Here is a 55,429-nt window from a genome sequence, read left to right as displayed (position 1 = left end):
GGCACCCCGCCCGCACGGGACCGCGTCGGCGGGGCCGGGCGACGGACGGGCCGCGGACCACGACCCGGCGGCACCCGGCGGACCTGCGCGAGCCGCGGAATCGGCGCCGCGGAAGCTCAACTTCCGTACCACGGAACACGGCTGGCACACTGACCCCATGACCGAAGGTCTCAGGATCGGCCTGCTCGGAGCGGCCGCCATCGCCCCCGCCGCCCTGCTCAAGCCCGCACGGCGGAACCCGCGCGTCACGGTGACCGCGGTCGCCGCCCGCGACCGGACCCGCGCCGAGGGCTTCGCCCGCAAGCACGGCATCCCCGTCGTGCACGACGGTTACGACGCCCTGCTGGCCGATCCGCGGGTGGACGCCGTCTACGTGCCGCTGCCCAACGGCCTGCACGCGGAGTGGACGGCGAAGGCCCTCGGCGCGGGCAAGCACGTGCTGTGCGAGAAGCCGTTCACCGCCAACCGCGCCGAGGCCGAACGCGTCGCGGACGCCGCCGACGCGGCCCACGCACGCGACGGCCTGGTGGTGATGGAGGCGTTCCACTACCGCCACCACGCGCTCGCCGAGCGGATGCGCGCCATCGTGACCGGCGGTGAACTCGGCAGGCTCACCCGTGTCGAGGCCGAGGTGTGCTTCCCGCTGCCGCGCTTCGGCGACATCCGGTACGACTACGCGCTGGCCGGCGGCGCGACCATGGACGCCGGCTGCTACGCGGTGCACGTCGCCCGGCTCCTGGGCGGCGATCCGACCGTGACCGCCGCCGAGTTGCTGACCCTGCGCAAGGACCCGCGTGTCGACCGCGCCATGACCGCCGAACTCGCCTTTCCCGACGGGGTCTCCGGGCGGGTGCGCGCGTCGATGTGGTCGCGCCGCGTGCTGTCCGTCCGGGCCCGGGCCGTCGGGACGGCCGGTGAGCTGGACGTGACCAACTTCCTGATGCCGCAGCTCTACCACCGGCTCACCGTCCGCGCACCACACGACCGGGGAGGCCGCGTGGTACGGCGGGAGCGGCTGCCGCGCACCCCGTCCACCTATGACCGTCAGCTGTCGGCGTTCGCCGCGGCGGTCCTCGACGGGGCCCCCGTCCTCACCTCGGCCAGGGACGCCGTGGTGACGATGGGGGTCCTCGACGAGATCTACCGCACGGGCGGACTGCCGGTCCGCGGCGGAGCGAAGGACGGCTGAGCCCGCCGGCCCCGCCGGGCGGTCCCCGGGGTCCGCGCGCGTGCGGTCCGCCCGGCGGGCCCGGTCACCCGCCCCCGGGCGCCGTGCCGGTCACGAAGTCCCACACGGCCGGGGCGAACGCGTCCGGCTCCTCCGGATGGCCGAAGTGCCCGCCGTCCTCCGGACAGGGTGCCCGGGTCAGCGTGGTTTCCGGTCGGCGATGTGCCAGCGTTCGGCGTCCTCGGGGCCGGGCACGTCGGCGTCCAGGACCGCGTAGAGCTCCGGTACGGCGTCCGCGGCCAGGTGGTGGAGGTCGGGCAGCCCGGTGTACTGGTATCCGTCCTGGGTGTCGCCGACGATTTCCTTGACCACCTCGGGCCGGCGGCCGTCCCAGCCGAACACCGCCCGTCCGAGCGAGGCCGGCACGTCCCGGCCGCCGAGGAGGGCCGCGAGGACGTGCTCCACGTTCACGACCTGGTGGCGGGCGGCGTTCGCGACCGCCGCGGTGGCCCGCAGCAGGTCCATGACCCGGTCGTCGGGACGTACGTCGCGTCCGTCGTCCATGGGCCGGCGCCTGCTCACCGCCTGCCGTGCCGCCGAGGCGAGCACATGGCCGTAGACCGGCGCGAGACCGGCGTACCGGCGCAGTGGGTTGGGCGTCTCGAAGCCGTACAGGCCGAGCTGGACGAGCACGTCCCGGGGCGTGACGGTGGCGCGTCCCGCGCCGGCGGCGTACTCGGCGGCGTCGTCCAGGAGGCGCAGGACGGTCTCGTGGACGTACCGGCCGGGCAGGGGAGCCAGGGAGCGGGGCGTGCCCGGCGTCCCGTGGGCGCCCATCGCGAGATGCCCGCCCCAGTGGATCGGCGCGCCCTCGCGGCCGGTGGCCCGCCAGCGCGCCAGCTTCTCGCGCTGGACGTCGTGCAGGGCGTCGACCACCCGCTCCCGCCGTACGAGGGCCGACAGCAGCCGTCCGTCGATCACGTCGCCCCCTTCGGTCACGGCCCCGGTGTCCGGGTCCTCCTCCACCGAGTCGATGACGGGATAGCTGGTGACCACGAGGCGGTCGGCGCCCGCCCACAGCAGGGCCGGTCCGAGGACGAGCCATTCACCGGCGGAGGCGTTGCCCACGTCGCCGCTGTCGCAGGCGAGCAGGACGACCTGGCGGGGCATCGGGTACCGGTCGGGCGCGGAGATCAGCATCTGCGCGGTGAGGACCCGCGGCGGCTCGGCGGGTGGGGCCCCGCCGCTGCCGGGCCGCAGCAGGATGCCCCGGTCCGGGGCCTCGCCGTCCGCCTCCACATGGCAGGCGAACACCGCGGTCGACTCGGAACCGGCCCCGCGCAGCCGCTCGGCGAAGTCCGCCAGGGACAGGTCGGTGGCCGGGCCGACCGTGTCGACGCCGTCCGGGACGAGGCCGAGCAACTGCCGGGCGGCGGGCAGCCGCGCGTACTCGGGCACCCACGGCAGGTCGCCGCCCGGGTCGATCACGGCGAGCCCGAGCGGCGGGGCGTCGTCCGGGCGCGGCCGGTCGGCGAGCCGGGCGAGCAGCCCGGCCGGCGGGGCGACGACGGCGGTGCAGCGCTCGACGAGCCGTACGTCCCGCGGCCCGCCGGGCGCTACGTCCTGCCGGTCGTCCGGGACGGCGACGGCCGGCCACGGCACATGGCCGAACTCCGCGGCGGGCGCGATGGCGAGGCGCATCCCGCCGTCGCCCTCCAGCAGGGCCCGGCTCAGCGGCGGCGGCAGCAGCGCGCCGAGCCTGCGGGCGAGGGACAGCTCGGCGGGGAGGGGACCGGTGAGGAGCGGGCTGCCCAGCACCCTGTCCTCCCACGCGTCGTCGTCCTCGCCCGGATACCGCCCGGGAAGCGCGTCCCGCAGGTCGGACAGCGCCTGCGTGAGTCCCGTGCCGTCGGTGAGCGCGAGCGTTCCGCCGGTCACGGGGCCGCTCGGCGGCACCAGGGACCAGAAGACGGTGCGGTCGTGGACCCAGGTGCTCCACCACCAGGTGCCCGGCCCCAGCACGATGCCGGCCATGTCCTCCAGGGCGTGGACGGGCGGGGACTGTCCGGTCCGGTACCAGTGCGCCTGCTCCATGCGGGAGACGCCCCTGACCCGGATGAAGGGGGCGGTCGTGCCGGCCGCGTCGAGGGCGCCGCCCGGCATGTCGGGGCCGAGCTGGAGCCGGGCCGACTCGACGAGTTCGGCGAGGGTCTCCCAGTCGGCGCCGGCCGCCGCCTGCTCCATGGCCCGGTGCACGGTCCTGCCGAAGACGCCCCACCACTGGCGTCGTTCGTCCTTGGTGTGCAGCTCGTGCCGGGTGGCGTTGAGCACGGTCAGCGCCTCGATCCGGCTGTCGAGGGCGGCGAGCCGGTGTGCCGGGTCCGCCGCGAGGCGGTCGGCGAGGGCGTTGAGGTGCGCCGCCGCCTCGATGGGCCGGTCGAGCCTCATCAGGAAGCCGGCCGCGCCGTCGGCGGCGCCCAGCTGGGACACCGTGTCCACGTCGGCGTCGACGCCCTCCCGAAGTTCGGCGAGACCGGTCAGCGCGCCGCAGCGGACGACTTCGAGCGCGACGGTCCTGCCCGTGCCCGCGAGCCCGAAGTCCTGGGAGAGGGAGTCCGGTTGGGCGGCGCGCGCGAGGACGAGTCCGGAGCCGGCCAGATAGAGGGCGAGCGAGGGGCGGGTGGGCAGCGCCGCCTCCGCGGCGAGGCGCAACAGGCCGAGGGCCCTCGTGAGGGAGCGGCGGGTGATCCGCGTGGGCACCTCACGGGCGATCGTCTCGATGAGCCCGTCGGTGTCCCCACGCAGCAATGCGAGCCGGAACCGGGCAACACACACGTCCGACCGTTCCACCCGCCCGCCCGACGAGGGGCTGAGCCCGGGGTGATCGCTTCCGGCGGTGTCGGGGTCGAGGCGGGCGAGCGCTGCTTCGGCCGCTTCGGGATCGCCCAGGTCGAGTTCCGCGAGGCAGGTGATCAGGGCGGCGGCGCCGGTCGGTTCCGGGCCTTGGGGAGTTGGGGCGGCGGCGCCGGTCGGTTCCGGGCCTTGGGGGGTCGGGGCGGCGGCGCCGGTCGGTTCCCGGTCCTCGGGGGTCAGGGCGGCGACGCCTGCCGGTACCCCGTCCCCGGGGGGCACGGCCCGCTTCGCCTCTCCCGGGTGTCCCTGTTCCAGGAACGCCCAGCCCCTCAGGAGCCGGGCCTCGGGGTGACGGCCGTCGGACGGGACCGTGGCGAGTCTGCGCAGCGCGGCGGCGGGCAGTCCCCGGCGCAGCAGCCGGTGCGCCGCGGCGACGGAACGCCCGTCGGGGGTGAACACCCACGTCAGCGGCGGGCGTCGGACCGGGACGTGGGCCAGGGGCGGCCGATCGCACCAGGCGTCGACCGCGCGGGCGACCAGCCCCACCGCGAACACGGCCGCGAGGACCCGGACGTCGGCCCCGGTGGCGACCGCCACCGCCGCCACCACGACCGCGAGTCCGGCCAGCCGCCGGGCGGCGAACACCGCGGTGAGGACGCAGACCACCCAGGGCGTGTCGAAGGCGACGGCGAGGAGAGCGGCGGGCGCGGCGGCCACCGCGAGCACCACCGCCTCGTGCCGGCGTCGGCGCCGTACGGCGTAACTCTCCACCACCGCCTGGCTGGTGGCCGTCCGCCGCCCCGTGCCGCGCACCTCCGCGCCCTCCATGCAGAAGTGCCGTGCCTCGCCCGCCTCGCCCCACTGGGCGATCGACGGCAGGGCCAGATACAGGACGGTGAGGACGGCGGCGGCGTCCGTCAGCCCGGCCAGTGCGGCCACGGCGGCGAGGCAGCCGTGCCAGGGCCGGCGCAGCGGAAGCTCTCCCACGTGCAGGTTGTCGGCCAGTTCCAGGGGCTGTTGCCGGACGTCCCAGGACGACAGGATCGCCGCGAAGGCCACCGGCCAGGCGAGCAGGCCGCCGTGCCCGGTGGCGGCGAGCACCAGCAGCAGGACGAACGCCGCGCCGCGGGTCGTGTACAGGGCGGCGCGGGCCAGCCGCTGCCGTCGGCGTCCCGCCGCCGTGGGGCCCCAGGCCAGCCGGCCGACCGGCCCGCCGTCGTCCTCCGCGGGCCGTCCGGCCTCGCGTGCCGCCCGGTGGCGGTCGAGGACGCCCGACACGTTCTCCAGGTGTCCGAGGCCGAAGGCCTCGGCGACCACGTCGGCGTCGCCCGCGTCCGTGTGTCCGACCCTGGTCGTGAGCACGAGGGCGACCGCGATCAGACCCACACCGACGTGTTCGAAGCCGTACGCGTGAGCGGCGGCGCGGGCGACGGCGAGGAGGTCCGCCAGGTCGCCGGAGGCGGCCGACCGGGGCCGGAGCAGGGCGTCGATCCGTTCCTGCGGCAGTTTGACGCGCACCCGGGTCCATTCCGTCGTGGCCACCATGTCCAGGGCGGCCACCACCCGTTCGCGCTCCGGCAGGCGCACCGGCATGCCGTCGACGACCTTCATCAGCCGACGGGCGTTCTCGTCCAGAGGGGGTTGTGCCATGAATCCTCGCCGGTGAGCGGAGTGTGGGTTGCTCCGGGGAAGGTCGCGGGGCGGCGGGCGTCAGTCCGGTACGGCACCGTCCTGGGCGAACTCCTCCCAGGACAGCGGCGTCAGCCTCCAGGTGTCCGCCGGGGCGCCGCCCGACTCGCGCACCCGGAGCCTGCGCCGGGTGGCCATGCCCCGGCGCAGGGCGCTGAGTTCGAACAGGGGCGTGAGCCCGCCGTCGAGGGTGACGGCCTCGGCGGCGAGGCTGGAACCGGCCGACGTACCGACCCCGGCGCCGGCCGAGCCGAGCGGCAGCGACACGGGGGCCAGGTCGGCCGACGCCTGGAACTCGACCCGTGTGCCCCCGCGGCTGGAGACCAGGATCATCGCCGGGCCGGTCCGCACCAGCTTGGTCACCACGTGGTACTCGCCGCGCCAGACCCCGGCCTTGCGCAGGTCGGCGATGCCGCGCTGGAGCGCAAGGTGGTCGCCGATCACCTCCTCCGTGCAGCCGGCGGCACGGAAGTACGTCGCGTGCGCCTCGTGGAAGGTGACCGTGACCGTCAGCCGGGGCTCGACGCCGAGTCCGAGGACGTCGGGTGCCGCCACCTCGCCGCTCACCGCGACCTCGACGTCACCGGCGGAGGAGTAGCCGTGCAGCATGGGGGCGCCCGGACCGACCGTCTCGAAGGCGACGCCGAGTTCGGCGAGCGACGTCATGCGGTGGAAGCGCCGGCCGCGCAGGACGCCCACGTCCCCCAGGGAGACGGGGCTGTTGGGCATCCACACGGCGAAGTAGCCCAGCCCGTCGTAGATCTCTTTCGTGTACCGCTCATGAATGGCCGCAGTCATCGTTCCCCCGCCCTCACCCCAGCCGATGGGCCATCGTAGCCTTCCGGTCACACGACGTCACCGAAGTCGCCCCGTACGACCCGCCTCGATTCCCGGCCCCGGATTTCCGGCAAGTGGGCGGCGCGGTCACGCATGGCGCTCATGGCGAAGGGAAGGTCCCTCTCTGGCGAGTTCAAGGACCCGGGGGACGGAACGGAGGAAGAACCTCGGTATCGGCCCCGGGCCCGGGAAGCGGGGACCACGGACGCACCGCGAACAGCGGCGTCGTACCGGACGGTCGTCGACCCGCCTCCATCTGTCCCGAACGTGGTGAGATCCGTCGGACCGGTCCCGGGCGCAGGAGCGCCGGCCCGCGGAACAGGCCTCGCCGTCAGCGGACTCCGGAACGTCGGCCGTGGTTTGGTGTCCACCTCTCGGACACGGCGAGCCGTACGGACGGACCGCGACACGAGATGTCCACGAGTGTGGACATAGGCTGTGTCCGCAACTGCGGACATGGGGGATGCCCCCCGGACCAGAAAGAGGAGGCGCAATGCTGATCGGTGTCACGCGCGAGACGAAACCGGGGGAGACCCGGGTCGCCGCGACTCCGGCCACCGCGAGACAGCTCCTGGCGCTCGGCTACGACGTGCTCGTCGAGAAGGGCGCGGGCGAGCCCTCCCGCTTCTCCGACGACGCCTATGCCGCCGCGGGCGCGCGGATCGGCTCGGCCGAGGAGGCGTGGACGGCCGACGTGGTCTTCCGGGTCAACGGGCCGACCGTCGACGAGGCCGGCCGGCTGGGCGAGGGCTCGACGCTGGTGTCGCTGCTGGCGCCGGCGCTCCACCCGGAGCTGGTGGACGCGCTCGCGGCACGGCCGGTGACCGCGCTGGCCATGGACGCTGTGCCCCGCATCTCGCGGGCGCAGTCCCTGGACGTGCTCTCGTCGATGGCGAACATCGCGGGGTACCGGGCGGTCATCGAGGCGGCCCACGAGTTCGGCCGGTTCTTCACCGGCCAGGTCACGGCGGCGGGCAAGGTGCCCCCGGCCAAGGTACTGGTCGCCGGAGTCGGCGTGGCGGGCCTCGCCGCGATCGGCGCGGCCTCGTCGCTGGGCGCGGTCGTGCGCGCGACCGACCCCCGCCCGGAGGTCGCCGACCAGGTGAAGTCGCTCGGCGGCGAATACCTCGAAGTCGTCGTCGCCGAGCGGCAGGAGCAGTCCGGCACCGGCTACGCGAGCGCCACGAGCGAGGCGTACGACGCGCGTGCCGCGGAGATCTACTCCGAGCAGGCCGCCGACGTCGACATCATCGTCACCACCGCGCTCATCCCGGGCCGCACGGCGCCGCGGCTGATCACCGCGGCCGACGTGGCCGCGATGAAGCCCGGTTCGGTCATCGTGGACATGGCCGCCGCGCAGGGCGGCAACGTCGAGGGCTCGGTCGCCGACCAGAAGATCGTCACCGACGGCGGTGTCACCATCATCGGCTACACCGACCTCGCCGGCCGGCTGCCCGCCCAGGCGTCCCAGCTGTACGGCACCAACCTGGTCAACCTGATGAAGCTGCTCACGCCGGGCAAGGACGGGCAACTGGTGCTCGACCTCGACGACGTGGTCCAGCGCGGGATCACCGTCGTACGGGACGGCGAGAAGCTGTGGCCCCCACCGCCGGTGCAGGTCTCGGCGGCGCCGACCGCGGCCCCCGCGGCCGGCCGGGCGGCACCGGCCCGGCCGCAGCAGGAGAAGAAGCGGCTCTCCCCGGCGGCGCGGCTCGGCGTCACGGCCCTCGCCGCGGCGGCCCTCTTCCTGGTCACCGCCGTCGCGCCCGGCCGGCTGGCCCAGCACCTCACGGTGCTGGCGCTGTCGGTCGTCATCGGGTTCTACGTCATCGGCAAGGTCCACCACGCCCTGCACACGCCGCTGATGTCGGTGACCAACGCGATCTCCGGCGTCATCGTCGTGGGCGCCCTGCTCCAAGTGGGCCTGGACCACACGGTGATCCGGGTCGTCGCGGCCGTCGCCATCCTGCTCGCGTCCATCAACGTCTTCGGCGGCTTCGCCGTGACCCGCCGCATGCTCGGCATGTTCCAGAAGGGCTGAGGTGACACCAGTGACCGCAACCTCGATCGCGACCGCGGCCTATCTCGTCGCCGCCCTGCTCTTCATCCTGTCCCTCGCCGGTCTCTCCAAGCACGAAACCGCCCGGGGCGGTCTCTGGTTCGGCATCGCGGGCATGGGCGTCGCGCTCGCCGCGACCATCGGTCTGGTGATCGACGACGGCGCCGGCTACGGCGTCGCCCTGCTGGCCGTCGCCGTGGTCGTCGGCGGCGCCATCGGTCTGTGGCGGGCCCGGATCGTCGAGATGACCGGTATGCCCGAACTCATCGCCCTGCTCCACTCCTTCGTCGGTCTGGCCGCCGTCCTGGTCGGCTGGAACGGCTATCTGGAGGTCGAGCACGACGGCGAAGGAGGCTTCACCGGCTCGCTGCTGGGCATCCACCACGCCGAGGTGTTCATCGGCATCTTCATCGGCGCGGTGACCTTCACCGGCTCGATCGTCGCCTTCCTCAAGCTGTCGGCGCGCATCAAGTCGGCGCCCCTGATGCTGCCGGGCAAGAACTGGATCAACATCGGCGCGCTCGTCGCCTTCGTGGCGCTGACCGTGGCCTTCGTCGCCGACCCGCAGCTGTGGGAACTGATCGCCGTCACGGTCGTCGCCCTCGCGCTCGGCTGGCACCTGGTGGCCTCGATCGGCGGCGGTGACATGCCGGTCGTGGTCTCGATGCTCAACAGCTACTCCGGCTGGGCGGCCGCCGCCTCGGGCTTCCTGCTGGAGAACGACCTGCTCATCGTGGTCGGCGCGCTCGTCGGCTCGTCGGGCGCGTATCTGTCGTACATCATGTGCCAGGCGATGAACCGCTCGTTCCTGTCGGTGATCGCGGGCGGCTTCGGCATCGAGGCCCCGTCGGGCGGCGGCGAGGACTACGGCGAGCACCGCGAGATCAACGCCGTCGACGCGGCCGAACTCCTCGCCGGGGCCTCCTCGGTGGTCATCACCCCCGGCTACGGCATGGCGGTCGCCCAGGCGCAGTACCCCGTCGCCGAGCTGACCCGCAAGCTGCGCGCCAAGGGCGTGGAGGTGCGGTTCGGCATCCACCCGGTCGCCGGCCGGCTGCCGGGACACATGAACGTGCTGCTCGCCGAGGCGAAGGTGCCGTACGACATCGTCCTGGAGATGGACGAGATCAACGACGACCTCGCCGCGACCGACGTGGTGCTGGTCATCGGCGCCAACGACACCGTCAACCCGGCCGCGGACGAGGACCCGGCCAGCCCGATCGCGGGCATGCCCGTGCTGCGGGTCTGGGAGACCAAGGACGTCATCGTGTTCAAGCGGTCCATGGCCACCGGGTACGCCGGCGTCCAGAACCCGCTGTTCTTCCGCGACAACACCCAGATGCTCTTCGGGGACGCCAAGGACCGGGTGAACGAGATCGTGGACGCCCTGGGCTGAGGCGTCCGGCAGCACGAAACCGGAGGCACCACAGGCACCACAGGGGCCGGGCGGGACATCCCGCTCGGCCCCTTTTTCCTGCCCCGACCTGCCCGGCTTGTATGTCCACGACTGTGGACGTAGTGTTGTCCCCGCGTGGGGACATCCCTTGCGCAAACGATCCAGTGTGAGGAAATGCTCCATGACCATTCCGCAGCGCAAGCTCGGTGAGCTGACGGTCGGGGCCGTCGGCTACGGCGCGATGAGCTTCGCCCGGCCCTACGGTCAGGCCCAGGGGGACGTCAAGGACGACACCGCCGACGCCCTCATCGGCCGCGCGATCGAACTCGGCGCGACGATGATCGACACCGCCGACCTCTACGGCGACAGCGAGGAACGGATCGGCAAGGCCCTCGGCGGCCGCCGCGACCAGGTGGTCCTCGCCACCAAGTTCGGCATCGTCCGCGCCAGCGGCGGCGACGAGCCCCCGCTGATGAACGGCCGCCCCGAGTATGTGCGCGAGCGCATCGAGCGCTCGCTCACCCTGCTGCGCACCGACCACGTCGAGCTGTACTACTACCACCGCATGGACCCCACCGTCCCGATCGAGGAGACGGTCGGCGCAATGGCCGAACTCGTCGCCGAGGGCAAGGTCCGCCACCTCGGCCTCAGCGAGGCCGCCCCCGACACGATCCGCCGCGCGCACGCCGTCCACCCGATCACCGCGATCCAGACCGAGTGGTCCCTGTGGTCCCGCGACATCGAGACGGAGATCGTCCCCGTCACCCGCGAGCTGGGCATCGGCGTCGTCCCCTACAGCCCGCTGGGCCGCGGCATGCTCACCGGCACCATCAAGTCCTTCGACGACCTGCCCGAGAACGACTACCGCCGCCTCATGCCCCGCTTCGCCCGCGAGGCCTTCGACGCGAACCTCGCCGCCGTCGAGGTCGTCCGGGAGATCGCCCACGCCCACGGCGCCGCCCCCGGACAGGTCGCCCTCGCCTGGCTGCTGGCCCAGGCACCCGACGTCGTCCCCATCCCCGGCACCCTCCACGCCTCCCGCCTGGAGGAGAACACCCGCGCCGCCGAGTTGGAGCTGACCGCCGCCGAGCTGACCCGCCTCAACGCCCTCGAGGTGGTCGGTGAACGCGAGGTGCTGATGGACCAGAACTGGTCCAACGGCGTCACCCCGCCACTGGGCTGACGCCCGGGTCGTACCCGGCCCACGGCCCCCGATGCCCGATCCGCCCGCGGATCGGGCATCCGCCGTACCGGTCAGTCGCCGGCCCTGACGCCGTTGATGACCGTGCTGCCCTGCTGGGCCGGGACACCGAGGGCCTTGTCGAAGGTGCGCTCGCCCCCCGAAGCCGTCGGTCGGTGCCACCCCGGCCCCGGGCCGGAATTCCCCCGGCCACCGTGTTCGTTCATCTCGTCGAGGACCGCGCGCCCCGGGCGGACCCGCTCGACACCGTGAGAACCAGGAGTCGTCACCATGACGGACATCGAGATTCCCGCCGCCGTCCGCGCGTTCGTCGACGCGACCAACAAGGGCGACACCGACGCCTTCGTGGCCGCGTTCACCACCGACGCGTATCTCAACGACTGGGGCCGGGAGTTCCACGGCCGGGACGGGGTGCGCAGCTGGAACGGCACCGACAACATCGGCGTCCAGGCGCACTTCGACATCGAGGGCGCCGAGCGCACCGCCGACGACACCTATGTGGTGACCCTCACGGTCTCGGGCAACGGCCACAACGGCACCGGCCCGATGACGTTCGTCCTCCGGGACGGACTGATCGCGAGCCTGCGGATCAGCTAGACCGGCCGAGTGTGCGGTCGAAGACCGTCAGGAGGAGGTAGAGCACACCGGCGCCGAGCATGACCCAGGCGAGTCGGTGCATGCCGCCGGTGTCGGCGTGCTGCCCGAAGGACGCGGCGGTCGCGGAGGAGGCGACCATCGAGCCGACGTAGGCGAAGGTGCGCAGCAGTCCGGCCGACGAGGCGGTGCGCTCCGGATCGGCCTGGAAGTAGACGGAGTTCTGGAGGGCCAGGTTGTTCAGGCCCTGCGGGACGCCGAAGACCAGGGCGACGAGGAGCAGCACCCACAGCGGGCTCGTCCCCGTGAGCGTCAGCATCACCAGACAGGCGACGATCTGCCCGACCGCGCCCACGAGCAGTTTCGCGCGGACGCCCGGGCGCCGCCCGGAGACGATCGAGACGCCGATCGCCAGCAGGAACATGGGGATCTGCACCAGCCCGGCGTGGAAGGGCGTCAGCCCGTAGCCCTCCTCGGTCCACTGGTTGAAGCCGTAGAGGAAGGCGTAGGCGACGACGTAGGCGACGAGCGCGCGCCCGTAGGTCGCCAGGAGCGGTCGGTTGCCGCCGAGCACCCGTACGTCGATGAAGGGGGTGGCGGCCCGCAACTCCCGCACCGTGAAGGCGATTCCGGCGGCGGCGACGATCACCGGCAGGTACCAGTTGCGCAGGTGCAGGTTCATCAGGAACAGCAGCAGGGCTATCAGCATCGCGGCGAACAGCGCCATGCCGGGCAGGTCGATCCGGGCGGCCAGGTGCCCGCGCCGGGGGGAGTCACCGGTCCCGGCGGCCTTGGGCAGCCGCCACAGCCCCAGCAGTACGGCCGCGACGGCCAGCGGCACGTTCAGCGCGAAGGTGGCACGCCAGCCGCCCACGGCGATCAGCAGCCCGCCCAGCAGCGGGCCGACGACGGCGACGGTCTGGTTGGCCACCGCGAGAGCCGTCAGCACCCCGCCGGGACTGTCCCGGCCGGTGCGCTCGGCCTCGCTGCGCAGCAGCGCCATCGCGGAGGGATAACCGGCGCAGGTGCCGAACCCGAGCAGGACGCGCGCGGCGATCAGCACCCCCAGGTCCGGTGCCAGGGCGCCGACGACACCCGCGACACCGACGAGGCCGGTGCTGAGCAGGAAGAGCCGGCGCGGTCCGAAGACGTCGATGAGCCGTCCCACCACCGGCTGCCCGAGCGAGGTGGCCAGATAGAGGGCGGAGACCAGCCACGCGGTCTGCGAGGCGGGTGCGCCCAGCGCCCTGCCGATGGGGACCAGGGCGACCGAGATGATCGTCGAGTTGATCGGGTTCAGGACCGAGCCCAGCATCATCGCCGGGAGCAGCCGCCGGTCGAAACCCGGCGCGTCCGTCTTCGCCTCCGGGCCTGTCCTCGCGTCAGTCACGGGTCAGCCGTTCCAGTACGGCCATGGCGGCGATCACGGTCCGGCGTTCTTCCTCCGTGCACCTGTCCTGCAGACGGCCGGCCAGCCACTCCGTGCGGGCCTGCCGACCCTGCTCGACCCGGCGGTGGCCCTCCGCGGTCAGCGTGATCAGCAGGCGCCGCCCGTCCTCCGGGTCGGGGCTGCGCTCCAGCAGCCCCATCGAGGCGAGCTGGGTGACCGTGGCCGTCATCGACTGGTGGCGCACCCCCTCGACGGAGGCGAGCTGACTGGCCGTGACACCCCCCTCGTCGGAGAGCCGTGCCAGGACGGACGCCTGGCCCAAGGTGATGTCCTCGGCCTCGGAGGCGTTCAGGATGCGGCGCCGCAGACGGCTGATGACAGCCCGGACGTCGCGCGACGCCTGCACCGCCGAGGGGGACGGGCTCGGTTTCTCGCTCATGCCCCGACCGTAACTTCTACAGTTAAAACTGTCCAGCTTGGACTGTATAGCTTGCTGGTCCACGGACCGGGGGAGCGCGGCATCGGAGCCGGAGGCCGGATTGTTAGCCTTGACCGTGATCGCTTTCCCCCTGGCTGTCCCGAGAACGCGATGAACCGCGTCGACTCCTTCCCCCTCGGCGCCGCGACGACCCTCGCCGAACTCGCCGCGGACCCGCATCCGCGGCTGGCGCTGCTGCGTGCGCACGAGCCCGTGTCCTGGCTGCCCGAACTCGACGGCTGGCTCGTGACCCGGCGCGACCTGGCCCTGGAGGTGATGCGGGACGCGGCGGCCTTCACCGTCGACGACCCCCGCTTCTCCACCGCGCGGATCGTCGGACCGAGCATGCTCTCCCTGGACGGCGACGCGCACGCCCGCCACCGCGAGCCCTTCACCGATCCCTTCCGCCCCCGGCAGGTGCACGACGGCTTCGCCTCGTTCATCGAGGAGGAGACCGACCGGCTCGTCACCGTGCTCGCACCCGCGGGCGCCGCCGACCTGCGCCGCTCCTTCGCGGGACCGCTCGCGGTGACCGTCGTGACCAGGGCGCTCGGACTCGTCGACACCCCCGCGGCCACGGTGCTCTCCTGGTACGACTCCATCGTGCGCGCGGTCTCGGACATCACCGCAGGACAGCGCCCCGCACCCGCCGGCGCCGCCGCGTACGCCGAACTGCGGTCGGCCGTCGAGACCACCGTCGCCGAACGCGGTGACACCTCGCTCCTGGTCTCCGCCGCCGAACGGCTCACACTGTCCGAAGTCGCCTCCAACGCCGCCGTCCTGATGTTCGGAGGCATCGAGACCACCGAGGCGCTGATCGTCAACGCGCTGCTGCACCTGCTGCGGCACCCCGGCCAACTCGCCCTGGTCCGCGCCGACATCGGCCTGCTGGACGGCGCGATCGAGGAGTCCCTGCGCCTCGAACCCGGCGCCATGGTCGTGGACCGCTACGCCACGCGCGACATCGTCCTCGGTCCGGCGGCGATCCGCCGCGGCGACCTGGTCACCGTCTCCCTGGCGGGCGCCAACCGGGACCCGGCCGTCCACTCCGACCCCGACCGCTTCGACGTCCGCCGCGAGAGCGCCCGGCTCCAACTCGCCTTCGCCCACGGCCCGCACTACTGCCTCGCCGCACACCTCGCCCGGCTGGAGGCCCGCGTCGCCCTCCGGCACCTGCTCGACCACCTGCCCGGCCTGCGCCTCGACCCGGACCACCCCGCCGTCCCCCACGGCCTGGTCTTCCGCAAGCCGCCGACCCTGCACGTCCGATGGGACGACCCCGCCTGACGGGCGGCCGAGAAGCATGCCCGCCGCGCTCGGCCGGGGAACGCGTTGGTAGCGTCGTCGTGTTCCGTTCCGGCCGCCCGGAACACCACCCCCCGACCGAGAGAGACCTGATGCCCCCGACGATCCGCAGGGCCGTGATCCCCGCCGCCGGACTAGGCTCCCGTCTGCTTCCCCTGACCAAGGCGATCCCGAAGGAGATGCTCCCGGTCGGCGACAAACCCGTCGTGGAGCACACCGTGCGGGAGCTGGTGGACTCCGGGATCACCGACATCACCATCGTCGTCTCCGGAGGCAAGTCCCTCATCCAGGACCACTTCCGGCCCAATCCGGCACTCGTCTCCCAGCTGCGGGCCGACGGCAAGACCGCGTACGCCGACGCCGTGGAGGAGGTGGCCGAGCTGGCCCGCCGGGGCCACATCACCTACCTCGACCAGCACGGCCCGTACGGCAACGGCACCCCGGTCCTCAACGCCGCCCGCAGCTTCGGCGACGAGCCCGTCCTCGTCCTGTGGCCGGACGACGTCTTCGTCGCCGAGACACCGCGCGCCCAGCAGCTGATCCGCGCCTACGAGCAGACCGGCTGCCCGGTGCTGGCCCTGCTGCCGATGGACCCCGCCGAGTCCCAGCGCTACGGCGTCCCCATCGTCAAGGAGGACCTCGGCGACGGACAGCTGCGGATCACGGGGCTCATGGAGAAGCCGAAGCCCGAGGACGCCCCCTCGTCGTACGCGGCCATCGGCGGTTACGTCATCACCCCGGGCATCGTCGACGAACTGCGCGAGCAGACCCGTCGCTGGCACGAGGCGGCGAAGCGGGGCGAGGCGCCCGGCGAGGTCTATCTGACCGACGCCATCAACGCCTACGCCGCCAGCCGCGCCGTCTACGGGCAGGTCATCCAGGGGACGTGGTACGACACCGGCAACCCGGCCGACTACCTCGTGGCCCAGATGGCCCACGCCCTCGCCGACCCCGCCTACGGTCCCGTCCTGCGCGACCTGGTCCGCCGCCTCGACTCCACCGACTGACCGCCCGCGCTCGCGGGGGAGGGGTGCCGGTACGCGCACCGGCACCCCTCCGCACGGACGGCCCGGCCGTCCGGGACCCCCGCCCGGCCCGGCCGGGCCGGGTGTCGCTCACCCCGGCCAGGTGCCGGTCAGACCGCGGGTCGCCGTGGCGCCCGCCCGGTCGACGGCGGCCTTGACCGCGGCGAAGATCGCCCCCTGCAGGGCCGCGGCCAGCAGGATCTCCCGCCAGGTGCGGTCCTCGTCGGTGGCGTCCGGAGCGTCCTCCTCGTGGCCGAGGACCTTCCACGCCTGTTTGAACGCCGCACCGGCGGCCATGCCGCTGACCGCGCCCAGCGCCATGCCGATCGGCTTGTAGACGATCTTCGACGGCTTCACCACACGCCTCACCCCTTGCGGCGGCAGGCCAGCCACACCACGGCGCCCACGCCCGCCACCCCGAGCAGCACCCTGGGGTTGCCGCGGACCAGCCGCAGTCCCAGCGCCGTCGTCCTCCGGATCGGATCGGGCGCCTTCTCCTCCCACAGCTTCCCGGCCCGTGCCGCCTTCACCCGGGCGCCCTCGGCGGCGTGGGCGGCCTTGTCCTTGACCGGGTCGGCCAGCTTGTCCTGCGCCTGATGCGCCAGTCCCGCCGCCCTCGCCCTCAGCTCACCGGCCTTGGCCGCGGCCTGCTCCCTGGCCTCGGCGGCCTTCTCCTGGGCACGTGCCCTGACGTCGGTCCTGGCCGCGAGCGCCCCGACCGTGTCGCCCAGTTCGGCGCGGGTCCTCTCGACCTGACGGCTCAGTTCCTCCGGGCCGGCGGCGGTCTGCTCGTCGTGCGACGGCTTGCTCATCGGTGTGCACTCCCCTTGATCTCGGCCACGTCGGCCTTCACGTTCTCGATCGTCTGGCGCGGCGTCGGCGGCGCCGCCCGGTGGACCTGCCTCCTGGCGCAGGCGGCCAGGACGGCGGCGATCACCGCGAGCACTCCGGTGACGATCAGTGCGGCCGCCCAGACCGGCAGCGGCACCGCCAGCCCGGCGATCGCGGCGGCGACCAGCGCCTGCAGCGTGAGGAAGCCGGCCAGTCCGGCGCCTCCGTACAGTCCGCCGCCCTTGCCGTAGCGCCGGCCCTTCTCCTTCATCTCCGCCTGTGCCAGGCGCAGTTCGCCGCGCACCAGCTCCGTCAGCTGCTGTGAGGCCCGCTGCACCAGCTCGCTCACGGGCTCCTGGGCCGGGCTCCGTGGCTGTGGGCCGGGCGCGGGGCGGTGGTGCTGCTGCGTGCTCGACACGACGATCACCTCCCGTCCGTACCGCCGTCGTTCCTCTGCTCGGGTCCGCCGTGCGGCGTCCCGGTTGCCGTGCTGTTGGCGCGAGTACCCCGGACCGACCGTTTCAGGTCGGTCGACCGGAAAGGATCAGCCGTGCTCCTCCAGGCGCGCCCGGTCCTCCTCGTCCCAGGCGCGGGTGTCGCGCGGCTCGACGTACGGCTCCTCCCGCGGCGGCAGGCCACCCGCGACGGCGCGCTGACGTGCGGTCTCGGCGTCGAACTCCAGGCCGAGCAGGATCGCGATGTTGGTGATCCACAGCCACACCAGCGAGATGATCACTCCGGCGAAGGTGCCGTACGTCTTGTTGTACGAGGCGAAGTGGGCCACGTAGAACGCGAATCCGGCGGAGGCGATCAGCCAGATGAGCAGGGCGAGGAAGCTGCCCGGCGTGATCCACTTGAAGCCGCGCACCTTTGCGTTGGGGCTGGCCCAGTAGAGAATCGCGATCATCAGCACGACCAGGACGATCAGGACCGGCCACTTCGCGATCGACCAGACGGCCAGCGCGGTGTCGCCGATGCCCAGGACGTCACCGGCCCGCCGGGCCAGCGGGCCGGTGAACACCACGATCAGGGCGCTGACCACCGCGAGGACCATCAGCACGACGGTCAGCCCCAGCCGCAGCGGCAGCACCTTCCACATGGGGCGGCCCTCCGGCACGTCGTAGACGGCGTTGGAGGTGCGGATGAACGCGGCGACGTAGCCGGACGCCGACCACACGGCCAGCACCAGTCCGACGACCGCCATGACGGAGCCGACGCCCGCGTGGCCCTGCAACTGCTGCACCGCGTTGCGCATCACGTCGCGCGTGGGCCCGGGGGCCAGCTTCTCGATGTTGTCCATCACGGCCCGGGTGGCCGAATGCCCGATGATCCCCAGCAGTGAGATCAGGACCAGCACCGCGGGGAACAGCGACAGGATGCCGTAGTACGTCAGGGCCGCCGCGCGGTCGGTCAGTTCGTCCTGCTGGAACTCCTTGAACGTGCCGCGCAGCACGGCGGTCCACGACTTCCGCGGCATGTCCGTGGGCGCGTCCGGCGCGTTCCGCTCGACTTCCGCGTCCGGACCGGGACCTTCCGTCCCGTCCCCGTCCCCGTCGCCGTGTCCGCGTCCCGGTTCCATGAGCTTCGCCATGCTCCGCGAGTAACCGCAAACGGCGCGTTCACCCCTTCCGGGACCGGGCGCCCGGGGGTGTTCCCGGGGTGGCCGACGGCCTCCGGGAACGGTGTCCGTGTGCACAGCACGGTGCGAGCGGTCCGGGAGCGGGAGGGTGCGCGCAGGACGGAGTCCCTGGCTGGAAAGGATCGTCTTCAGGCGGCCCCGGCGAGCCGCACCATGCGCGTAGATCGCACATCGGACCAGTTCACAGTGCATGCCGACGGTGCCGTGCGGCCGCTCGGCCAGTCCACGGGATCTTCAATTTTCCGTCTGTTTCCCGAACGGCGGCAACCCGTCGTTCATGGTCGCGTCGCCGTGGAACGGCTTGCTGGGAGCGAAGTTATATAGACAACTTTGCTGGCCCGGGTCCCGCCACGCCGGTACCCGGGACGGAGAGGATCCATCACCATGCCACCCCTCTCACAGGTCTCACAGGCCGCGTCCGGGAGCAGCATCACCGTCGCCTCCACGACGCCCCCGCAGCGCGGGGACGAGCTGACCTTCACCTGGGCGACGGACGCGCCCGATCCGAAGAACTGGATCGGCGTGTACGACGGCGACCGGCTGCCCGGCACCGGCGGCGGCTCCCTCGTCTGGACCTACGTCACCGGCACCTCGGGACGGACCACCCTCGACACCTCGGGACTCGGCGGCGGCCCGTACACCGCCTACCTGCTCGCCAAGGACGGCTACGGCATCCTCGCCAGGACCGAGCCGTTCACCTTCGCCGGCGCCCCCACCGGCGACTCGCTCACCCTGTCGACCCCCACTCCGTACGAGGGCGACAAGCTCTCCTTCCACTGGACGACGGACGCGCCCGATCCGAAGAACTGGGTCGGTGTCTACGACGGCGCCCGGGTGCCCGGCAACGGCGCCTCCCTCGCCTGGGAGTACACCCCCGGTGCCGCCGGCGACATCACGATCGACACCGCGGGTCTGACCGGCGGCCCGTACACCGCCTACCTGCTGGCCAAGGACGGCTACGGCGTCCTGGCCCGCACCACGCCGTTCAGCTTCGCGGTCCGGCCCGTGATCCCGCGCCCGCACGCGGTGGTGGACGCCCTGACCACCGACCCGCAGACCGCGGGCACGTCCTTCACGGTGCGGCTCGGCGGCCTGTGGATCAGACCGGAGGGCAACGCCGCGGGCGGCGCGACCTTCCGGCGCGTCGCGGGCGACCCGTGGCTGACGGTCGCCGCGGACGGCACCGTCGGCGGCCGGGTCCCCTCCGTCGCGCCGCGGACACCGGGCCGGGTGACGGTCGCCGTGACCGACAGCGCCGTGGGCGGCGACACCGTCACCGTCCAGGTGCCCGTACGCTCCTCCCGGGACCGGCTCCGCCTCAAGGTCGCGACCCTGAACCTCTGGGACGCCGGCACCCATGTCGACGGCTTCCTGGAGAAGCAGCTGAGACTGGTGCTCACCCAGGGCCTGGACGTCGTCGCCCTCCAGGAGTGCGGCGCCGAGGGGGCGACGAAGCTCGCCGGGGTGCTCGGCTGGCACGCGCACCAGGCCGGCGGTCTCGGCATCGTGAGCCGCCACCCGCTCACCGACACCCTCGCCCCGACCGGGGCGCTCCCGGCCGCCGCCGCGACGCTGCACCTGCCCGCCGGCCGCACGGTGCGCGTGTGGACGGCCCAGCTCGACGAGGCCGACTACGGCCCGTACGCGCTGTCGGCGGGACGGACGGCCGCACAGGTCGAGTCGGCGGAGAAGGGGACGGTCCGCTACCGCCAGGCACGGGCGCTGGCCGCCGCGCTGCGCCCGGACATCGCCTCCCGCACCCCCGTCGTGCTGGCCGCCGGCCTCGCCTCGCCGTCGCACCTCGACTGGACGAGCCGGACCGCGTCCGCGCACGGGGGAGTGGGCCGGGTCCGCTGGCCGGTCACCGAGACCCTGGAGCAGGCCGGTCTCGTCGACGCCTACCGCGACGCCCACCCCAACCCGGCGAAGGAGCCCGGCACCACCTGGTCCCCCGTCAGACCGCAGCACGAGGGCGGCGGCGAGGAGCCCCAGGACCGGATCGACCAGATCCAGTACGCGGGACGGCTGAAGGTGCTGGAGGCCCACAGCCTCTCCACCGGCTGGCCCCGCCCGGTGCCGGACACCTCCGCCAACGGCTGGCCCTCCGACCACGCGGCCGCCGTCGTCACGTTCTCCCTGCCCGCCCGCGGCTGACCCCCGAACGACCCTAAGGACCTTGCTCCCATGACTGAGATCAGCCGCCGCACCTTCATAGGCACCACCGCGGCCGGGGCCGCCGTCGCCGCCGGGCTCCCCGGCACCGCCGAGGCCGCGGGACGCGACCCCCGGCACGGCAGCATCGCCGACGTCAGGCACGTCGTGATCCTGATGCAGGAGAACCGCAGCTTCGACCACTACTTCGGCACCCTCGGCGGCGTACGCGGCTTCGGCGACCGCCAGGCGAGCGTCCTCGCGAGCGGCGACTCCGTGTTCCGCCAGCCCGACCGCGGACGCCAGGACGGCCACCTCCTGCCCTTCCGGATGGACACCACCCGGTACAACGCCCAGAACGCGGGCGGACTCCCGCACGACTGGGACACCGGCCACACGGCCGTGGGCGGCGGCGCCATGGACAAGTGGGTCGCCGCCAAGGGCGAGCGCACCATGGGCTACTTCACCCGCGAGGACATCCCCTACCAGTACGCCCTGGCCGACGCCTTCACCCTCTGCGACGGCTACTTCTGCTCGCTGAACGGCCCCACCGACCCCAACCGCCTCTACCTGTGGACCGGTACGGCCGGCCCCGGCGTCGACGGCACCACCGGCCCGTGGACCGACAACACCCCGGTCACGGGCAACCCGGTCGCCGACTGGACCACCTACGCCGAGCGCCTGGAGAAGGCCGGCGTCAGCTGGCGCGTCTACCACAACCCCGATGGCTCGGACGACCGTTACGGCGACTACGACGACAACGCGCTGTCGTACTTCAAGCAGTTCCACGCGTTCCCGAAGGACGACCCGCGCTACGTCAACGCCATGACGAAGTTCGACCTCACGGCGTTCGACCGGCACTGCAAGGACGGCACCCTGCCCACGGTGTCCTGGCTGGTGGCGCCGTACCTGTTCTGCGAACACCCCGCGGCCAGCCCCGACTACGGCGCCCACTGGGTCGACACCGCGTTGCGGTCACTGTTCTCCAACCCCGACGTGTGGAAGCACACCGTGTTCCTCCTCATGTACGACGAGAACGACGGCTACTTCGACCACGTCATCCCGCCGTTCCCGGAGCCGGGCACCAAGGACGAGTTCGCGAACGGCAAGCCCATCGGCCTCGGCAGCCGGGTGCCGCTGTGGGTGGTGTCGCCGTGGTCGCGCGGCGGCTGGGTCAACTCCCAGGTCTTCGACCACACATCGGTGCTGCGCTTCCTGGAACGCGTCACCGGTGTCGGGGAGCCCAACATCTCCGACTGGCGGCGCACCGTCTGCGGCGACCTCACCAGCTGCTTCGACTTCACCAGGCCCGACTACAGCGTCCCGGCGCTCCCCGACACGGTCGCGCTCATGGCGAAGGCCGACGCCGGCAGCTCCCTGCCCGGCGTCAAGGTCCCCACGCAGCAGTCCATGCCGGAGCAGGAGGAGGGCGAGCGCCCGCACCGCCCGCTCCCGTACCGGCCCTGGGCGGACGTGCGGGTCGACCGCGTCACCGGCAAGGTCACCTGCACACTCACCAACGACGGCGGTGTGGGCTACCACTTCACCGTGCTGCCGAACGTCGCCCTGCCCTTCACCGGCACGCCGTTCACGGTCCCGGCGCACGCGTCGCGCACCTACGTCTGGGACGCCTCGGCCACCGACGGCCGCTACGACTTCTCGGTGTACGGCGCCGACGGGTTCGTCCGCCGCTTCTCCGGGACGGTCGTCCGCGAGCCGCAGGACGACGTGGCGGTGCCGACGGTGACGGCGGCCCCGCGGAGCTCCGGGCGGGCGGAGAACACGACGGTCGAGTTCGACCTGCGCAACGACGGCGGCACCGAGGTGGCCTTCACGCTCACGCCGAACGACTTCGCCGGCAAGGAACAGACCGTGTGGGTCGGGGCGGGCGACCGCACCCGGCTGACGTGGCGCACCGACGAGGGGCGCTACGACGTCACCGTCACCGCGGGCAGCGGCACCCGCTTCGCCCAGCGGTACGCGGGAACCGTGCACGTGGGATGAGCCACACCGGGGGATGAGCCACGCGGGAGGCCGCGGGCCGGGGTGCGCCCGGTCCGCGGCCCCTGCCCGACGCGGTCAGAGCGCGCCGCGGACGTCGGTGACCAGGTCGACGACGGCCGGCAGGCCACCGTCGGCCAGGGCCGCGCGCTGCCGGTCCGCTCCCGTGCCCCGCCGCATCAGGCGGTGCACCAGGGAGGTCACCTCCCGGGTGTCACCGGTGGCCCGCAACTCGGCCCCGACGTGGTCGAGCAGCCGGCCCACCAGGTCCCCCGCACGGTAGCGCCGGCCGTCCGGGCCGATCAGGTCGGCGCCCAGCCCGTGCCGGGCGGCCTGCCACATCGCCACCTCCACGAGTTCCGGGTCCGGCCGCGCCGCCGGTACGCCCGCCGCGGCCTCGCGCACCGCCGTGCTCACCAGGGCCCGCACCAGACCGGCGAACATCACCGCGTCGTCGGCGTGCGGCTGGACGTCCAGACAGCGGACCTCGAGGGTGGGATAGCGCTCCGACAGCCGGGCCTGCCAGTACAACTGGCCGGTGTCGTCGATGACCTGGGTGGACAGCAGCATCCGTACCCGCCGGTCGTAGTCCTCCTCGTCCGCGAAGAACGGGGGGACACCGCTGACCGGCCAGCGGTTGAAGACGACGGTGCGCCAACTGGCGAACCCGGTGTCGTTCCCCTCCCACAGCGGTGAGTTGGCCCCCATCGCGGTCAGCACCGGCAGCCACACCCGCACCCGGTTCAGCGCCTCCACCCCCGAACGGCGGTCGGGCACGCCGACATGGACGTGCATGCCGTTGACCCGCTGTTCCGCCACCAGTTGGGGAGCCTGCCGCTGCACGGCCCGGTAACGCGCCTTGTCGGTGACGGAGATGGGGGTCTCCTCCCGCACCAGCGCGGTGCCGGACGCCATGATCCGGCAACCGTGCGTCTCCGCCGCGCCGGCCACGGCGTGCCGCAGGCGCAGCAGGTGGCCGCCCACCTCCGCCGGCGTCCCGCACACCGGTGTGGCCACCTCGACCTGTGCCCGCAGCAGCTCCGACTGGATCTCCTCGCCGGTGACGTACGGCTTCAGCCCGGCCGAGGCCCGGACCTTCTCCCCGCGCGCCGTCAGTCGGCCCGTGGCCGGATCGATCAGCAGGTACTCCTCTTCGACACCGACTGTCACCATCGACGACCCCACTGTCCAGTCCGCTCGCTCCGCGCGGGTTGTAGAGAACAAGTGCCGCGAACGCGACGTCCCAAACGGGGCCGGTGCCGGTGTGTTCAGCGGCTGGTGGCGGTGACCAGCCAGGCGGCCGTGCGCAGGTGGACGCCGGTGGGGCGCTCGTACGCGGTCAGGGCGGCGGAGAGCGCGGTGCGTGCCTGGTCGGCGCCGTCGCCGTCGCCGTCGTCGGCGGAGGCGAGGAGTTCCAGGAGGTGCCGGCCGGGGCCGGAGCCGAGCAGGTGGTCGGCGGCGTCACCGGGGTTCCGGCCGAAGTTGCCCATGGCTTCGACGGGTTCGGCGCGCACGTCGTCGAAGCCCGCCGTGTCGAGGACGCGGTGGATCACCGAGGGGTCGGAGAGGGAGAACATGCCCGGGCCGTCGGGGGCGGCGGCCTCCTGCGGAGGGAGGGGCAGGGCGGCGCGGACCGCGCCGTAGACCCGCACCCACTCGGAGCGGGCGGGGTCCGACATGCAGACGAAGGCGAGACGGCCGCCGGGGCGCAGGGCCTTGCCGATGTTGCCGAACGCGGCGACCGGATCGGCGAAGAACATGATGCCGAAGCGGCTGATCGCCACGTCGAAGGCGCCGGTCGGGAGGGGGTGGACCTGGGCGTCGCCCTGCTCGAAGGCGAGGTGTGCCAGGCCCTCATCGGCGGCCAGGGCGCGGGCCCTGGTGAGCATCGGGGCGGACAGGTCCAGGCCCAGGACCGAGCCCCGGACGGCGGCCCTGGCGGCCAGTCGGCTGGTCTGGCCGACGCCGCAGCCGATGTCGAGCACACGGTCCTCGGGACCGATCGCGGCCGCCGCGAGGAGGGGCCGGTTGAAGCCCTCGTTCACCGCGTTCCAGCGGTCGTGGCGGTCGCTCCAGTGCCGGCCCTCGTCGCCGTTCCACGCCTCGAACTGTGCGGTGTTGACGAGCTCACGCATGGGATCACTCCTGTCGGAGAGCTAGTATGGGCATCCGCCCATACCCAAAGTATGGGCGGATGCCCATACCGGCAAGCCCCGATCCGGAGGACCCGATGTCACCGCGCGGCGTAGCGATCCCCGACGTCCGGGAGCGGCTGTTCGCCGCGGCCGAGCGGGTACTCGCCAGGGAAGGGCCGGCCGGGCTGACCAACCGCGCCGTCACCGAGGAGGCGGGCTGCGCGAAGGGACTGCTGTATAACCACTTCGCCGACCTGGACGACTTCGTCGCACAACTCGTCCTGGACCGCTTCGAGCACATCGCCGCCGAGGTCCGCCCGCTGCCCGAGCGGGCGGGGCGCGGTGACGTGCGGGAGAACCTGACCGCCGCGGCACTCGCCCTGCTGGGCGCGAACGGCCCGGAGATCGCCGTGGCGGCGCTGTCCCGGCACGGGGTCACCGAGCGGGTACGGCGCGCATGGGCCGGGGGCGCCCCGGGGCCGGGCGCGGTCGAGGACGCGATGGCCCGCTATCTGGAGGCCGAGCGGCGGCTCGGCAGGATCGCCACGGACGCCGACTGCGCCATGCTGGCCCTCGCCCTCACGGGAACGGTCCACCACCTCCTGATGCACGGCGGCACCGGACCCGCCGACCGGGCCCGGTTGATCCGCCGCCTGGTCGCCGCACTGGTGACACCACTCACGCCACCCGGCTCCCCGGCGTGAACCGGACCCGGGAGAGCCCGAACCGCGGACGCCGGCCGGTCGGGCAATTGTGTCAAGTGGTGCTTAACGGATCGTGTACGATCGCTCGGTGAGCGAGCCTGGGAACGACCGGCCCGAGCCCGAACTCGGCACCCGTATCCGCCGTCTGCGCGAGGCCCGGGGGCTGTCCCTGCGGTCGATGGCCGGGAGCATGGGGGTGTCGGCGAGCGCCCTGTCCCAGATCGAACGAGGGCTGACCCGGCCGTCCGTCGACCGGCTGCCGGTCATATGCGAGATCCTCGGCGTGTCCCTCGGCGCGCTCTTCGCGGACGCCGACCTGCCCGCCGACCGCGACGGCTCGGTGCGTGTGGTGCGCGCCGCGGACCGCGGGCCGATGACCCTCGACGGCGGCGTCAGCTACGACCCGCTCACCACCGGCGCCATCCCCGGTTTCGACCTCTTCCGCTCGCGCTGGCGCCCCGGCGGCACGTCCAGCCCCGACGGCGAATGGCTCAGCCACCCGGGCTGGGAGGGCGGGACCGTCACGCTCGGCAGGCTGCGCGTCGAACTCGGGGACCAGGTCCACGTGCTGGAGCAGGGCGACTCGATCACCTATCTGGGGACGGTGCCGCACCGGCTCGCCAACGCCTCCGCCACCGAGGACGCGGAGGCCGTGTGGTCGATCGTGCAGGAACCGCCCCGGGACGGCGCCCACCCCGGGCCCCATCACCCGCTCCCGTGACGCCTCCCCTCCGTCGGAGCCCTCAGACCGGACCCCGCTGGCCCACCGACCACACGTGGGGGCCGCCGCCCTTCCACTCGATCAGCTCCGACGTCGCCGCGTCGACGTCCTCAAGACCCGCCCTGCGCAGGAACTCCTCGACGTCCCGCAGGCCGTACGCCAACCCCAGGATCTCCCCGTCCACCCGCACCCTCCGGCCGCCGCTCGGCGACGGCCGGGACACCACGACGGGATGCTTCCTGACCATGTCCCCAGCATCGGACGCCGAGTCCCGACCCGCATCCGGGCCCGGGGGCGGGCTTGACGGAACCCGTATGGTGAAGGGGAAACGCATCGACGCCCGTCCCGTGCCCTGAGCCGGGCGGGCCGGACGGGGGAAGAAAGGTGCGTGCCCGATGTCGGTCGGGCTCCTCTCCACGATCGTCGCCGTGTGCTACGGCGGTACGGTCTCGATCCTCGCTCTCACCGCGACCTTCGCCCCGCGCCGTACGGTACGGCGCGAGGCACGCAGCACCCTTGCCGTCCTCGTACGGGGAAGGGTGGTGGAGTCCCGGCGGACGGACGGCGGACAGTAGGCACGGACGACCGAGCCGGCCCCCGGGTGCGGGGACCGGCTCGGCGGCGTCGGCCTTCTGCCACCGGCGGTGGAACGCCGCCGGGCGTCAGTGGCCGTCGGCCTCCCCGTTCAGCATCGCCGCGGTGAGGACGGTGCCGCCGAAGCCCCAGCCGCCGTCGACGACCTCCTCGACGACGACAAGGGTGTTGGGGCGCGCGGCCTCGCCGTAGATCTCGGCGTAGAGGTCGGTCGTGCGCTCGACGATCTGCTTCTTCTGCTCCGCGCTCAAGGTGCCCGCGGGCACCTTGAAGTTGGCGAACGGCATGATGACCCTCCTTGGTGTGGCGGACGTCAGAGGCGGAAGCCGCCGCTGGCCTCGATCCGCTGCCCGGTGATCCAGCCCGCGCCGTCCCGCACGACCGCCGCGACGGCGGGGCCGATGTCCTCGGCCCGGGCGACCCGGCCCAGCGCGGTCAGATCGGTGAACACGCGCTGCGCGTCCTGGCTGTCCCGCAGGTAGCCGCCCGCGAAGTCGGTGGCGACCGGGCCGGGCGCGACGGTGTTGACGCTGATGCCGCGCTTGCCGAGTTCGACGGCCCAGTACCGCGTCAGCACCTCGATCGCGCCCTTCATCGACGCGTAGACGGCGTACGGCGCCGTCACGAACCGGGCGAGTCCGGACGAGATGTTGACCACCCGGCCCCCGTCGGCCAGCAGCGGCGCGCTGCCCCCGGGCGCGGTGGCCAGCGCCTGGGTGAGCAGGTAGACGCCCTTGTAGTGCACCGCGAAGAGCTGGTCGACGGTCTCCTCGTCGGTCGAGCCGAGCAGGGTGCTGCCCGAGAACCCGGCGTTGTTGACCAGGATGTCGAAGCTCTCGCGGTCCCACTCGGCGCGCAGCGTCTCGCGCAGGGTGTCGGCGAACGCGGCGAAGGACCCGGCCCGCGTGGTGTCGAGCTGGACCGCCCGGGCCCGCCGGCCGAGCGCCGCCACCGCGTCGACGACCTCCTTCGCCTCGTCCTCGTGGGAGCGGTAGGTGAGGACGACGTCGGTGCCGTCGGCCGCGAGCGCCTCGGCGACGGCGCGTCCGAGACCCCGGTTGCCGCCGGTCACCAGCGCGATCCTGGGAGCAGTCGTGGACATGGGTTTCCTTCCCTCGTGCGGTGCGGGACGCCGGCGACGGCGTCCCGTTCCCCATGCTCGGCCCGATCCGCCCCGCGAGGGTGGCGGCACTTACCCAGGGGATGACGTCACCTGTCTCGCGGTGGCACGACCGCGAATACTGGGTGTATGGACCTCAACGCCCTGGCCGTCTTCCTCCGCAACCGCCGCGATCGGGTGCGGCCCCGGGACGTCGGCCTGGTGGCCGGGTCCCGCCGCCGGGTGCCGGGACTGCGCCGGGACGAGGTCGCCCATCTGGCGGGCGCCTCGACGGACTACTACACCCAGCTCGAACGGGGTCTGGCCCAGCCCTCCGAGCAGATGCTCGCCGCCCTCTCCCGCGCGCTGCGGCTCACCCACGACGAGCGCGACTACCTCTTCCGCCTCGCCGGACGGCCACTGCCCAGCGCCACCGGAGCCGCCGCCCACGTACAGCCCGGCATGCTGGACCTGCTCGACCGGCTCGGCACGACACCGGCCATGGTCATCACCGACCTGCACGTCACCCTCGTGCAGAACCCGCTCGCCCGTGCCCTGCTCGGCCCCCTGACCGAGGACCGGGGACCGCGGGCGAGCTTCCTCTACCGCTGGTTCACCGAGCCGGACTGCCGCCGGATCTACCCCGACACCGAGCACGCCCACCACGCCCGGGTCCTCGTCGCCGACCTGCGGACCGTCGTGGGCCGGCGGGGTCACGACGCGGACGTCACCGCCCTCGTCGGCAACCTGCTGCGCTACAGCGAGGAGTTCGCCCGGCTGTGGGAGCAGCAGGAGGTCGCCGTGCGGCGCCGGGACCGTAAACGCATCGTGCACCCCCAGCTCGGCCTGCTCGACCTCAACTGCCTCACCCTGGTGAGCGAGGACGAGCAGCAGCGCCTCCTGTGGTTCACCGCGCCGCCCGGCACGGAGGCCGTCGAACAGCTCGAACTGCTCTCGGTCATCGGACTCCAGGACCTCGACCTCGACCCCGACCACGACCCTGATCCCGCGCCCCGGGGAAACCGCCCCTGAGCCCGCCCGCGTACCACCGGCGCGCCCCGGCCGTGAACCGGCCGGGGCGGCGCACCGCGGGACGGTGTCAGCGGTCGTGCGTCGCGTCGACCGGGACGTCCGCGGCGCCCGCGGGCACCGCGCCGACGGAGGTCAGTTCCTCCAGCGAACGGCCGGTCGTGCGCGGACCGAGGAGACCGATGTCGACGATCACGGCCGCCATCGCACAGGCGATGAAGACGAAGACGGCGTTGGCACCGTGGTCGAGGAGCAGGGGGAGGAGGACGTACGGCATGACCGCGGTGGCGAGACGGCTGAGCGAGTAGGCGTTGCCCGCGCCGGTGGCCCGCAGCCGCGTGGGGAAGAGTTCGCCCTGGTACACGTGGTAGGCGTTGGAGAAGAGGTTGCTCACCAGGGTGTAGCAGAAGCCGAGGGTGACGATCGCCGCGGTGCCGTGCGCGTAGCCGAAGCCCAGACCGAACGCCAGCATGCCGAACGCCGCCAGCATGATGAGCGTCTTGCGCTCGATCCTCTCCAGGATGGGCACCGACAGCAGGGAGCCGATCGGGTACCCGACGAAGGACAGGGAGCTGAAGGTCAGGCTGTGCACGATGTCGTAGCCCTTGCTCGCGAGGACGAGCGGGGCCAGCGTGCCGAAGCCGTAGTAGCCGAAGACCTGGAGGATCTGGAAGACGGCCAGCATCAGCGTGCGGGTGCGCCACGGCGGCACGAGCAGTTCCCGCAGCGCGGCCTTCTCGGGGGGTGCGGCGGTGGGTCCGGGTACCGCCGGCGCCGGGCTCTGCAGGTGGGCCGACGTCTCGAAGGCGCGCACGACGCGGTCGGCCTCCTCGTGCCGGCCCACCGCCTCCAGCCAGCGCGGCGACTCGGGGAGCCCGCGGCGCAGCACCCAGCACAGCGCCGCGCCGAGTCCGCCGATCACGAACATCCAGCGCCATCCGTCGACGCCCGCGTAGGAGTGCGGCACGATGTTCAGCGCGAGGAAGCCCGCGAGGGGCACACCGCAGAAGCCCACCGTGTAGGCCCAGCCGATGAGCCGCCCGCGGTGCCGTGCCGGCAGCAGGTCCGACAAGTAGGCGTCGCACAGCGGCAGTTCACCGCCGATGCCGAGACCCGCCAGGAAGCGGCAGACGATGAGCATCTCGACGTTCGGGCTGAACGCGGCCAGGACCGAGAAGAACGAGTAGACGGCCAGGGTCAGATAGAACGCCCGGCGTCGGCCCAGGCGGTCGGCGACGCGGGACATGACGACCGCGCCGATGAAGGCGCCGACGAACGCGGAGGCCAGCAGCGGTTTGAGCTGGCCGTCACTGACGTGGAAGTCGTCCTTGAGCGCGGTGCTGACCGTGCCCGCGAGGAACACCTCGTACAGATCGAAGAACATGCCGAGGCCGACCACGAGGACGGCCATGAGATGCATCCGGGTCAGGGGGAGACGATCGAGCCTGGCGGCGACCGAGATGTCCTTCACGCGCCCTCCAGAGTGTATGGTGAGTAATGAACTCACGATGTGGTTGCGCGACTCATGCTGGGGGTGCGGTGGCCTCACGTCAACGGGTCGGTTGCTACGGGTTGGGCAAAGTCCGTCGAGGGACCCGGGGAGAGGAGCGCAGTGGTGAGTGCGGGCGACAAGGGCGGCGGGGTGCCACCGATCCTGGTGCTGCAGAAGTTCCGCCAGGTGCTGGAGTGCTTCACCATCGCGGAGCCCTGTCTGACGCTCCAGCAGGTCACCAGGAAGACGGGCCTGCCCGCGAGCACCTGTCAGCGGCTGGTGCACAACCTGGTCCGTGAGGGTTTCCTCGACCGGGACGAGGAGGGCTACCGCATCGGCCTCGGGCTGGTGCGCTGGGCGGCGCCCGGCACGTTCGGCCTGGACATGGTGCGCCTGACCAGGCCCGCCTTGCAGGACCTGAGGGACGCCACCGGCGAGACGGCGTGCCTGTACGTGCGCGACGGCGCCCACCGCACGGTGGTGTCCATCGCGGACACCCACCACGTGGTGATGCGTCTGTTCATGGTGGGCATGGTGATGGCCCTGCACGCGGGCTCCGCGGGCAAGGTGTTCATGGCGTACGACCCGCTGGCCCGGTCGGCGGCCGTCGGCCACGGTCTGAGCCGGCACACGGCGCGGACCATCGTCGACATCGACCTGCTCGACGAGCAGCTGGAGGAGATCCGCAAGCTCGGGTACGCGGCCTCCTTCGAGGAACGTGATCTGGGCGCTGCCTCGGTCAGCGCCCCGGTCTTCGGCCTCACCGGCGAACTGGTCGCCGTGCTCGGCATCGGCGCGCCGACCCAGCGGCTGACGCCCGCCGACGTCGGCGACATCGCGCCCAAGGTGGTGGCCGCGGCGGAGGACGCCTCCCGTCGGCTCGGCTACCGGCCGGGGGTCCGCTGACCGCACGGACCCCGGCGGGGCGTCCGCCGCCGGACGCCCCGCCGCCCCCGTGTCCCCCCCGTCCCCCCCGTCTCACACGAGCAGCGGCACGGGCGCGGCCGGCACCGCGGACAGCGCGGAGTCCAGCCTCCTGCCGAGCAGGGCGTGCAGCTGGTCCCGCACCGCCACCAGCTTCCCGCCGTCCACCCCGGTGGCGATGCCCACGTTGTGGAACAGGTTCACCAGGTCGTCGGTGGCGATGTTGCCCGCCGCGCCCGGCGCGAACGGGCAGCCCCCGATGCCGCCGAGCGAGGCGTCGAACCGGCGCACACCCAGCTGGACGCCCTCCCACGCGTTGGCGGACGCCATGCCGTACGTGTTGTGCAGATGCAGCCCGAGCGACAGGTCGGGCAGGGCGTCGCGCACGGCCGAGACCGTGCGCCGGACGTGTGCGGGGCTCGCCGCGCCGATCGTGTCGGCGAGATGGACCACCCGCGCGCCCATCCCGGCGAACCGGCGCGCGACGGCCACGACACGACGGGGCGGCGTCGGGCCGTCGTAGGGGCAGACGAAGGCGGTCGCCACCGACGCCTCGACACGCACCCCCCGCTCGCTCAACAGCCGGGCGCAGGGCTCCAGCCGGTCCAGCGCCGCCGCGCTGTCCGCTCCGGCGTTCGCCCGGCTGTGTCCGTCGCTCGCGGAGACGACGAGACGCACGTGCCGGGCTCCGGCGGCGAGCGCCCGCCGGGCACCGCGCTCGTTGAGGACCAGCGTGTGCAGGGCGACGTCCGTGCTCCCCGGCCGCAGCGCGGCCACGAGCTCGTCCGTGTCCGCCATCTGCGGCACCTTCTCCGGATGGACGAAGGCCCCGACCTCGAGGGAGGTCAGACCGGCCTCGATCAGGCCGTGCGCGAGGTGGACCTTGTGCGTCGTGGGCACCGTGAGGGGCTCGATCTGGAAGCCGTCGCGCAGCAGGACGTCGGTGATGAGCACCTGCTCGACCGGGTTCGTCGTCACAGCACCCCCCGGGCGCGCAGCCACGCCTGCCGGTCCTCGCCGACACCGAGCGCGGACAGGACCTCGCCGGTGTGCTCGCCGAGGTCGGGGCCGAGCCACCGGGTGGCGCCCGGACCGCCCTCGAACCGGGGCACGACACCGGGGAAGACCACCTCCGCCTTCTCGTCGGCGGCCACCGCGACCGTGTGCCGCTCGTGCATGCCGCGGGCCCGGTAGTGGGGGTCGTCGAGGATGTCGGCCGCGGTGTAGATGGGACCCGAGGGCACCGCGGCACCCTCCAGCGCCCGCAGTACGTCGGCGCAGGTCAGCGACGCGGTCCAGGAGCCGATCGCTTCGTCGAGCTCGGTGGCCCGGGCCACGCGTCCCGCGTTGTCCGCGAGCGCGGGGTCGTCGGCCAGGTCGGGGCGGCCGACCAGCCGCATCAGCCGCCGGTAGATGGCGTCGCCGTTGCCGCTGATCACGGCGTAGCGGCCGTCGGCGCAGCGGTAGGTGTTGGAGGGCACCACGCCGGGCAGGGCGCTGCCGGTGCGCTCCCGTTCGACGCCGAACGCGTCGAAGTCCGGGACCAGGGACTCCATCAGTGAGTAGACGCCCTCGTAGAGCGCCACGTCCACGGTGTCGCCGCGGCCGTCGTGGGCACGTCGGCGCAGTGCCATGAGGGCGCCGATCACCGCGTACAGACCGGCGATCTGGTCGGCGATGCTGATGCCGACGCGGGTCGGCGCCCGGTCCGGGTAGCCGGTCAGGTTCCGCAGCCCGCCCATCGCCTCGGCGACGCCGCCGAAGCCCGGCCGGTCGCGGTACGGCCCGCTCTGGCCGTATCCCGAGATCCGTACGAGGACCACCCCGGGGTTGGCCGCGCGCATCGCCTCGGGGCCCAGTCCCCAGCGCTCCAGGGTGCCGGGGCGGAAGTTCTCCAGGACGACGTCGCAGGAGCGGACCAGGTCGAGGCAGAGCGCCCGGCCCTCGTCGGAGCCCAGGTCGAGGGTGACCGACCGCTTGTTGCGGTTCATCACCCGGAACAGCAGCGAGGTGTCCCCGCCGTGCAGCCGCCAGCGCCTCAACTCGTCGCCGGCGCCCGGCCGTTCGACCTTGACCACATCCGCCCCGAAGTCCGCGAGCAGCCTTCCGGCGGACGGCGCCGCGATGAAGTTGCCGAGCTCAAGGACATGAAGCCCGGCCAGGGGGCTGCCGGAACCGGGGGAACGTTCCTTGTCCATCTCTCACACCCTCTCGCGCTCACAATACGAGTACACCACTCATGATGTGAGTGTGAGGGGAGATGGGTCAACCCGCGTCCACACAGCGGACAGGAGGCGGTCGGCGGGAGCCGACGGGGGACGCCCGTCTCAGGCCGTGGGCGCCGGTACGAAGTAGGGGCCGCTGCTGCGGAAATCCTCCTTGCGCTCGGTGACGTACTCCTCGACCGTCAGGGGATCGGCGCCGCCGACGTCCCGGACGACATGGTTCGTGCCGGCGAAGACGCCGTGCTGGTAGTCGACCGCCACATGGCTCAGATGCTGGACCAGGTGGGCGGGGAATCCGCGGTCGGTCATCGCGGCGGCGAACTCCTCGACGGGGATGGGCTCGTAGCGCACCGGAATGCCCAGACCCCGGGACATGGCGTCGGTGATCCCGTGGTGATCCATCTCGACGGGCCCGTGCAGCGCGTACCCCTGGCCGTCGTGCGGCTCCGGGTCCGCCAGCACCGCCGCGATCACCCGCGCCTGGTCGGTCTCCACGATCGGCGCGTGGCGCCCGTCGCCGAACGGCAGCCGCAGCACGCCTTCGCCGTCCCTGAGCTCCCACCATGCCCTCAGCCACTCGGCGAAGAAGGTGGGGCGGAGATGGGTGGTGAGCATGCCCGTCCGGTCCAGCAGCCGTTCGCCGAGCCAGTGCTGCCGCGCCGCGTTGCTCCGTGCCTCCCGCCTGGCCGAGATCTGGGACATGTTCACCACCGACCGCACGCCCGCCTCGACGGCGGCCTGCGCGAACACCGTGGTGGCCTCCAGGAGCCCGTCACGGATCGGATAACAGAAGTAGGCCCCGCTCGCCCCGGACACGGCACGGCTCATGTCGTCGAGATCGAGGAGGTCGCCGACGACGGTCTCCGCTCCGGCCGCGGTCAGGGCGCGCGCCCGGTCGTCGTCCCGGCGGACCAGTGCGCGGACCCTGTGGCCGCGCCTCAGCAGCAGGTCGGCGGTGGCGCCTCCCGTCTTCCCTGCCGCGCCGGTGATGAGGAACAGCCGGTCGTCTGTCATACGGACCTCCGTGGGACCAGTGCCTGGGGAAACACGCTGGTTCGGTCACTGAACCAGCCCTGTCGGGATCGTAGCACCATCCGGTTCAGTGAGTGAACCGATGCTGGTAGGCTGGCCGCATGACCCTGCCGAACACCTACGCGGACCGGAACTGCCCCCTCGCGCGCTCCCTGGAGGTCGTCGGGGAACGATGGACGCTCATGATCATCCGTGACGCGTTCTACGGGGTGCGGCGGTTCGGGGACTTCGCCACCCAGCTCGGGATTCCGCGCGCCGTGCTGAGCGCCCGGCTGAAGCTCCTCGTCCAGGAGGGGGTCCTCGCGCGGTACGACGACACGGCCGGGGGAGTCGAGTACCGGCTGACCGCCAAGGGGGTCGAGCTGTGGCCGGCCCTGCGCGCCCTGATGGGCTGGGGCGAGGCCCACTACTCTCCGGCCGGGGCGATGCGGGTCATGATCCACGACGTGGACGGGGGCGCCCTCGACCGCGAGGGGCGCTGTCAGGAGTGCGGTTCGGTGGCCCCGGTCCCCGAGGTCCGCGTCGAACCCGGCCCCGGCTTCGACCGCACGGCGCCCGGCGGTGATCCGGTGTCCAGCGCGATGAACACACCACGGCGCCTGCTCGAACCGATCACGCCGTCGCCCGCCCGGCCGTGAGGGCGGCGCCCCTCACACGCCTCTCACTTGGGGGAGGCGGCCCGTGTCCCGAGCAGACGGGGCAGGGCCACGGTCACGAACCTCTCGTACGCGTCGCGCCGTTGCCCGACGCGTCCCTGCATGACCGCGCCCTCCCACGCCTCGAGGACGACGAAGGCGAGGTCCTCCGGTGACGTGTCGTCGGCGGGAAGGGTGCCGTCGGCCCGGGCCTCCCGGACACACGCGGCGATCAGCCCGGTCCACCGCGCCATGATGTGGTCCAGCTTCTTCCTGACGTCCGCACTGTGGTCCGCCAGTTCGAGGGACATGTTGCCGACGAAGCAGCCCAGTGCGAACTCGCGCTCCGCGTTGTGGTCCGTCATGGCGACGAAGAACGCGGTGACACGGTCGACGGGCGGCTTCGACGCGTCACGCAGATGGAAGCCGAAGTCCCGGTCGACGGAGGCCCAGTAGTGTTCGAGCACCTCCACCGCGAAGTCTTCCTTGCTGGCGAAGTAGCTGTAGAACGACCCCTTGGGCACACCGGCGCCGTCGGTGATCTCCTTGATGCCGCAGCCGTTGAAGCCGTTCGTGTGGATGAGCCGGAGTCCGGCGGCGAGGAGGCCCTCACGGACGAGGGGATTGGCGGGCCGTGGCATGTGTCGATGATAGCCGAGTGGTCACTTATCTCCACGCCGACGGCCCGCCCACCACCGTGTCCGGGGTCAGTACGTCCTGTAGGGAAGGAACTTGCCGCTCATGTTGATGGAGACACGGTCGCCGGCCGGGTCCGCCTCCCGCGTGACGTCCATGCGGAAGTCGATGGCGCTCATGATGCCGTCGCCGAACTCCTCGTGGATCAGCTCCTTGAGCGTCGTGCCGTAGACACTGACGATCTCGTACAGCCGGTAGATCAGCGGGTCGGACGGAATCGCCGCGTCCAGCGAGCCCCGGCTCGGGGGCGTCCGGAGGATCGCGACCGCCTCCTCCGGCAGGCCGAAGATCTCCGCGACCTTCTCCGCCTGCTCCGCGGTGAACGTCATCTGGCCCAGGCAGCCCGCGGTCACCCACTCCTTGCTGGCGCCCACCGCGGACGCCACCGACTCCCAGGTGATGCCGTCCCGGATCTTCGCCGTCATGATCGATTCGGTGACGTCGTTCCTGTTCATCACTGTGCTCCTCTGCTCGAAGTCCGCTGCTGTCTCATCGGTCGCTGCCCAGCCGGGCGAGAACATCCTCGGTGGTCCACACGGCGTGCGCGAGGTAGCGGAAGTTGACCAGCGCCGCGAGGTAGCCGTCCCCCTCCGGGAGCCGGGGCCCGGCGGTGGCGTCCTGGACCACGACCACCTCGAACCCCTGCTCCACGAGTTCCCGCAGGTGGCCCTCGGTGCACAGATTGGCCGCCATGCCCGCGAGGATCACCTGCGACACGCCGCGCTTGCGCAGTTGCAGGACGAGGTCGTTGGACTCGGGTCCCACGATCTTGTGCGGTGACGCGATGACGGTCCGGCCGTCCAGGATGTGTTCCTTGTACGCGTCCAGGAAGTCGGCCCCGGACCCCGCGAAGCCGTCGAGGGTCAGGGAACCGGCGCGGCCGAACATCCCGACGCCGTGCATGAATTGCTCCAGCGGCCCGCCGAACGTCCAGTCCCCGTCCGACGGGTAGAAGTAGTGCGGCGAGACGGCGACGGTCACCCCCGCCCGCTTCGCGGCGGCGAGCAGTCGGCCGATGTGCTCGACGGTGCCGTTCTCGGTGATGCTCGCACCGAACACGGACCAGGTCGCACCGAGCGGGCTGAGGAAGTCGTTCTGCGGATCGGTGACCACCAGGGCGGCCCGGTCGGGGTCCAGCACGAACTCCGGGTCGGGGAGTGCGCGTTCCGTGGTGCCCACGTCGAGTTGCGGCATGACGGATTCGCTCCTTGTGCTCCGGTCGACGACCAGATAAATAACTGTCCAGTCGTCTATGAATGATGGGCCGAACTGTACACAGGGTGGTGCCGTGCTTCCAATTGCCCATGGGGCAAGGTGATGTGACGGGACGTCAGTGGAGCAGGGGGTGGCGGGGCGGCGAGGTGCGCGCGTCCGCGGTACGGCTACGGCCGCAGCGCGAGGAAGGCGGTGTCCAGCGTCCTGAGCACGTCGTCCGGGTCGCCGCTCACCTTGGCCCGCAGGGTGGCGCCCTCGTAGGCGTCGATCAGGAAGGCCGCGAGTGCGTCGGCGGGCTGCGCCTTCGTGATCTCGTCGGCGTCCTGCCCGGCGCGCACGACGTCCGCGATGGCCTGCGTCAGATGGGAGACACCCTGTGTGACCTCGGTCCGTACCGGGTCCCCCGCGGCGGAGACCTCGCTCGCCAGGGTGCCGATCAGACATCCGAACTCCAGGCCGGTGGAGCGTGTGCGGTCGGCCTGTCCGGTGAAGTGCCCCCGCAGGCGCTCCACGGGGGAGAGCCGGTCGTCCCGCAGGGCGGTGAGGTCGGTGGCGTCGACGTACCGCCGCATGATCTCCGCGGCGAGCGCCTGCTTGCTGGGGAAGTGGTTGTAGAAGGACCCCTTGGGGACTTCGGCGGCGGTCGTGATGTCCTGCACACTCGCACCGCTGAAGCCCTGCCTGCGGAACACGTCCTCGGCGGCGTCGACCAGCTTGCCCTTCACACTCACTTGTGGCATTCAGTAAATGTGACCGGTCGTCTCGGTCTTGTCAACTGCGGTTTCGGGTAGGCCCGGGACCGATGCCGCGAGGACGCATGTGTATTCCTCGGGCGTCTCCTCGAGGGCGAACGGCGTCAGGACAGGATCTCGATGTACCCGTCGGTTCCGTGTACACGGATCCGCTGTCCGTCCCGGATCAGCCGGGTGGCCCGCTCCACGCCCACGACGGCGGGCAGGCCGTACTCCCGGGCGATCACCGCGCCGTGCGTCATCAGGCCGCCCACCTCCGTCACCAGGCCCGTGATCCCGACGAACAGCGGCGACCAGCTGGGGTCCGTGAAGCGTGTGACCAGGATGTCGCCCGCTTCGAGATCGGCCTCCGCCATGTCGAGGATCACGCGGGCCCGTCCCTCGACGGTCCCGGCGGAGACCGGCAGGCCGATCAGGGCGCCGGCCGGCACGTCGTCGCGCCGGTAGGCCCCGGGCACGGCCTCACCGTCCGAGGTGAGCACCCGGGGCGGTGTGAGCGCGTGGTACGACCGGAAGGCGTCCTTGCGCTCCCGGACGAGCCGGTCGTCCACCCGGTGCGAGCGCACGACGTCGTGGAATTCCTGGAACGTGAGGTGGAAGACGTCCTCCCGCTCGGACAGCACGCCGGCCCGCACGAGGCGGTCGGCCTCCTCCAGCAGGGCCCGCTTGTAGACGAAGTAGCGGCTGACGATGCCGTACTTCGGATACTCCCGGTACCCGATGAAGGTGCGGACCCGGTCGATCATCCACTTGGTCTCGTCGGCCTTCGTGTCCCCGTCCGGCAGGGCCCGCAAGCGCGCGAGCACGTCCTGTTCCTTCTGCCGCGCCTTCCGCAGTCCTTGCTCGAAGCGCCGTCCGGCGGCGCCCTGTTCGAAGTTCCTGACGTTGTCGAGGATCACGGGCACGAGCGTGGTGGGGCGCTCGCGCCAGCGCGGCCTCGTGATGTCGATCTCGCCGACGCAGCGCATGCCGTACCGGTCGAGGTAGCCCTCGATGGCGTCGCGGGCCTCGGTCCCGCCGGGGAGCTTCGCCAGTTCGTCCAGGAAGCCCTCGTCCTCGACGCCCTGGAGGAACGCCACCACCTCCGGCCGCGGGCGGATCACGTCCGCGACGTCGAGCAGCGCCAGTCCCATCTCCGACGTGATGTTGTCGGGGGCGGACAGCGTGAGCGTGTCCGCCGCGTTCTTCTCGCCCAGCCACTCCCGCAGCCTGTCGTTGAGCCACCAGGTGGCCTCCATGCCCGCCATGATCGCCTGGATGTTCAGCGGATCGCCGAGGATGCGCTTGTGCTCCTCGAAGGCGTCCAGGAGGAAGGCGAACAGCTCCGGTCCGGTCCTGGTCCGGATGCCGCGCTCCAGGTCGGCGAGGGACGCCCGGCTGCGTTCGATCAGCTCGGTGACGACGGCCGGATCGTTCCCGATCGGGGCGGGCGCGCGGCCGGCCGGCGGCCCGCCGGGCCCCGTGTCCGGGAGCGTCGGGACGAAACCGTCGTGGTCGAGGACCGTCTCCAGCGCGTCCCTGATCAGCGGATCACCCTTCTCCATGGCGTCCAGGAGGGCGGCGCGGCCCGCGGGCGAGGCCAGGCGCCGGGTGACGTCGACGAACAGCCTCCCGCCGGCCTCGTGCATCGGCACCATGGCCGTCAGCCGCCACATCGAGAGCCCCAGGGGCTTCATGGGGTCGGTCATCATCTGCCCGTGACCGACGGAGACGTAGACGTGATTCTCCTGGTCGTCGGTCTCGGGGACGGGGAACAGCGTGGTGATCGGCCGGCTCTGGACGATGTGGAACCCGTCGTCGGCCAGGCACCATTCGATGTCCTGCGGGCGGCCGAAGTGCGCCTCGATCCGCCGCCCGAGCTCCACGAGACGCACGACCTGGGCGTCCGTCAGCGCCGGTTGCTCCCGCCGCCCCGGGTCGACCGCCGTTTCGTGTGTGCCGCCGGTCGGCAGGGCGCGAACGGCACGTTGCTTGACGGCGATCGTCCTGGCGACGACTTCGCCGTCCCGCACCGTGAAGACGTCCGGGTTCACCAGGCCGGAGACCAGGGCCTCGCCGAGACCGAGGCCGGCGTCCACGGTGGCGACCTTCCGGTTGCCGGTGACGGGGTCGGCCGTGAACAGGACGCCGGCCGCGTCCGGGAGGACCATCCGCTGCACGACCACGGCCATGTGCACCGCACGGTGGTCGATGCCGCCCCGTCGGCGGTACGTCACCGCCCGCTCGGTGAACAGCGAGGCCCAGCACCGGCTGATGTGCCGGAGGATCGCCTCCGGCCCCACGACGTTCAGGTAGGTGTCCTGCTGGCCGGCGAAGGAGGCCGTCGGCAGGTCCTCCGCCGTCGCGCTGGACCGGACGGCGTAGGCGGCCCGCTCGCCGGACCGGGCGAGCGCGCGGGTGATCGCCGCCGCCAGATCGTCCGGGACGGCGATCCCCTCGACGGTGCGACGGATCCGCGCGCTGAGCGTGCGGATGGCCTCCCGGTCGTCCGGGTCCAGGCGCGACAGCTCGTCGAGCCGTTCGCCGATCGACGGCGCTTGCGCCATGATCCGGCGGAAGGCGTCCGTCGTCACGCAGAAGCCCCCCGGCACGCGGATGCCGTCGATCCGTGACAGCCCGCCCAGGTGCGCGCCCTTGCCGCCGACGACCGCGACCCGCGTCTCGTCGACCTCGTGGAGATCCAGCACGTACTGCTCAGTCATCGTGACACCTCCGAGGCGGCCGTGCTCCGTCGTACCGCGGTGGCCGAGCGGATCACCGGCGCCTCCCCCTCTGTCGAACCTCTTGCCGCACGCCCACGCCCCCGGTCGCCGTCCCTCCGAGGAGTCGGCGGGCCGCTCCGCCCAGGCGGACGGAGCGCGTCCCGTTTTCGCAGGTTGTGGCCTCGGCCGACGATTCTGCGCCGTGACCGGGGCCTTGCCGCAAGCCCCCCGGTGCGCTATAAGTTGAGAGTGGCGAGGAGAGGGTTCTCCTTGCCCTTCTCTTTTGCGGACCGGGCGTGTTCGCCGTGTGTCACCCGAGGACGGTCGCCGACTGGGCCCGCCCGATCGCCGACGCCGTCCACAGGGAGCTGTCCCAGACCGACGTCATACGGGTGATCGCCCCCGTGTCGTCCAGTGTGAGCGATGTGATGCCACGGGGTGCGGGGGCCGAGGGATTGGTCCACTCGAAGCCCCCTCCCCGCCCGGTGCCCAGCACATGGCGCACGGTGGCGTTCGGGCCGTAGGGGAGCGAGGACAGCGCCGAGTTCAGGAACGACGCGATTGAGTGGCGTCCGGTGACGACCGTGTGCAGGGCCAGGTCCTCCAGGACGGCGTCGGGGTGGAAGAGGTCCGTGACCCGGTCCGTGTCCCCCGCGTCGAGCGCCGCCACGAGTCGCCGTACGACGGACCGCAGGGCGCGTGGTGCCTTCTCGCCGGCCTCGGCCTCCTTGAAGTCGGTGGGGAACCGGTCGGCGGGCGTGCGCTGTTCCTCGATCCCGGCCAGGGTGAAGGCGCGCCCGTCCCAGTAGTCGACCCAGCGCACGATCCTGCCGCGCTCGAAGTCGACGGCTCCCATGGGCCGGATCTCGTGCCCGAACAGCTCGGGAGTGTCGGTGAAGAAGACCACCGCGCTGCTCGCGTCCCCGACGATGCGGGTGGGATAGGAGGCGGAGGTCGCGGGCCATGTCGGCATGAGGCCGGCGAACAGGTCGTGCAGGTCCTGCCAGTTGTACCAGGGCCAGCCCAACGTGGCGTCCACGTACGTGATGTGCGGGGCGAAGTGGGCCATGGTGGCCTCGACGTCCCTCGCGGTCTTCGCCTCGAAGTAGGACGCGAAGAGGCGCACGACGTCGGGTGTCGCATGGGTGACGTCGACCTCGCGGCCCAGGATCTCGACCGAGCGCGCGGCACGGGGAGCGGGGGCGGCGCTCGCCGTGCCGGCGGCCAGGCCGACGGCGGCCGTGGTGCCCAGCGCCGTGGTCAATAACGCCCGGCGGCTGCTGCCTCGGCGGTCCGGGTACGGGTGGTTCTCCATGGGTGTCTCCACGATCGGCAGGGGGTGCGCCGGGTGGCGCACGGCTCGTGGACCGTAAGTAGAGTAGGTCACTTACTTATTGTCAAGCGACCGACGATCCATCATGTGCGGTAGCCTGACGTGCGGTCGGGACACGCGGGGGAAGGCGGGAGGGGAACGGTGGACACACCTTCGGGCGAGGGAACGGCGCCCGGCGCCGCGTACGTGGACTCGCGCTACTGCCCGAAGTTCCACGCCGCCGTCGAACTCGTCGGGCGGCGCTGGAACGGCGCCGTGCTGCTCGCGATCATCCGGGGTGCCGACCGGTACAAGGACGTCCTGGAGGCGGTCCCCGGACTCTCGGAACGGCTGCTCGCCCAGCGCCTCAAGGAACTCGAGCAGGCGGAGATCATCGAGCGGCAGGTCGCCCCCACCACCCCCGTCCGGATCACGTACCGCCTCACCCCGCGCGGTGTCGAACTGGCCCGTGCCATCGAGCCGTTGCTCGCCTGGGGCGACCGCTGGATGGAACCCGACGGGCGGCCCGCGCCCGCGACACCCTGACGGGAACGGGCTCGGGCGGCGACGTCGCGACGGGCCTCGTGTCCGGCAACTCGGCCGGGTGAGAAGGGCGTCGGCGGGTCAGCGGGGGGCGCCGGCCTCGGCGCGGGCGTAGAACGCGGCGAGTTCGTGCGGGTTCTTGGTGTAGACGTCGATCCTGCGCACCGTGCCGTTCTCGACCTGGTGGATCTCGACCATCGTCAGCGGGTACTCCTCGCCCGTGCTGCGCGCCGTGAGCCTTCCGGTGAGGGTCCCGACGACACCGGCCGGTCCCTCGTACACCGCGGCCTCGGTGACGGTGATGTCGGCGTGGCCCGTCATGGCGCCCAGGACCGACCGCGCGAACGCCTCGCGGCCCCGATGCACACCGCCGTAGGGGAGTTGGCTCGGCTCGTCCACGACCACCTCGGGTGCGAGCCTGGCTAGCACACCCGGAACGTCGCCCCTGCCGAGCGCGTCGTACAGCCCGCGTACGACATCCGCGGGGGACTGCGCCGTCGAGTCGGTCCTGTCGCTCATCTCATGTGCCCTTCGATGCGGGAGAGACCGGCCGGGGTGCCCATGTCCTCGCACCGGCCGGGCCCCGGGGGAGCGGGGCAGGCACCATGCAACGGGAGTGGGACGGGACGGGGGAGTCCCCACCGTGAGGGGTACCGGCAGGGTCCCCCACGCGTCGCGCGCCCTGCCTACCCTGTCCTCATGGACAACCGGGACGCGGTCAGTGCCTTCCTCCGCTCACGGCGCGAGAGGATCACGCCGGAGCAGGCGGGGCTGCCGACGTACGGTCAGCGGCGGGTGCCCGGACTGCGCAGGGGCGAGGTCGCCACGCTCGCCGGCGTGAGCGTCGAGTACTACACACGCCTGGAGCGCGGCAACCTCCGCGGTGTCTCCGACGGTGTGCTGGACGCCCTCGCGCAGGCGCTGCGGCTCGACGACACCGAGCGCATGTACCTGTACGACCTCGCGCGCGCCGCCGGACCGGCTCCCGGCGCGCGGGCGCGGCGGCGGGAGGCCAGGCCGGCGGTACGGCCGAGCGTGGCGCGGATCGTCGAGGGCATGCCGGGGCTGCCGGCGTACGTGATGAACAACCGCCTCGACGCGCTGGCCGCCAACCCGCTGGGCCGGGCCCTGTACGCGGAGTTGTACGCCGATCCGACCTGTCGGGGCAACGTCGCTCGGTTCGCGTTCTTCAACCCCGCGGCCCGGCGGTTCTACACCGACTGGGAGCGCATGGCCCGCTTCGCCGTGGGCGCGCTGCGCATCGAGGCGGGGAAGCAGCCGTACGACCGGGAGTTGTCGAACCTGATCGGTGAACTGTCCACCCGCAGCGACGCGTTCCGGGTGATGTGGGGCTCCCAGGACGTGCACGTCTTCCGGGACAGCACCAAACGCCTCAACCATCCGGTCGTGGGCGACCTGGAACTCGACCAGGAGACGATGAGCCTGCCGGACGAGAGCGGTCTGAGCGTGGTGGTGTACAGCGCGGCCCCCGGAACCCCCGCCGAGGACGCCCTCGCACTCCTGGCCAGCTGGTCCGCCACGACCGGGCAGGAACAGAATCGATAGCGGGATTCCCCGCTCATGGGCTGCCCCGCTCACAGGCTGGCGCGGATTTCCCGGGGTGTCATTCCGTATTCCTTGCGGAACGTGTTCGTGAACGCGCTGGCGCTGCGGAATCCGCAGGAATGGGCGATGCGCTCTATCGGCCAGGAGCGGTAGACGGGGTTCTCGAGGCGGCGGCGGGCGAGGGCGAGGCGCTCCTCGCGGATCAGGGCCGTGGGGGTGGTGCCGGCCGCCTGGAGGACGGCCTGGACGTAGCGCAGGGACCAGCCGAGCGCGTCCGCCAGCCGCCGGCCCGACAGGTCCTCGTCGTCGGCGTTGCCGCGGACGTACTGCCGTATCGACGCCTCGACGCTTCCCCGGTACGTGGCGTCCAGCCCCGGCTCGCTCGCGTCGGTGCGCAGCAGGCAGAGCAGGTCGACGACCCGGTCGCACACCGCGTCGAACGCGATCGCCGTGAGCGTCCGCTGCTCGGCCCGCAGGCCCTCGACCATGTCGCGGACGATGCGGCCGATCCCCTGCCCGCCGTCGTGCAGCCGCACCTTCGACAGGTCGGCGCCGCGGTTCTCGGCCCGCTGGGTCGGGATCACGAGCGTCGTGGCCGAGAAGTCCGGGCCGTGCCACAGCCTCAGCGGATGGTCGATCGGGTACAGCGCCATGTCCCTGGGCCGCAGTGCGAGCCGTGACGAGCCGTCCACGATCGCCTGTCCCGACACGGGGACGAACAACTCGACCGTGCCCCGCTCGTCCCGCGCGATGTGCCGCGCCGAACGGTGGAACTCGACCTCGCCGCTCCACCACTGCACCACCTGGTACGCGCCGGTCACCTGTCGTTCGAGCCGGCCGCGGAAGCCCTCCGGATCGGCGAAGCCCAGCCCCATCGCGCAGTGGATGGAACTCGTGAGCGCGCTCCACGAGGGGGCCGCGCCCTCCTCGGACATGACGTGCGTCTCGACTGTGTACATCCCCATGGCCCGTTCTCACCGGCTGCCCGTCGTTCCGCGGACAGCGCACTTCTTCAACGTCGCAGGTGCCGGTGCCCGTCCGCAAGCGCTCGGACGCGCAGCGGTCTGTCGCCCACGCGCACAGGGGTCCGCCGGACCCGGCCGGCCCCCCATCGGCGCGCTTAGCGTCTCCTCATCGGCATCAATCGACACGCGAAATCGGCGAGGAAGAGAAAATGCGGCAGGAGCCCCAGAACGAAATGCGGCAGGAAAATCAGCAGGAGATTCAGCAGGAGATCTTTTATCGCGACGCCACCGAGCTGGCGAGGCTCATCCGGACCAAGGAGATCTCCCCGGTCGACGTCGTGAACGCCCATCTCGACCGTATCGCCGCGGTCGATCCGAAGGTCAACGCCATCACCACGCTCATGGCGGACCGGGCGCTCGCCAGGGCGAAGCAGGCCGAGGAGGCCGTGCTGCGCGGGGACTCCCTGGGGGCGCTGCACGGAGTGCCCTTCACGGTCAAGGACTCCTTCGACGTGGCCGGGGTGCCCGCGATGCGGGGGTCCAGGATCTTCGAGGCGAACGTCGCCGAGAAGGACGCCACCGCGGTCGCCCGGTTCGTCGCGGCAGGTGGCATTCCGCTGGCGAAGACGAACCTCCCGGAGTTCGCCTACTGGACCGAGACCGACAACCTGGTCACCGGCTACACGGGCAACCCCTGGAACCCGCGGCGCACCGCCGGCGGCTCCAGCGGCGGCGAGTCGGCGGCCATCGCGGCGGGCATGTCGCCGATCGGCCTGGGCAGCGACGTCGCCATCTCCCTGCGCGGCCCCGCCCACAACACCGGCATCACCGCGCTCAAGCCCACCCACGGCCTCGTTCCCCTCACCGGCCACTGGCCCGTCGCCCCGGCGCGGTACTGGCACGCCGGTCCCATGGCCCGCAGCGTCCGGGACCTCGCCCTCGGTCTGGGCGTGCTGGCCGGTCCCGACGGTGTCGACGGATACGCCTCCGCGGCGCGCCCGGGTGGTCAAGTGGCCCGCCCCTACGGCCCGCCCCGCGTCGGCTGGCTGGTGGAGCCGGGCTTCGGCGTCGTCGACCGGGAGGTCGCCGCCACTGTGGAGAGGGCGGCACGGACCCTGGCCGAGCAGGGAGTCGAGGTCGAGCAGGTCCGCGTCCCGGCGCTGGAGGACCACAACTGGGTCGAACTCTGCTTCGGCCTCTACGGCGCCGAAGTCGGCCCCTACCTCCGCTCGTTCATCGGCGACCGCGAGGCGGACCTGCACCCCGTGATCACGGCAACCCTCGCCCTGCCCGAGCCGTCGCTCGCCGACTACGTCGCGGCGCAGCGGGAGGTGGAGCGCCTCAGGTCCGCCTTCGCCGCCTACTTCACGGGCTACGACGCGCTGCTGTGCCCGGTGGTCACGGTCCCCGCGCCGCTGCCCGGCCTTCCCGAGTACGACGTCGACGGCACCACCATGCCGTACTACGACGTCATGCGGGCGACCGCGCCCTTCAACATCACCGGACTTCCGGCCCTGGCCGTGCCCTTCGGTGTCACGGGTGACGGCCTGCCGATCGGCGTGCAGATGGTGGGCCAGTGGTTCGCCGAGGACGCCGTCCTGCGCCTCGGCTCGATGCTGGAGCCGCACAACGCCCTGCGCGACCGGCGGCCCCCGCTGTGACGGTCGGCCACCGCGACCGGCGCCGGGCCGGGACGTGAGGCGGACCATGCGCGCGGTCGTCCTGGACGGCGTCGACGGCCCGCTCCGCGTGACGGAACGGGACAGGCCGGCCGCGGGACCGGGCGAGCTGCTGGTACGGATCGGGGCGAGCGGTGTGAACCCGCTGGACACGAAGATCCGCGCCGGGCGGGCCCCGCACGCCCGGCGCGTGTTCCCCGCGGTGCCCGGCCTGGACATGGCGGGCACGGTCGTCGAGGTGGGCCCGGGGGTGACCGGCTTCGCACCCGGTGACGAGGTCTACGGCATGACCGGCGGCGCGGGCGACCTCCAGGGCTCGCTCGCCCAGTACGCCGCGGTGGACGCCCGCCTGTCGGCCCGCAAGCCGCCGTCGCTGAGCATGCGCGAGGCCGCGGCCCTCCCCCTGGTGGTGATCACCGCGTGGGAGGGACTGGTCCTGCGGGCCGGGGTCGCGGCCGGACAGAAGGTCCTGGTCCACGGCGGCGCGGGCGGCATCGGCCACGTCGCCGTCCAGATCGCGCGATGGCGCGGTGCCGAGGTCTTCGCCACCTCGTCACCGCACCACGCCGACGTGGTGCGGAGCCTGGGAGCCGTACCCGTCGACCACTCGGCCACCCCCGTGGCGGACTACGTCGCCCAGTACACCGGAGGGCAGGGCTTCGACGTCGTGTTCGACACGGTCGGCGGTGCGGTCCTGGACGCCTCGTTCAGCGCGGTGCGCACCTACACCGGGCACGTCGTGAGCGCGCAGTGGGGGAGCCACGGCATCTCGCCGCTGTGCTTCCGCGGCGCCGCCTACTCCGGGGTCTTCACACTGGCGCCCCTGCTGTCCGGCCACGGCCGCCAGTTCCAGGGTGACATCCTCCGCGAGGCCGCCGCCCTCGTGGAGGCCGGAGCCCTGCGGCCCCGGCTCGACCCCCGCCGCTTCACCCTGGACAGCGTCACCGACGCCTACGCCGCGGTGGAGCACGGCCCGACCGCCGGAAAGGTCGTGGTGGACGTCGACCACTGACCGCCACGGCCGGCCGGGAGGACGCCTGCCGACCGACTCCCGGCGCGGGCGGGCCCGGCGGACCACGGCTCCGCCGCCCCCGGCGCGTCCCCCTCGCCCGTGGCGGGTGAGGCGGGACGCGCCCCGAGCGGGATGCGATGGAGCGGGCCGGGAGGGAGGCCGTGATGGACGGGACCGAGCAGGGGGAACTGCGCGCGGGCACGGCCGAGCCGCGGGCCCGGGCGGACTACACCGGCGGTGTGTACGGTTCGATGCTCGCCGCCTCGGTGATCATCGGTGTCGGCAGCGCGGGCCAGGTACGACGCACGGAGCTGGTGGTGCTGCTGTTGCTCACGGGCGTCGTCTTCTGGCTCGCGCACGTGCACGCCCAGCTGTTCGGCGCGCGCCTGGCGCAGCGGAGCCTGGACCGCCGGATCGTGCTGCACGTCATGCGCGACGAGTGGCCCATCGTCAAGGCGGCCGTCCCCTCGGCGGTCGCCGTCGCGGTCAGCCCGCTGCTGGGCCTCGGCATCGAGGGCTCCCTCTGGCTCGCGCTCGCCGTGGCCGTCGCCGGACAGGTGGGATGGTCACTGGCCGCGGCGGTGCGGGCCGGGGCCTCCCGGCGGCTGCTGGTGTTCTCCGCGTCCGTCAATCTGCTGCTCGGTCTCGTCATCGTCGTCTTCAAGATCATCGTGACGCACTGACGCCGTGCCGCACCGACGCCGTGGGGGACCGTGAGGGTGCCGCGGATGCCGCGGACAGATCACCCCCTCCGGGTGACCCGCCGCCCGGACGGCACGCGCGACGCTGGCGATGAGGTCCCCGGCCATGTCCGAGGTCTTCGCACACCGTCCCGCCGACGGTCCGGACAGAGCCGTTCGATCACGCGAGGAGGAGCCATGACCATGTCGCGTGGTCCGGCACCGACCACCGGACCGGAGAACACATCCGGCGGGACGGGCCTCGGCCCGGCGGCCGACGACCCGGCGCGGGCGCTCGCGGTCCTCGGGCGCTCGTGGACCTGGATCCTGGGGTCGGCGATCACCACCCTCGTGCCGGGCGTCCTGATCCTGGTCTGGCCGGACGAGACCCTGCACGTGCTGGCCGTCCTCATCGGCCTGTACCTGCTCGTGACCGGCGGGTTCCGGTTCGTCTCGTCCTTCGCCCGCCCGGCACCCGGCGAACGCCTCACGGGGCTGCTCGTCGCGGTGCTGTACGTGCTGGCCGGGGTGCTGTGCCTGCGCAACCCCCTCCAGACCATCGCCGCGCTCTCCCTGATCGTCGGACTCGTCTGGCTGGCGTCGGGCGTGGTCGCCCTCCACACGGCCCTCGCCGCCGAGGACCTGCCGCACCGCGGCTTCGTCATCGCCGCCGCGGTGCTCGCCGTCGTGGCGGGGATCGTCGTCCTGGCCCTGCCGGCCGAATCGGCCCGCGCCCTGACCCGGCTGCTCGGCCTCTGGCTGGTCCTGCTCGGCCTGTTCGAGGCGGCCGTCGCCCTCGCGTGGCGGTCCGCACTGCGCAGAACGCGCACCCCGGCGCCGCACGGTCCGGCCGGAACGGGCTGAGACCTGGGCCCGGGGCCGCGCACACGACCGAGGAGCATCCATGGTCCCGAACAACGCCCCCGGACCGTCCCACCCCGGCGGAACCCCGGAGCACGGCCACGACCTGACGGCCGCGGAGTACGCGGAGTACCGGCGCCTGCGCGACACCGCGCAGGTGCACCACCGGCGGCTGCGCCAGGTCGGCGCCTCCGTCCTCCTGCTGCTCGCCCTGCTGCTCGCTCCCCTGGCCGTGGTCGCCGCCTGGGTGAACGACGAGGTCGCCGACACCGACCGGTACGTGCAGACCGTGGCTCCGCTGGCGACGGAGCCCGCCGTCCAGAACGCCGTGATCGACCGGCTCACCGACCGCGTGGTGGAGAACGTCGACGTCGACGCCGTGACGGCCCAGCTCACCAAGGTGCTCACGGACGCCGGGGCGCCGCCGCGCGTCGTCGACGGGGCCAAGGCCCTCGACGGACCCCTGCGCTCCGCGGTCCGGTCGGTGGCGGACCGCGTCATCACCCGCGTGGTCACCAGCGACGTCTTCGCCGAGGCGTGGGACGTCGCCAACCGGCGGGCCCACACCGCCGTGGTCAACGTGCTCACCGGAAACCAGCAGGGCGCCGTGCGCGCCACGGGCGACACCATCCAGCTGGACATCGGGGTCGTGATCGACGAAGTACGCCAGCGCCTCGTCGCCGAGGGCTTCGACAAGGCGTCCGCCATCCCGGACGTCGACCGGACGATCACCCTGTTCCAGGTCGAGAACCTGAGCAAGGCGCAGACCGCGATGTGGCTGCTGAACGTCGTCGGCACCTGGCTGCCCGTCCTGGCCGTCGTCCTCGCCGCACTCGCCGTGTGGACCGCGCCCGCGCACCGGGTGATGCTCCTGAGCACCGGCATCGGCGTAGGGGTGATGATGATCCTTCTGCTCATCGCCCTGGCCCTCGTACGGCGCGCGTACCTCGGCGCGGTCCCCGCCGCCACCCTGCCTCCGGACGCCGCCGCCGCGATCTTCGACACCTTCGTGCGCTTCCTCCGGGACAGCGCGCGCACCCTCCTCGTCGTGGCCGTCGTCGTCGCCCTGGCCGCCTACCTGTACGGCCCCGGACGCGCCGCCCGCGCGGTCCGCGGCCTCGCCCGGCGCGGCACCACGGCCGCCGGCCGGTCGCTGCACTACGCCGGGGTGCACACCGGCACCGCCGGACGCTGGCTGGACGACCACCGGTCGTGGACCACGGGTGTCCTCATCGGGGCGGGCGCCCTGGCGCTCGTGCTCTGGAACCACCCCACGGTCGGCGCCGTGGTGCTCGTCCTCGGTCTCGTCCTCCTCGCACTGGTCGTCGTGGCGGTGCTCGCCGCCGCGTCGGGGCCCCGGCAGACACCGGCCGCCGCCGGACGACCGGCCACCTGACCCCCGGGGCGTGCCACGATCACCCGCCGCGGGTGAGGCCGGCCCGGACGTCCCGCGGGCACCCTGACAACGTCACAGAAGACCGGCCGGGCACATGCCCGGGACACGGAGGCGGCACATGAGCGGTCAGACGTATCTCGCGTATGACTATCCGCTGTTGAGCACGTTCTGGACCATGCTGTGGTTCTTCCTGTGGATCATGTGGTTCGTCCTGCTCTTCCGGATCATCGTCGACATCTTTCGTGACGACACCCTCAGCGGCTGGGCCAAGACCGGCTGGCTGATCCTCGTCGTCGTCCTGCCCTTCCTGGGCGTCTTCGTGTACGTCATCGCCCGCGGCAGGGGCATGGGCCGCCGGGAGATCGAGCAGGCGCACGCCCAGCAGGCGGCGTTCGACCGCTATGTGCGGGACACCGCCAGGAGCGGCCAGACACCGGCCGGCAGCGTCGACGACCTCGCCAGGCTGTCCGAGATCCGCGCCCGCGGCGACATCACGGACGACGAGTTCCGCAGGGCGAAGGAACTGGTCCTGACCGCGCACGGGGGCGCCGCGGACACCGCGACCCCCGGCACCCCCGGCACTCCCGGCACGGGCACCTGAACGGCACGGGGCTCCCATGGGCCGGCACCGGACCGGCGCGAGCCGGCCGGCGGCCGGCTCGCCCGCGGTCCTCGCGGGGCACGCGGGCTGGGCACGGCTCGCGCTGCTCGCCCTGCTGGCGGGCGTGCTGGTGGCGCTCGTCACCGCCGGTCTCCGCAGTGTGCTGTGGGCGCTGATCGGCGTCGCCGGACTGGTCCTCGCCGCCGTCGGCGTGTGGTGGACCGTGGCGCACACCGGTGTGACGCGCGTCGCGGGAGTCGTCCTGTGCGTGCTCGCGCCGGTCACGGTCCTGGCCCTGTACGCGGTGTACGGCATGCTGGGCACCGCCGTGGTCTCCCTGGCCCTGTGGGCGCTGGCCGTGACGGCCGCGCGGCTCGCCTCGGCACCGGCCCGCGCGCCCTCGCGGCCGGAGCGGGAACGGACCACGCCCGCCCCGGCCCCGCGCCACCCGTGGATCCTCATGAACCCGCGCTCCGGAGGCGGCAAGGTGGACCGCTTCCACCTGGCGGACAAGGCACGTGCGGCGGGCGCCGGTGTGGTGCTGCTCGGGGCCGGGAGACAGGACGTGGCCCTGCTGGCCCGGCGGGCCGTGGCCGACGGAGCCGATCTGCTGGGGGTGGCGGGCGGCGACGGCACCCAGGCCCTGGTGGCGGAGGTGGCGGCCCGGCACGATGTGCCGTTCCTGGTGATCCCGGCCGGCACCCGCAACCACTTCGCCCTCGACCTGGGCCTCGACCGGGACGACCCGGCGGCTGCCCTGGAGGCCCTGACCGACGGGGTCGACCTCCGTGTCGACCTCGGGTTCGCGGCCGACCGGGTCTTCGTGAACAACGCCTCCTTCGGGACGTACGCGGCCGTCGTCGACGACCCCGCGTACCGCGACGACAAGATGCGCACGGCGTTGCGGCGGCTGCCCGGACTCCTCACCGGCACGGACGCCCCCAGGCTGCGCGTGCGCTCCGACGACGAGTGCGCCGAGGGGCTCCAGGCGCTGCTCGTGAGCAACAACCCGTACCGGCGGGCCGTGGACTCACCCCACCCGGGACGCAGGGAAGGGCTGGACTCGGGGCGGCTCGGGGTGCTCGGCGTGCAGGTCGAGAACACGGCGCAGGCGGCGGGGCTGGTGCGCGGCGCACGCTCCACGAACCTCACCCGCTTCACCGCGCGGGAGGTCGCCGTCGAGGCGGACGCCGACACCGTCCCGGCCGGGATCGACGGGGAACACGTGCTGTTGCCCGCACCGGTCGTCTGCCGTGTCGAGCCTGGGGCACTGCGCGTCCGCGTGCCACGGCACCGGCCGGGCGTACCGGTGGACCGGCCGGCGGCCGACTGGCGGCGCGTCCTGCGGCTCGCCCTGGGCCGGCCGGCCGGGCCCTCGTCACCGGGGCGGCGGGCTTGTTGAGCGATCACCCTTCGGGGATACTTCTACATGGCTGTAGATGCGCAGGTGCCGCCCGTACGTCGTCGTACCGGGCGGCATTCGTCGGTGGGAGAGGGCGGGCAGGATGTTCGGCATGAGCGAGTTGGCGGTGATCCTCGTCGTCGTCATCGTCGTCCTCGGGATCAGGAAGCTGCCCGAGCTGACGCGTTCGGCGGGCAAGGCGGCCCGCATCTTCAAGAGCGAGGCCAGGGCCCTCAAGGAGCAGGACCGGGCGAACGGGACGTCCGGCTCCGCGGACTCCTCGGACTCCGCGGATTCCTCGGGCGTGATCTCCGGCACCGTGGTCGACCGGGACGCGACGCCTCGCGGCTGAGGCGGGGACCCGGCCGTCCGGGCGACGGCCGGGTGCGCGAGGGCGGCTCGGTGGTCAGTCCTCGTAGTAGTTGTTGACCATCACGTCCGGCTCGTCGTCGTCCAGCGCCTCGTTCAGCAGCGCACCGCCGACCAGACCGGCCGCGCCGGCCCCGATGAGCGCGCCCGCGCCGAAGCGGCGCCCGCCGCCGTGCTCCTCGTGGTCGTGACGGTCGTGGTGGTCACCGTACGACGGCTGCCCGTAGCCCTGTTGCGGGTAGCCCTGCTGGAGCGGTGTGTAGTACGGCGGCGGAGTGGTCCGCACCCGCTGCGCGCAGCCGCCGCACGCCTGGATCGGCCGAGATACGCCCCACTGCGGGGACCAGGTCACGGTGGCCGTCCCGGGGCCGTGACCGGGGTCGAAGAAGCACGTCATGGCGGAACTCCCTGCGGGATGCGGTTCTGGGGCGAAGACCGGCGCGAAGGCGGGTGCGAAGGCCGGAGCCGAGGGCGGCGAGGGGAGTGGCACGGGGGCCGGGGCGGTGTCGAGCAGGACGGCCACGCCGTAGTCGGCGGCGATGCCCGCGAGGCCGGAGGCGTAACCCTGGCCCACCGCACGGAACTTCCACTCCGCGTCGTGCCGGTACAACTCGCCGAACACCAGCGCGGTCTCGCTGGACACGGCGCCGGGCGCGAGGTCGTAGCGGGCCAGTTCGGCGCCCGATTCCTGGTCGAGGACACGGATGTGGGCGCGACGCACCTGTCCGAAGCTCTGGCCGCGGGCCGCGCCCTCGTACAGGGACACCGGGAAGACGATCTTCATGATCCCGGCGGGGACCCGGGCGAGGTCGACGTGGACCCGCTGGTCGTCCCCGTCGACGGGGCCTCCCCCACCGGAGTGGCGCACCGAACCGTCGGGGCTGCTCAGGTTGTTGTAGAAGACGAAGTGCTCGTCGGACGGCACCTTGCCGGACGCGTCACAGAGCAGCGCGCCGGCGTCCGGGTCGTAGCCGGTGTGCGCCTGCCAGCCCAGACCGACCGTCACCGCCGCCAGGCCCGGGGCCCGCTCGGTCAGCGACACATTGCCGCCCTTGGACAGGGAAACGCCCATGTTCCGTTCCTCCACACACTGGTCGTCCCGGGTCCGCACCACGGACCCGGGCTAGAATCTACAACACTGTAGAAACAATACGAGAGGCGGCGGGTTGTCAAGATCGTGTGCGGAGTGGCCGCGGTCCGTCTCAGGAATGTCTCGGGAATGTCATGGCGTGAACTGGGGGTGGGGGTGCCGTCCGTAGCAGGTGATGAAGGCCGCGGAGCTGCCGCGGTCACACATCACGAGGGGGAGATCCCATGGTCGGTAAGCGTGTCGGGATGATCGTCGGGTCCGCGGTGGCGGGTGTCGTGCTGCTGACGGCCTGCAACGGGGAGGACGGCGCCGCGGCGGTCGGCTCGGCCGCCCAGCCGTCGACCGGCGCGGCGAAGGCCGTCGGGGAGGCCGCCGAGACGATCGGCAAGTACGGCGCGGACAAGCCCGGCGCGCAGTTCTTCGCGTCGGTCCTCACGGGCGACAACGAGGTGCAGGTCGAGGGCAAGCCGCCGGTCGGCGACAAGGACGGCCGGGCCGTCGCCCTCATGCGGGTCCAGGGCGACGAGGTGTCGTTCGCCTTCGCCTGGACGGGGATCGGCGCCCCGACCATGGCGCACATCCACCAGGGCGTCCGCGGGGTCAACGGCGACGTGAAGATCCCCTTCTTCATGAAGAAGCTCGACGACGGCCGCTCGTTCGTCTACGGCACCGTGAAGGTGACGGACGCCGCGCTGCTCGCGGACATCAAGGCCCACCCGGAGAAGTTCTACTTCAACCTGCACACGGGCGAGTTCCCCGGCGGCGCCGTCCGCGGCCAGGTGTTCACCCTGCCCACCCGCGTCTCCCTGCCGGACACCGTCCGCGACTCGACGCTGCGCAGCGTCGTCAAGGGCGCCCAGGTCTACGCCTGCACCCAGCAGACGGACGGCACGTACAAGTTCACCCAGGACAACGTGGACGCCACGCTCCAGGGCGACATCGCGCACTCCTTCGCCAAGCCGGGCCCGGCCGGCCCGCCGCAGTGGATCGCCCCCGACGGCTCCTCCGTCTCCGGCACGGTGCTCAACAAGCTGGACAACGGGAAGGGCAACATCCCCGAGCTCATCCTGCGGGCGCAGCAGACCGGCAAGCCCGAGGGGCTGCTCGCCAAGACGCAGCTCGTCCTGCGGCTCGACACGGTCGGCGGAGTCGCCCCGGCGGGCACCTGCAACCCGTCGTCGCAGCCGAGCACCCGCGTCGACTACAAGGCCGACTACCTGTTCCTCGCGACCAAGTAGCCGACCGAGGGCCCGGCCGGGCAGCCGGCCGGGCGGCGCGGCGCCGTTCGCCGCGAACGGCCACACGGCCACACGGCCACACGGCCGAACGACCGCACGACCGAACGGCCGGACCCGGCCGCCGCGGACGCCGTGAGGCGCCG

Annotated in this window: 53 protein-coding genes; 26 read left to right on the top strand and 27 right to left on the bottom strand. The window is 72.6% G+C overall.

The genetic code is table 11. The features are described 5' to 3' along the window. The first annotated feature begins 157 nt into the window (after positions 1-157). The gene (locus AB0F77_RS36005) at positions 158-1,189 is read left to right on the top strand and encodes a Gfo/Idh/MocA family oxidoreductase (RefSeq protein ID WP_361956618.1); all 1,032 of its coding nucleotides are present in this window, start codon (positions 158-160) and stop codon (positions 1,187-1,189) included. Between the two features lie 177 nt (positions 1,190-1,366). Here AB0F77_RS36005 and AB0F77_RS36000 read toward each other — a convergent pair whose 3' ends face one another. Further along, positions 1,367-5,671, bottom strand: coding sequence for a CHAT domain-containing protein (locus AB0F77_RS36000; RefSeq protein WP_361956615.1), 4,305 nt, complete (start codon positions 5,669-5,671; stop codon positions 1,367-1,369). 60 nt (positions 5,672-5,731) lie between these two features. Beyond that, positions 5,732-6,508, bottom strand: a complete 777-nt coding sequence (locus AB0F77_RS35995; protein ID WP_361956612.1) for a hypothetical protein — start codon at positions 6,506-6,508, stop codon at positions 5,732-5,734. Positions 6,509-7,040: 532 nt separating this feature from the next. Here AB0F77_RS35995 and AB0F77_RS35990 point away from each other — a divergent pair. The 3 genes from AB0F77_RS35990 (at position 7,041) to AB0F77_RS35980 (ending at position 11,185) form a co-directional block, all read left to right on the top strand. After that, positions 7,041-8,588, top strand: coding sequence for a Re/Si-specific NAD(P)(+) transhydrogenase subunit alpha (locus tag AB0F77_RS35990; RefSeq protein WP_361956609.1), 1,548 nt, complete (start codon positions 7,041-7,043; stop codon positions 8,586-8,588). Between the two features lie 10 nt (positions 8,589-8,598). Beyond that, positions 8,599-10,002, top strand: coding sequence for a Re/Si-specific NAD(P)(+) transhydrogenase subunit beta (gene pntB / locus AB0F77_RS35985; protein ID WP_361956606.1), 1,404 nt, complete (start codon positions 8,599-8,601; stop codon positions 10,000-10,002). 181 nt (positions 10,003-10,183) lie between these two features. Continuing rightward, entirely contained in the window at positions 10,184-11,185 is a 1,002-nt protein-coding gene (locus tag AB0F77_RS35980) for an aldo/keto reductase (RefSeq protein WP_361956603.1), read from the top strand. Positions 11,186-11,256: 71 nt separating this feature from the next. Here the strand turns inward: AB0F77_RS35980 and AB0F77_RS35975 are convergent, their stop codons facing one another. Further along, a complete protein-coding gene (locus AB0F77_RS35975) occupies positions 11,257-11,475 on the bottom strand; it encodes a hypothetical protein (RefSeq protein ID WP_361956600.1) in 219 nt (72 codons plus the stop codon). On the opposite strand from AB0F77_RS35975, the gene AB0F77_RS35970 reads away from it, so the two are divergent. Next, the gene (locus AB0F77_RS35970) at positions 11,474-11,800 is read left to right on the top strand and encodes a nuclear transport factor 2 family protein (RefSeq protein ID WP_361956597.1); all 327 of its coding nucleotides are present in this window, start codon (positions 11,474-11,476) and stop codon (positions 11,798-11,800) included. The genes AB0F77_RS35975 and AB0F77_RS35970 overlap by 2 nt on opposite strands. On the opposite strand, the gene AB0F77_RS35965 is transcribed toward AB0F77_RS35970, so the two are convergent. Together AB0F77_RS35965 and AB0F77_RS35960 are read right to left on the bottom strand one after the other, a co-directional pair. Then, the gene (locus AB0F77_RS35965; protein WP_361956594.1) at positions 11,793-13,187 is read right to left on the bottom strand and encodes an MFS transporter; all 1,395 of its coding nucleotides are present in this window, start codon (positions 13,185-13,187) and stop codon (positions 11,793-11,795) included. The genes AB0F77_RS35970 and AB0F77_RS35965 overlap by 8 nt on opposite strands. Then, positions 13,180-13,626: a MarR family transcriptional regulator gene (locus AB0F77_RS35960; RefSeq protein WP_361956591.1), complete on the bottom strand. Its 447-nt coding sequence runs from the start codon at positions 13,624-13,626 to the stop codon at positions 13,180-13,182. Before AB0F77_RS35960 ends, AB0F77_RS35965 begins: the two co-directional genes overlap by 8 nt. Positions 13,627-13,776: 150 nt before the next feature. Between AB0F77_RS35960 and AB0F77_RS35955 the strand changes: the two genes are divergently transcribed. Both AB0F77_RS35955 and AB0F77_RS35950 read left to right on the top strand, forming a co-directional pair. Further along, the gene (locus AB0F77_RS35955) at positions 13,777-14,952 is read left to right on the top strand and encodes a cytochrome P450 (protein WP_361956588.1); all 1,176 of its coding nucleotides are present in this window, start codon (positions 13,777-13,779) and stop codon (positions 14,950-14,952) included. A 110-nt stretch (positions 14,953-15,062) separates the two neighbouring features. Then, positions 15,063-15,977, top strand: coding sequence for a UTP--glucose-1-phosphate uridylyltransferase (locus tag AB0F77_RS35950; RefSeq protein ID WP_361956585.1), 915 nt, complete (start codon positions 15,063-15,065; stop codon positions 15,975-15,977). A gap of 108 nt (positions 15,978-16,085) precedes the next feature. Here the strand turns inward: AB0F77_RS35950 and AB0F77_RS35945 are convergent, their stop codons facing one another. From AB0F77_RS35945 to AB0F77_RS35930, 4 genes are all read right to left on the bottom strand, one after another. After that, a complete protein-coding gene (locus AB0F77_RS35945) occupies positions 16,086-16,352 on the bottom strand; it encodes a DUF4235 domain-containing protein (protein ID WP_361956666.1) in 267 nt (88 codons plus the stop codon). Positions 16,353-16,360: 8 nt separating this feature from the next. Further along, positions 16,361-16,807: a DUF3618 domain-containing protein gene (locus AB0F77_RS35940; protein ID WP_361956582.1), complete on the bottom strand. Its 447-nt coding sequence runs from the start codon at positions 16,805-16,807 to the stop codon at positions 16,361-16,363. Further along, a complete protein-coding gene (locus tag AB0F77_RS35935) occupies positions 16,804-17,175 on the bottom strand; it encodes a phage holin family protein (RefSeq protein WP_361956580.1) in 372 nt (123 codons plus the stop codon). The genes AB0F77_RS35940 and AB0F77_RS35935 overlap by 4 nt, the downstream gene beginning before the upstream one ends. Positions 17,176-17,370: 195 nt before the next feature. Beyond that, positions 17,371-18,405, bottom strand: a complete 1,035-nt coding sequence (locus AB0F77_RS35930; protein ID WP_361956663.1) for a YihY/virulence factor BrkB family protein — start codon at positions 18,403-18,405, stop codon at positions 17,371-17,373. A 444-nt stretch (positions 18,406-18,849) separates the two neighbouring features. On the opposite strand from AB0F77_RS35930, the gene AB0F77_RS35925 reads away from it, so the two are divergent. Then, positions 18,850-20,619, top strand: a complete 1,770-nt coding sequence (locus AB0F77_RS35925) for a hypothetical protein (RefSeq protein WP_361956577.1) — start codon at positions 18,850-18,852, stop codon at positions 20,617-20,619. A 30-nt stretch (positions 20,620-20,649) separates the two neighbouring features. After that, entirely contained in the window at positions 20,650-22,620 is a 1,971-nt protein-coding gene (locus AB0F77_RS35920; protein ID WP_361956574.1) for a phosphocholine-specific phospholipase C, read from the top strand. A gap of 75 nt (positions 22,621-22,695) precedes the next feature. Here the strand turns inward: AB0F77_RS35920 and AB0F77_RS35915 are convergent, their stop codons facing one another. Continuing rightward, positions 22,696-23,790, bottom strand: coding sequence for a glutamate--cysteine ligase (locus tag AB0F77_RS35915; RefSeq protein ID WP_361956571.1), 1,095 nt, complete (start codon positions 23,788-23,790; stop codon positions 22,696-22,698). A 95-nt stretch (positions 23,791-23,885) separates the two neighbouring features. After that, positions 23,886-24,752 (bottom strand): class I SAM-dependent methyltransferase, encoded by an 867-nt coding sequence (locus AB0F77_RS35910; protein WP_361956568.1) that lies wholly within the window; start codon positions 24,750-24,752, stop codon positions 23,886-23,888. 59 nt (positions 24,753-24,811) lie between these two features. Here AB0F77_RS35910 and AB0F77_RS35905 point away from each other — a divergent pair, with 59 nt between their 5' ends. Both AB0F77_RS35905 and AB0F77_RS35900 read left to right on the top strand, forming a co-directional pair. Further along, positions 24,812-25,456 carry a TetR/AcrR family transcriptional regulator gene (locus tag AB0F77_RS35905; RefSeq protein WP_361956564.1) on the top strand — a complete coding sequence of 215 codons (645 nt, stop codon included), beginning with the start codon at positions 24,812-24,814 and terminating at the stop codon, positions 25,454-25,456. An 88-nt stretch (positions 25,457-25,544) separates the two neighbouring features. Then, positions 25,545-26,177 carry an XRE family transcriptional regulator gene (locus AB0F77_RS35900; RefSeq protein WP_361956561.1) on the top strand — a complete coding sequence of 211 codons (633 nt, stop codon included), beginning with the start codon at positions 25,545-25,547 and terminating at the stop codon, positions 26,175-26,177. A gap of 22 nt (positions 26,178-26,199) precedes the next feature. On the opposite strand, the gene AB0F77_RS35895 is transcribed toward AB0F77_RS35900, so the two are convergent. After that, positions 26,200-26,424, bottom strand: coding sequence for a hypothetical protein (locus AB0F77_RS35895; protein ID WP_361956558.1), 225 nt, complete (start codon positions 26,422-26,424; stop codon positions 26,200-26,202). A 148-nt stretch (positions 26,425-26,572) separates the two neighbouring features. Between AB0F77_RS35895 and AB0F77_RS35890 the strand changes: the two genes are divergently transcribed. Next, positions 26,573-26,752 carry a hypothetical protein gene (locus AB0F77_RS35890; RefSeq protein WP_361956555.1) on the top strand — a complete coding sequence of 60 codons (180 nt, stop codon included), beginning with the start codon at positions 26,573-26,575 and terminating at the stop codon, positions 26,750-26,752. Between the two features lie 87 nt (positions 26,753-26,839). Here AB0F77_RS35890 and AB0F77_RS35885 read toward each other — a convergent pair whose 3' ends face one another. Further along, complete coding sequence (locus AB0F77_RS35885) at positions 26,840-27,058, bottom strand: tautomerase family protein (RefSeq protein ID WP_361956552.1); 219 nt, start codon at positions 27,056-27,058, stop codon at positions 26,840-26,842. Between the two features lie 26 nt (positions 27,059-27,084). Further along, positions 27,085-27,873, bottom strand: coding sequence for an SDR family oxidoreductase (locus AB0F77_RS35880; protein WP_361956549.1), 789 nt, complete (start codon positions 27,871-27,873; stop codon positions 27,085-27,087). 147 nt (positions 27,874-28,020) lie between these two features. On the opposite strand from AB0F77_RS35880, the gene AB0F77_RS35875 reads away from it, so the two are divergent. After that, a complete protein-coding gene (locus tag AB0F77_RS35875) occupies positions 28,021-28,902 on the top strand; it encodes a helix-turn-helix domain-containing protein (RefSeq protein ID WP_361956546.1) in 882 nt (293 codons plus the stop codon). A 67-nt stretch (positions 28,903-28,969) separates the two neighbouring features. Here AB0F77_RS35875 and AB0F77_RS35870 read toward each other — a convergent pair whose 3' ends face one another. Further along, on the bottom strand, positions 28,970-30,370 hold the full coding sequence (locus AB0F77_RS35870) for an MFS transporter (RefSeq protein ID WP_361956543.1): 1,401 nt from the start codon (positions 30,368-30,370) through the stop codon (positions 28,970-28,972). Positions 30,371-30,514: 144 nt separating this feature from the next. Here AB0F77_RS35870 and AB0F77_RS35865 point away from each other — a divergent pair, with 144 nt between their 5' ends. Beyond that, complete coding sequence (locus AB0F77_RS35865) at positions 30,515-31,297, top strand: IclR family transcriptional regulator (protein ID WP_361956540.1); 783 nt, start codon at positions 30,515-30,517, stop codon at positions 31,295-31,297. 72 nt (positions 31,298-31,369) lie between these two features. Here AB0F77_RS35865 and AB0F77_RS35860 read toward each other — a convergent pair whose 3' ends face one another. The 3 genes from AB0F77_RS35860 to AB0F77_RS35850 form a co-directional block, all read right to left on the bottom strand. Then, on the bottom strand, positions 31,370-32,293 hold the full coding sequence (locus AB0F77_RS35860) for a hydroxymethylglutaryl-CoA lyase (protein WP_361956537.1): 924 nt from the start codon (positions 32,291-32,293) through the stop codon (positions 31,370-31,372). Continuing rightward, entirely contained in the window at positions 32,290-33,513 is a 1,224-nt protein-coding gene (locus AB0F77_RS35855) for a CaiB/BaiF CoA-transferase family protein (protein WP_361956534.1), read from the bottom strand. The genes AB0F77_RS35860 and AB0F77_RS35855 overlap by 4 nt, the downstream gene beginning before the upstream one ends. A gap of 129 nt (positions 33,514-33,642) precedes the next feature. After that, positions 33,643-34,554: an NmrA family NAD(P)-binding protein gene (locus AB0F77_RS35850; protein ID WP_361956531.1), complete on the bottom strand. Its 912-nt coding sequence runs from the start codon at positions 34,552-34,554 to the stop codon at positions 33,643-33,645. Between the two features lie 119 nt (positions 34,555-34,673). Here AB0F77_RS35850 and AB0F77_RS35845 point away from each other — a divergent pair, with 119 nt between their 5' ends. After that, positions 34,674-35,210, top strand: a complete 537-nt coding sequence (locus tag AB0F77_RS35845) for a helix-turn-helix domain-containing protein (protein ID WP_361956528.1) — start codon at positions 34,674-34,676, stop codon at positions 35,208-35,210. Between the two features lie 23 nt (positions 35,211-35,233). Here the strand turns inward: AB0F77_RS35845 and AB0F77_RS35840 are convergent, their stop codons facing one another. From AB0F77_RS35840 to AB0F77_RS35815, 6 genes are all read right to left on the bottom strand, one after another. Beyond that, entirely contained in the window at positions 35,234-35,848 is a 615-nt protein-coding gene (locus AB0F77_RS35840) for a TetR family transcriptional regulator C-terminal domain-containing protein (RefSeq protein ID WP_361956526.1), read from the bottom strand. Between the two features lie 66 nt (positions 35,849-35,914). After that, the gene (gene cynS / locus AB0F77_RS35835; RefSeq protein WP_361956523.1) at positions 35,915-36,358 is read right to left on the bottom strand and encodes a cyanase; all 444 of its coding nucleotides are present in this window, start codon (positions 36,356-36,358) and stop codon (positions 35,915-35,917) included. A gap of 34 nt (positions 36,359-36,392) precedes the next feature. Beyond that, entirely contained in the window at positions 36,393-37,097 is a 705-nt protein-coding gene (locus AB0F77_RS35830; RefSeq protein WP_361956520.1) for a cysteine hydrolase, read from the bottom strand. 188 nt (positions 37,098-37,285) lie between these two features. Further along, entirely contained in the window at positions 37,286-37,858 is a 573-nt protein-coding gene (locus tag AB0F77_RS35825) for a TetR/AcrR family transcriptional regulator (RefSeq protein ID WP_361956517.1), read from the bottom strand. A gap of 116 nt (positions 37,859-37,974) precedes the next feature. Continuing rightward, positions 37,975-40,572, bottom strand: coding sequence for a rifamycin-inactivating phosphotransferase (gene rph / locus AB0F77_RS35820; RefSeq protein WP_361956514.1), 2,598 nt, complete (start codon positions 40,570-40,572; stop codon positions 37,975-37,977). Between the two features lie 310 nt (positions 40,573-40,882). Next, a complete protein-coding gene (locus AB0F77_RS35815; RefSeq protein WP_361956512.1) occupies positions 40,883-41,959 on the bottom strand; it encodes a nuclear transport factor 2 family protein in 1,077 nt (358 codons plus the stop codon). An 87-nt stretch (positions 41,960-42,046) separates the two neighbouring features. On the opposite strand from AB0F77_RS35815, the gene AB0F77_RS35810 reads away from it, so the two are divergent. Further along, positions 42,047-42,430, top strand: a complete 384-nt coding sequence (locus tag AB0F77_RS35810; RefSeq protein ID WP_361956509.1) for a helix-turn-helix domain-containing protein — start codon at positions 42,047-42,049, stop codon at positions 42,428-42,430. Positions 42,431-42,508: 78 nt separating this feature from the next. Here AB0F77_RS35810 and AB0F77_RS35805 read toward each other — a convergent pair whose 3' ends face one another. Continuing rightward, on the bottom strand, positions 42,509-42,946 hold the full coding sequence (locus AB0F77_RS35805; RefSeq protein ID WP_361956506.1) for a nuclear transport factor 2 family protein: 438 nt from the start codon (positions 42,944-42,946) through the stop codon (positions 42,509-42,511). A gap of 180 nt (positions 42,947-43,126) precedes the next feature. Between AB0F77_RS35805 and AB0F77_RS35800 the strand changes: the two genes are divergently transcribed. Beyond that, on the top strand, positions 43,127-43,993 hold the full coding sequence (locus tag AB0F77_RS35800) for a helix-turn-helix transcriptional regulator (protein WP_361956503.1): 867 nt from the start codon (positions 43,127-43,129) through the stop codon (positions 43,991-43,993). A 29-nt stretch (positions 43,994-44,022) separates the two neighbouring features. On the opposite strand, the gene AB0F77_RS35795 is transcribed toward AB0F77_RS35800, so the two are convergent. Further along, complete coding sequence (locus AB0F77_RS35795; RefSeq protein WP_361956500.1) at positions 44,023-44,958, bottom strand: AraC family transcriptional regulator; 936 nt, start codon at positions 44,956-44,958, stop codon at positions 44,023-44,025. A gap of 233 nt (positions 44,959-45,191) precedes the next feature. On the opposite strand from AB0F77_RS35795, the gene AB0F77_RS35790 reads away from it, so the two are divergent. From AB0F77_RS35790 to AB0F77_RS35755, 8 genes are all read left to right on the top strand, one after another. Then, positions 45,192-46,619, top strand: coding sequence for an amidase (locus AB0F77_RS35790; protein ID WP_361956497.1), 1,428 nt, complete (start codon positions 45,192-45,194; stop codon positions 46,617-46,619). Positions 46,620-46,665: 46 nt separating this feature from the next. Beyond that, entirely contained in the window at positions 46,666-47,649 is a 984-nt protein-coding gene (locus tag AB0F77_RS35785; protein WP_361956494.1) for a zinc-dependent alcohol dehydrogenase family protein, read from the top strand. A 164-nt stretch (positions 47,650-47,813) separates the two neighbouring features. After that, positions 47,814-48,332 (top strand): hypothetical protein, encoded by a 519-nt coding sequence (locus tag AB0F77_RS35780; RefSeq protein WP_361956491.1) that lies wholly within the window; start codon positions 47,814-47,816, stop codon positions 48,330-48,332. Positions 48,333-48,527: 195 nt separating this feature from the next. Beyond that, complete coding sequence (locus tag AB0F77_RS35775) at positions 48,528-49,193, top strand: DUF308 domain-containing protein (protein WP_361956488.1); 666 nt, start codon at positions 48,528-48,530, stop codon at positions 49,191-49,193. 40 nt (positions 49,194-49,233) lie between these two features. Continuing rightward, positions 49,234-50,586: a hypothetical protein gene (locus AB0F77_RS35770; RefSeq protein WP_361956485.1), complete on the top strand. Its 1,353-nt coding sequence runs from the start codon at positions 49,234-49,236 to the stop codon at positions 50,584-50,586. A 118-nt stretch (positions 50,587-50,704) separates the two neighbouring features. Further along, positions 50,705-51,187, top strand: a complete 483-nt coding sequence (locus AB0F77_RS35765; RefSeq protein WP_361956482.1) for an SHOCT domain-containing protein — start codon at positions 50,705-50,707, stop codon at positions 51,185-51,187. A 16-nt stretch (positions 51,188-51,203) separates the two neighbouring features. Further along, the gene (locus AB0F77_RS35760; protein WP_361956479.1) at positions 51,204-52,589 is read left to right on the top strand and encodes a diacylglycerol kinase family protein; all 1,386 of its coding nucleotides are present in this window, start codon (positions 51,204-51,206) and stop codon (positions 52,587-52,589) included. Positions 52,590-52,692: 103 nt separating this feature from the next. Further along, the gene (locus tag AB0F77_RS35755) at positions 52,693-52,941 is read left to right on the top strand and encodes a twin-arginine translocase TatA/TatE family subunit (protein ID WP_361956660.1); all 249 of its coding nucleotides are present in this window, start codon (positions 52,693-52,695) and stop codon (positions 52,939-52,941) included. Positions 52,942-52,995: 54 nt separating this feature from the next. On the opposite strand, the gene AB0F77_RS35750 is transcribed toward AB0F77_RS35755, so the two are convergent. After that, complete coding sequence (locus AB0F77_RS35750; RefSeq protein ID WP_361956476.1) at positions 52,996-54,030, bottom strand: TerD family protein; 1,035 nt, start codon at positions 54,028-54,030, stop codon at positions 52,996-52,998. Positions 54,031-54,272: 242 nt separating this feature from the next. Here AB0F77_RS35750 and AB0F77_RS35745 point away from each other — a divergent pair, with 242 nt between their 5' ends. After that, positions 54,273-55,286, top strand: a complete 1,014-nt coding sequence (locus AB0F77_RS35745; RefSeq protein WP_361956473.1) for a CHRD domain-containing protein — start codon at positions 54,273-54,275, stop codon at positions 55,284-55,286. The last annotated feature ends 143 nt before the right edge of the window (positions 55,287-55,429 follow it).

The organism is Streptomyces sp. NPDC026672, from assembly GCF_040638185.1.
In the GTDB taxonomy this organism is placed as follows: domain Bacteria; phylum Actinomycetota; class Actinomycetes; order Streptomycetales; family Streptomycetaceae; genus Streptomyces.
The sequence above is the reverse complement of the archived record's forward strand: the minus strand, read 5'-3'. Positions and strand labels throughout refer to the sequence as shown.

Excerpts from the sequence above, each read along its gene's own strand:
- AB0F77_RS36005 (WP_361956618.1), top strand. The coding sequence starts at position 158 with ATGACCGAAGGTCTCAGGATCGGCCTGCTCGGAGCGGCCGCCATCGCC.
- AB0F77_RS36000 (WP_361956615.1), bottom strand. The coding sequence starts at position 5,671 with ATGGCACAACCCCCTCTGGACGAGAACGCCCGTCGGCTGATGAAGGTC.
- AB0F77_RS35995 (WP_361956612.1), bottom strand. The coding sequence starts at position 6,508 with ATGACTGCGGCCATTCATGAGCGGTACACGAAAGAGATCTACGACGGG.
- AB0F77_RS35990 (WP_361956609.1), top strand. The coding sequence starts at position 7,041 with ATGCTGATCGGTGTCACGCGCGAGACGAAACCGGGGGAGACCCGGGTC.
- AB0F77_RS35980 (WP_361956603.1), top strand. The coding sequence starts at position 10,184 with ATGACCATTCCGCAGCGCAAGCTCGGTGAGCTGACGGTCGGGGCCGTC.
- AB0F77_RS35970 (WP_361956597.1), top strand. The coding sequence starts at position 11,474 with ATGACGGACATCGAGATTCCCGCCGCCGTCCGCGCGTTCGTCGACGCG.
- AB0F77_RS35975 (WP_361956600.1), bottom strand. The coding sequence starts at position 11,475 with ATGGTGACGACTCCTGGTTCTCACGGTGTCGAGCGGGTCCGCCCGGGG.
- AB0F77_RS35960 (WP_361956591.1), bottom strand. The coding sequence starts at position 13,626 with ATGAGCGAGAAACCGAGCCCGTCCCCCTCGGCGGTGCAGGCGTCGCGC.
- AB0F77_RS35955 (WP_361956588.1), top strand. The coding sequence starts at position 13,777 with ATGAACCGCGTCGACTCCTTCCCCCTCGGCGCCGCGACGACCCTCGCC.
- AB0F77_RS35950 (WP_361956585.1), top strand. The coding sequence starts at position 15,063 with ATGCCCCCGACGATCCGCAGGGCCGTGATCCCCGCCGCCGGACTAGGC.
- AB0F77_RS35940 (WP_361956582.1), bottom strand. The coding sequence starts at position 16,807 with ATGAGCAAGCCGTCGCACGACGAGCAGACCGCCGCCGGCCCGGAGGAA.
- AB0F77_RS35930 (WP_361956663.1), bottom strand. The coding sequence starts at position 18,405 with ATGGAACCGGGACGCGGACACGGCGACGGGGACGGGGACGGGACGGAA.
- AB0F77_RS35925 (WP_361956577.1), top strand. The coding sequence starts at position 18,850 with ATGCCACCCCTCTCACAGGTCTCACAGGCCGCGTCCGGGAGCAGCATC.
- AB0F77_RS35920 (WP_361956574.1), top strand. The coding sequence starts at position 20,650 with ATGACTGAGATCAGCCGCCGCACCTTCATAGGCACCACCGCGGCCGGG.
- AB0F77_RS35915 (WP_361956571.1), bottom strand. The coding sequence starts at position 23,790 with ATGGTGACAGTCGGTGTCGAAGAGGAGTACCTGCTGATCGATCCGGCC.
- AB0F77_RS35910 (WP_361956568.1), bottom strand. The coding sequence starts at position 24,752 with ATGCGTGAGCTCGTCAACACCGCACAGTTCGAGGCGTGGAACGGCGAC.
- AB0F77_RS35905 (WP_361956564.1), top strand. The coding sequence starts at position 24,812 with ATGCCCATACCGGCAAGCCCCGATCCGGAGGACCCGATGTCACCGCGC.
- AB0F77_RS35895 (WP_361956558.1), bottom strand. The coding sequence starts at position 26,424 with ATGGTCAGGAAGCATCCCGTCGTGGTGTCCCGGCCGTCGCCGAGCGGC.
- AB0F77_RS35890 (WP_361956555.1), top strand. The coding sequence starts at position 26,573 with ATGTCGGTCGGGCTCCTCTCCACGATCGTCGCCGTGTGCTACGGCGGT.
- AB0F77_RS35885 (WP_361956552.1), bottom strand. The coding sequence starts at position 27,058 with ATGCCGTTCGCCAACTTCAAGGTGCCCGCGGGCACCTTGAGCGCGGAG.
- AB0F77_RS35880 (WP_361956549.1), bottom strand. The coding sequence starts at position 27,873 with ATGTCCACGACTGCTCCCAGGATCGCGCTGGTGACCGGCGGCAACCGG.
- AB0F77_RS35875 (WP_361956546.1), top strand. The coding sequence starts at position 28,021 with ATGGACCTCAACGCCCTGGCCGTCTTCCTCCGCAACCGCCGCGATCGG.
- AB0F77_RS35855 (WP_361956534.1), bottom strand. The coding sequence starts at position 33,513 with ATGGACAAGGAACGTTCCCCCGGTTCCGGCAGCCCCCTGGCCGGGCTT.
- AB0F77_RS35850 (WP_361956531.1), bottom strand. The coding sequence starts at position 34,554 with ATGACAGACGACCGGCTGTTCCTCATCACCGGCGCGGCAGGGAAGACG.
- AB0F77_RS35845 (WP_361956528.1), top strand. The coding sequence starts at position 34,674 with ATGACCCTGCCGAACACCTACGCGGACCGGAACTGCCCCCTCGCGCGC.
- AB0F77_RS35840 (WP_361956526.1), bottom strand. The coding sequence starts at position 35,848 with ATGCCACGGCCCGCCAATCCCCTCGTCCGTGAGGGCCTCCTCGCCGCC.
- cynS (WP_361956523.1), bottom strand. The coding sequence starts at position 36,358 with ATGAACAGGAACGACGTCACCGAATCGATCATGACGGCGAAGATCCGG.
- AB0F77_RS35830 (WP_361956520.1), bottom strand. The coding sequence starts at position 37,097 with ATGCCGCAACTCGACGTGGGCACCACGGAACGCGCACTCCCCGACCCG.
- AB0F77_RS35825 (WP_361956517.1), bottom strand. The coding sequence starts at position 37,858 with ATGCCACAAGTGAGTGTGAAGGGCAAGCTGGTCGACGCCGCCGAGGAC.
- rph (WP_361956514.1), bottom strand. The coding sequence starts at position 40,572 with ATGACTGAGCAGTACGTGCTGGATCTCCACGAGGTCGACGAGACGCGG.
- AB0F77_RS35805 (WP_361956506.1), bottom strand. The coding sequence starts at position 42,946 with ATGAGCGACAGGACCGACTCGACGGCGCAGTCCCCCGCGGATGTCGTA.
- AB0F77_RS35800 (WP_361956503.1), top strand. The coding sequence starts at position 43,127 with ATGGACAACCGGGACGCGGTCAGTGCCTTCCTCCGCTCACGGCGCGAG.
- AB0F77_RS35795 (WP_361956500.1), bottom strand. The coding sequence starts at position 44,958 with ATGGGGATGTACACAGTCGAGACGCACGTCATGTCCGAGGAGGGCGCG.
- AB0F77_RS35790 (WP_361956497.1), top strand. The coding sequence starts at position 45,192 with ATGCGGCAGGAAAATCAGCAGGAGATTCAGCAGGAGATCTTTTATCGC.
- AB0F77_RS35785 (WP_361956494.1), top strand. The coding sequence starts at position 46,666 with ATGCGCGCGGTCGTCCTGGACGGCGTCGACGGCCCGCTCCGCGTGACG.
- AB0F77_RS35780 (WP_361956491.1), top strand. The coding sequence starts at position 47,814 with ATGGACGGGACCGAGCAGGGGGAACTGCGCGCGGGCACGGCCGAGCCG.
- AB0F77_RS35775 (WP_361956488.1), top strand. The coding sequence starts at position 48,528 with ATGACCATGTCGCGTGGTCCGGCACCGACCACCGGACCGGAGAACACA.
- AB0F77_RS35770 (WP_361956485.1), top strand. The coding sequence starts at position 49,234 with ATGGTCCCGAACAACGCCCCCGGACCGTCCCACCCCGGCGGAACCCCG.
- AB0F77_RS35765 (WP_361956482.1), top strand. The coding sequence starts at position 50,705 with ATGAGCGGTCAGACGTATCTCGCGTATGACTATCCGCTGTTGAGCACG.
- AB0F77_RS35760 (WP_361956479.1), top strand. The coding sequence starts at position 51,204 with ATGGGCCGGCACCGGACCGGCGCGAGCCGGCCGGCGGCCGGCTCGCCC.
- AB0F77_RS35755 (WP_361956660.1), top strand. The coding sequence starts at position 52,693 with ATGTTCGGCATGAGCGAGTTGGCGGTGATCCTCGTCGTCGTCATCGTC.
- AB0F77_RS35750 (WP_361956476.1), bottom strand. The coding sequence starts at position 54,030 with ATGGGCGTTTCCCTGTCCAAGGGCGGCAATGTGTCGCTGACCGAGCGG.
- AB0F77_RS35745 (WP_361956473.1), top strand. The coding sequence starts at position 54,273 with ATGGTCGGTAAGCGTGTCGGGATGATCGTCGGGTCCGCGGTGGCGGGT.